At 71.1% G+C, this 57286-nt stretch carries 45 protein-coding genes and 5 pseudogenes (1 of these 50 cut by a window edge); 17 read left to right on the forward strand and 33 right to left on the reverse strand.

Features of this window, described 5'->3' with window-relative positions:
• Positions 1–137 precede the first annotated feature (137 nt).
• The 7 genes from IF00_RS0119795 to IF00_RS0119825 form a co-directional block, all read right to left on the reverse strand.
• The gene (locus IF00_RS0119795) at positions 138–725 is read right to left on the reverse strand and encodes an Rv1733c family protein (protein ID WP_030319813.1); all 588 of its coding nucleotides are present in this window, start codon (positions 723–725) and stop codon (positions 138–140) included.
• A 35-nt stretch (positions 726–760) separates the two neighbouring features.
• A complete protein-coding gene (locus IF00_RS0119800; RefSeq protein WP_030319814.1) occupies positions 761–1276 on the reverse strand; it encodes a flavodoxin domain-containing protein in 516 nt (171 codons plus the stop codon).
• The gene (locus IF00_RS0119805; RefSeq protein WP_030319816.1) at positions 1273–1734 is read right to left on the reverse strand and encodes an Hsp20/alpha crystallin family protein; all 462 of its coding nucleotides are present in this window, start codon (positions 1732–1734) and stop codon (positions 1273–1275) included. The genes IF00_RS0119800 and IF00_RS0119805 overlap by 4 nt, the downstream gene beginning before the upstream one ends.
• Positions 1735–1953: 219 nt before the next feature.
• The gene (locus IF00_RS0119810; RefSeq protein ID WP_030319818.1) at positions 1954–2367 is read right to left on the reverse strand and encodes a CBS domain-containing protein; all 414 of its coding nucleotides are present in this window, start codon (positions 2365–2367) and stop codon (positions 1954–1956) included.
• 143 nt (positions 2368–2510) lie between these two features.
• Complete coding sequence (gene ppsA / locus IF00_RS0119815; protein ID WP_030319819.1) at positions 2511–4913, reverse strand: phosphoenolpyruvate synthase; 2403 nt, start codon at positions 4911–4913, stop codon at positions 2511–2513.
• A 27-nt stretch (positions 4914–4940) separates the two neighbouring features.
• Positions 4941–6050 carry a universal stress protein gene (locus IF00_RS0119820; protein ID WP_063740670.1) on the reverse strand — a complete coding sequence of 370 codons (1110 nt, stop codon included), beginning with the start codon at positions 6048–6050 and terminating at the stop codon, positions 4941–4943.
• Positions 6047–6952, reverse strand: coding sequence for a universal stress protein (locus IF00_RS0119825; protein WP_030319823.1), 906 nt, complete (start codon positions 6950–6952; stop codon positions 6047–6049). Before IF00_RS0119825 ends, IF00_RS0119820 begins: the two co-directional genes overlap by 4 nt.
• Positions 6953–7182: 230 nt before the next feature.
• Here IF00_RS0119825 and IF00_RS0119830 point away from each other — a divergent pair, with 230 nt between their 5' ends.
• Positions 7183–8040, forward strand: a complete 858-nt coding sequence (locus IF00_RS0119830; protein ID WP_030319826.1) for a universal stress protein — start codon at positions 7183–7185, stop codon at positions 8038–8040.
• Between the two features lie 20 nt (positions 8041–8060).
• Here the strand turns inward: IF00_RS0119830 and IF00_RS0119835 are convergent, their stop codons facing one another.
• The 4 genes from IF00_RS0119835 to IF00_RS48070 form a co-directional block, all read right to left on the reverse strand.
• Positions 8061–8786: a hypothetical protein gene (locus IF00_RS0119835; protein ID WP_030319827.1), complete on the reverse strand. Its 726-nt coding sequence runs from the start codon at positions 8784–8786 to the stop codon at positions 8061–8063.
• Positions 8752–9600: a pyridoxamine 5'-phosphate oxidase family protein gene (locus IF00_RS0119840; RefSeq protein WP_063740671.1), complete on the reverse strand. Its 849-nt coding sequence runs from the start codon at positions 9598–9600 to the stop codon at positions 8752–8754. The genes IF00_RS0119835 and IF00_RS0119840 overlap by 35 nt, the downstream gene beginning before the upstream one ends.
• The gene (locus IF00_RS0119845) at positions 9600–10499 is read right to left on the reverse strand and encodes a universal stress protein (protein ID WP_037638686.1); all 900 of its coding nucleotides are present in this window, start codon (positions 10497–10499) and stop codon (positions 9600–9602) included. The genes IF00_RS0119840 and IF00_RS0119845 overlap by 1 nt, the downstream gene beginning before the upstream one ends.
• Before the next feature lie 132 nt (positions 10500–10631).
• Positions 10632–10916 carry a DUF1918 domain-containing protein gene (locus IF00_RS48070; RefSeq protein WP_051820496.1) on the reverse strand — a complete coding sequence of 95 codons (285 nt, stop codon included), beginning with the start codon at positions 10914–10916 and terminating at the stop codon, positions 10632–10634.
• A gap of 199 nt (positions 10917–11115) precedes the next feature.
• On the opposite strand from IF00_RS48070, the gene IF00_RS0119855 reads away from it, so the two are divergent.
• Genes IF00_RS0119855 through IF00_RS0119890 form a run of 8 tightly spaced genes read left to right on the forward strand, consistent with a single transcriptional unit; the run spans position 11116 to position 18859 of the window.
• Positions 11116–11793: a CBS domain-containing protein gene (locus IF00_RS0119855; protein WP_030319834.1), complete on the forward strand. Its 678-nt coding sequence runs from the start codon at positions 11116–11118 to the stop codon at positions 11791–11793.
• Positions 11790–13592, forward strand: a complete 1803-nt coding sequence (acsA, locus tag IF00_RS0119860; RefSeq protein WP_030319836.1) for an acetate--CoA ligase — start codon at positions 11790–11792, stop codon at positions 13590–13592. Before IF00_RS0119855 ends, acsA begins: the two co-directional genes overlap by 4 nt.
• On the forward strand, positions 13592–14656 hold the full coding sequence (gene pdhA, locus IF00_RS0119865) for a pyruvate dehydrogenase (acetyl-transferring) E1 component subunit alpha (protein ID WP_245234585.1): 1065 nt from the start codon (positions 13592–13594) through the stop codon (positions 14654–14656). The genes acsA and pdhA overlap by 1 nt, the downstream gene beginning before the upstream one ends.
• Complete coding sequence (locus IF00_RS0119870) at positions 14653–15663, forward strand: alpha-ketoacid dehydrogenase subunit beta (protein WP_030319839.1); 1011 nt, start codon at positions 14653–14655, stop codon at positions 15661–15663. Before pdhA ends, IF00_RS0119870 begins: the two co-directional genes overlap by 4 nt.
• A gap of 1 nt (position 15664) precedes the next feature.
• Positions 15665–17059, forward strand: coding sequence for a 2-oxo acid dehydrogenase subunit E2 (locus IF00_RS0119875; RefSeq protein ID WP_030319841.1), 1395 nt, complete (start codon positions 15665–15667; stop codon positions 17057–17059).
• Positions 17056–17325 carry a phosphopantetheine-binding protein gene (locus IF00_RS0119880; protein ID WP_030319842.1) on the forward strand — a complete coding sequence of 90 codons (270 nt, stop codon included), beginning with the start codon at positions 17056–17058 and terminating at the stop codon, positions 17323–17325. Before IF00_RS0119875 ends, IF00_RS0119880 begins: the two co-directional genes overlap by 4 nt.
• Positions 17325–18005, forward strand: coding sequence for a CBS domain-containing protein (locus IF00_RS0119885; RefSeq protein WP_030319844.1), 681 nt, complete (start codon positions 17325–17327; stop codon positions 18003–18005). Before IF00_RS0119880 ends, IF00_RS0119885 begins: the two co-directional genes overlap by 1 nt.
• Positions 18002–18859 carry a universal stress protein gene (locus IF00_RS0119890; RefSeq protein ID WP_030319846.1) on the forward strand — a complete coding sequence of 286 codons (858 nt, stop codon included), beginning with the start codon at positions 18002–18004 and terminating at the stop codon, positions 18857–18859. Before IF00_RS0119885 ends, IF00_RS0119890 begins: the two co-directional genes overlap by 4 nt.
• A gap of 10 nt (positions 18860–18869) precedes the next feature.
• Here IF00_RS0119890 and fdhF read toward each other — a convergent pair whose 3' ends face one another.
• From fdhF to IF00_RS0119905, 4 genes and pseudogenes are all read right to left on the reverse strand, one after another.
• Positions 18870–21563, reverse strand: coding sequence for a formate dehydrogenase subunit alpha (gene fdhF / locus IF00_RS0119895; protein ID WP_030319848.1), 2694 nt, complete (start codon positions 21561–21563; stop codon positions 18870–18872).
• Positions 21560–22615 carry an NADH-ubiquinone oxidoreductase-F iron-sulfur binding region domain-containing protein gene (locus IF00_RS47060; RefSeq protein WP_245234586.1) on the reverse strand — a complete coding sequence of 352 codons (1056 nt, stop codon included), beginning with the start codon at positions 22613–22615 and terminating at the stop codon, positions 21560–21562. Before IF00_RS47060 ends, fdhF begins: the two co-directional genes overlap by 4 nt.
• A 292-nt stretch (positions 22616–22907) precedes the next feature.
• Positions 22908–23255, reverse strand: a pseudogene (locus IF00_RS47065) (NAD(P)H-dependent oxidoreductase subunit E); the annotation flags it as partial.
• Positions 23256–23308: 53 nt separating this feature from the next.
• The gene (locus IF00_RS0119905; RefSeq protein ID WP_030319850.1) at positions 23309–23566 is read right to left on the reverse strand and encodes an SHOCT domain-containing protein; all 258 of its coding nucleotides are present in this window, start codon (positions 23564–23566) and stop codon (positions 23309–23311) included.
• Between the two features lie 289 nt (positions 23567–23855).
• Here IF00_RS0119905 and IF00_RS0119910 point away from each other — a divergent pair, with 289 nt between their 5' ends.
• The 3 genes from IF00_RS0119910 to IF00_RS0119920 all read left to right on the forward strand — a co-directional run bounded on the left by IF00_RS0119910 (position 23856) and on the right by IF00_RS0119920 (position 28817).
• Positions 23856–25016 (forward strand): MFS transporter, encoded by a 1161-nt coding sequence (locus IF00_RS0119910; protein ID WP_078944784.1) that lies wholly within the window; start codon positions 23856–23858, stop codon positions 25014–25016.
• A gap of 112 nt (positions 25017–25128) precedes the next feature.
• A complete protein-coding gene (locus IF00_RS0119915; RefSeq protein WP_037638661.1) occupies positions 25129–25878 on the forward strand; it encodes an ABC transporter ATP-binding protein in 750 nt (249 codons plus the stop codon).
• Between the two features lie 2 nt (positions 25879–25880).
• Positions 25881–28817, forward strand: coding sequence for an FtsX-like permease family protein (locus IF00_RS0119920; RefSeq protein ID WP_030319854.1), 2937 nt, complete (start codon positions 25881–25883; stop codon positions 28815–28817).
• Positions 28818–29032: 215 nt separating this feature from the next.
• Here IF00_RS0119920 and IF00_RS41455 read toward each other — a convergent pair.
• Positions 29033–30066: pseudogene (locus tag IF00_RS41455) on the reverse strand (SulP family inorganic anion transporter); the annotation flags it as partial.
• Positions 30067–30635: 569 nt separating this feature from the next.
• Between IF00_RS41455 and IF00_RS41460 the strand changes: the two are divergent.
• Both IF00_RS41460 and IF00_RS47835 read left to right on the forward strand, forming a co-directional pair.
• Positions 30636–31424, forward strand: a pseudogene (locus IF00_RS41460) (sulfatase-like hydrolase/transferase); the annotation flags it as partial.
• A gap of 417 nt (positions 31425–31841) precedes the next feature.
• Entirely contained in the window at positions 31842–31952 is a 111-nt protein-coding gene (locus IF00_RS47835) for a hypothetical protein (protein WP_342451048.1), read from the forward strand.
• 56 nt (positions 31953–32008) lie between these two features.
• Here the strand turns inward: IF00_RS47835 and IF00_RS0119935 are convergent, their stop codons facing one another.
• Genes IF00_RS0119935 through IF00_RS0119950 form a run of 4 tightly spaced genes read right to left on the reverse strand, consistent with a single transcriptional unit; the run spans position 32009 to position 38153 of the window.
• The gene (locus IF00_RS0119935) at positions 32009–33661 is read right to left on the reverse strand and encodes a type VII secretion system-associated protein (protein WP_030319856.1); all 1653 of its coding nucleotides are present in this window, start codon (positions 33659–33661) and stop codon (positions 32009–32011) included.
• Positions 33658–34590 carry a hypothetical protein gene (locus IF00_RS45730; protein WP_030319860.1) on the reverse strand — a complete coding sequence of 311 codons (933 nt, stop codon included), beginning with the start codon at positions 34588–34590 and terminating at the stop codon, positions 33658–33660. Before IF00_RS45730 ends, IF00_RS0119935 begins: the two co-directional genes overlap by 4 nt.
• Positions 34584–35024 (reverse strand): hypothetical protein, encoded by a 441-nt coding sequence (locus tag IF00_RS0119945; RefSeq protein WP_030319861.1) that lies wholly within the window; start codon positions 35022–35024, stop codon positions 34584–34586. Before IF00_RS0119945 ends, IF00_RS45730 begins: the two co-directional genes overlap by 7 nt.
• 3 nt (positions 35025–35027) lie before the next feature.
• On the reverse strand, positions 35028–38153 hold the full coding sequence (locus IF00_RS0119950; RefSeq protein WP_030319863.1) for a CHAT domain-containing protein: 3126 nt from the start codon (positions 38151–38153) through the stop codon (positions 35028–35030).
• Between the two features lie 402 nt (positions 38154–38555).
• On the opposite strand from IF00_RS0119950, the pseudogene IF00_RS41470 reads away from it, so the two are divergent.
• Together IF00_RS41470 and IF00_RS0119965 are read left to right on the forward strand one after the other, a co-directional pair.
• A pseudogene (locus tag IF00_RS41470) lies at positions 38556–40058 on the forward strand (ISAzo13 family transposase).
• Positions 40059–41075: 1017 nt separating this feature from the next.
• Complete coding sequence (locus IF00_RS0119965) at positions 41076–41846, forward strand: hypothetical protein (RefSeq protein ID WP_030319865.1); 771 nt, start codon at positions 41076–41078, stop codon at positions 41844–41846.
• A 696-nt stretch (positions 41847–42542) separates the two neighbouring features.
• On the opposite strand, the gene IF00_RS47070 is transcribed toward IF00_RS0119965, so the two are convergent.
• Positions 42543–42857: a hypothetical protein gene (locus IF00_RS47070; protein ID WP_245234593.1), complete on the reverse strand. Its 315-nt coding sequence runs from the start codon at positions 42855–42857 to the stop codon at positions 42543–42545.
• Here IF00_RS47070 and IF00_RS0119970 point away from each other — a divergent pair.
• Positions 42745–43875, forward strand: a complete 1131-nt coding sequence (locus IF00_RS0119970; protein ID WP_245234587.1) for an MFS transporter — start codon at positions 42745–42747, stop codon at positions 43873–43875. The two genes, IF00_RS47070 and IF00_RS0119970, sit on opposite strands and share 113 nt — an antisense overlap.
• Positions 43876–44318: 443 nt before the next feature.
• On the opposite strand, the gene IF00_RS0119975 is transcribed toward IF00_RS0119970, so the two are convergent.
• The 12 genes and pseudogenes from IF00_RS0119975 to IF00_RS0120030 all read right to left on the reverse strand — a co-directional run.
• Positions 44319–45446, reverse strand: coding sequence for an NHL repeat-containing protein (locus IF00_RS0119975; RefSeq protein WP_030319868.1), 1128 nt, complete (start codon positions 45444–45446; stop codon positions 44319–44321).
• Positions 45447–45849: 403 nt separating this feature from the next.
• Complete coding sequence (locus IF00_RS0119980; RefSeq protein WP_030319869.1) at positions 45850–47340, reverse strand: amino acid permease; 1491 nt, start codon at positions 47338–47340, stop codon at positions 45850–45852.
• Between the two features lie 234 nt (positions 47341–47574).
• Complete coding sequence (locus IF00_RS0119985; RefSeq protein ID WP_051820500.1) at positions 47575–49350, reverse strand: LVIVD repeat-containing protein; 1776 nt, start codon at positions 49348–49350, stop codon at positions 47575–47577.
• Between the two features lie 211 nt (positions 49351–49561).
• Complete coding sequence (gene kynU / locus IF00_RS0119990) at positions 49562–50833, reverse strand: kynureninase (RefSeq protein WP_425338338.1); 1272 nt, start codon at positions 50831–50833, stop codon at positions 49562–49564.
• Between the two features lie 166 nt (positions 50834–50999).
• Positions 51000–52064 (reverse strand): 4-hydroxy-2-oxovalerate aldolase, encoded by a 1065-nt coding sequence (gene dmpG, locus IF00_RS0119995; protein ID WP_051820501.1) that lies wholly within the window; start codon positions 52062–52064, stop codon positions 51000–51002.
• Positions 52061–52975 (reverse strand): acetaldehyde dehydrogenase (acetylating), encoded by a 915-nt coding sequence (locus IF00_RS0120000; protein ID WP_030319880.1) that lies wholly within the window; start codon positions 52973–52975, stop codon positions 52061–52063. Before IF00_RS0120000 ends, dmpG begins: the two co-directional genes overlap by 4 nt.
• Positions 52972–53994 (reverse strand): amidohydrolase family protein, encoded by a 1023-nt coding sequence (locus IF00_RS0120005; RefSeq protein ID WP_030319882.1) that lies wholly within the window; start codon positions 53992–53994, stop codon positions 52972–52974. Before IF00_RS0120005 ends, IF00_RS0120000 begins: the two co-directional genes overlap by 4 nt.
• On the reverse strand, positions 53991–54563 hold the full coding sequence (locus IF00_RS0120010; protein WP_030319883.1) for a 3-hydroxyanthranilate 3,4-dioxygenase: 573 nt from the start codon (positions 54561–54563) through the stop codon (positions 53991–53993). Before IF00_RS0120010 ends, IF00_RS0120005 begins: the two co-directional genes overlap by 4 nt.
• Positions 54564–54658: 95 nt before the next feature.
• Positions 54659–55078, reverse strand: a pseudogene (locus IF00_RS0120015) (RidA family protein); the annotation flags it as partial.
• The gene (locus tag IF00_RS0120020; RefSeq protein ID WP_030319887.1) at positions 55075–55818 is read right to left on the reverse strand and encodes a 2-keto-4-pentenoate hydratase; all 744 of its coding nucleotides are present in this window, start codon (positions 55816–55818) and stop codon (positions 55075–55077) included. The gene IF00_RS0120020 and the pseudogene IF00_RS0120015, both read right to left, overlap by 4 nt.
• Positions 55815–56642: a 2-keto-4-pentenoate hydratase gene (locus tag IF00_RS0120025; RefSeq protein WP_037638666.1), complete on the reverse strand. Its 828-nt coding sequence runs from the start codon at positions 56640–56642 to the stop codon at positions 55815–55817. Before IF00_RS0120025 ends, IF00_RS0120020 begins: the two co-directional genes overlap by 4 nt.
• Positions 56627–57286: the 3' end of a 2-hydroxymuconic semialdehyde dehydrogenase gene (locus tag IF00_RS0120030; protein WP_245234588.1), read on the reverse strand. The gene runs 753 nt beyond the window's last position; the window shows 660 of its 1413 coding nt (coding positions 754–1413); the start codon falls outside the window, past its right edge; the stop codon is at positions 56627–56629. The genes IF00_RS0120025 and IF00_RS0120030 overlap by 16 nt, the downstream gene beginning before the upstream one ends.

Here is a 57286-nt window from a genome sequence, read left to right on the forward strand (position 1 = left end):
CGGCCTCGCGGGCAGAGAGACCGTCCGGGCCCGTGGCGAGTTCACGACGCAGCCGGGGCAGCGGTTCACTGGGGTCGAAGGGCAGCGCCTGGGGGGAGGAAGAGATCCGCTCCGGGCCGGCACGGCTGCCGGCACGGTCAGTCATCGCCGTCCCCCGCACCGCTGTCCCGGTGGAGTCGGCCGGACCACACGGGTTCCACCTGCTCCCACTCGTGTTCCCAGGCCGCGAGCCGGTGACCTTCGCTCCGCCGTCGTACGAGGAGGACCACGGCCGCGCCCGTCACCCCTGTGACGCCTGCCGCCGCCACTCCGCCCGACATCGAGGTCAGGGCGCGGTCGGCAGCACTGCCGGGCTGCCGGGCGGGGGATCCTGCGTCGTCCACCCAGATCGTCACGGCGTGCCCTTCCGGCGTCCGGGGCGGGACGCGAATGCTCCCGGACCGGCGGACGTGCTCGGGCTGTTCCCACACCGCCGGTGCGACGGCCTGCGGCTTCGTGCCGTACCGGGTGGCGGCGGACGGGTCCTTCGCCGGCCCGGTGGTGGTCGCGGTCACCTGATGCCGGTGAGCGGCGAGTTCACGGTCGGTCTCGGATCCCGCCGACCAGAGGCTCCCGGCGGCCACAGCACCGCAGATCACAGCGATCAGCAGGACGAAGACCAGGGCGGCGCGCCGTGCGGGTCTCCTGGGTGGGGGGGTCCCGCTCCCCGACTCCTGGTGGGGCATGCCGCACCTCCCGTTGGAGTGGCCTCGCCGACCTGTCAGAGGCCCTTCTCAGTGTGTGCGTCGATTTCCGTTCCGATGTGGTGGGCCCAGGCCCGGATCCGTTCCGGGTTGCGGAAGTCCCCGCCCTTGCCCCGGCTGACCATGTGCCGGGCGACCGGATCCGACGTCTCGGCGGTCACGGCGCCACCGAAGGTGATGTGCTCACGGGCACCGAGCTTCTTCATCCGCCGGGCGACTCCTCGTACGGGCGGGATGTCGTGCTGCTCCGCGGAACTGTCGACGGGACCACTGCTGAAGAGCCAGACGGGCCGCTGCCTGAGCTGTTCGGCGTTGCGCCGGGCGCACCGTCGTGCCTTGCCGGTCCAGTGCCCGGCGTAGAGGGCTCCGCCGAGGACGACTCCGTCGTAGCCGCTGACGTCGGTGACGGTGTCGGCCGGCAGGACGACGGCGTCGAAGCCGTCGTCCCGGAGCGTCTTGCCGATCTCTTCGGCGATTCCGGCGGTGGCGCCGGCCTTGCTGCCGTAGGCGACCAGGACACGTTTCGCGTTCATGACTCCGCTCCCTCGGCGGGTGCACCTGCCCGCTTCACCGGAATGGTCCGGACGGACGTCGTGTCCTCCTCGTCGGGCATCGGGATACGGACGGTGAGGATGCCGTCCGCGTACGACGCCTCGACGTCGTCGGCGGGGATGGTGGCCGGAAGGCGCACCGTCCTGCGGAAGGATCCGTAGCGGAACTCCGAGTGCTCCTTGTCCTCCGTGCTCTCACTGTGCTCCGCACTCACCGTGATGAGGTTGTCGTCGACCGTGATGCTGATGTCCCTGTCCGGGTCCATGCCCGGCAGTTCTGCCTTCAGCACGTACTCGCCGTCCCCGCCGGTCATCTCGACCGGGATCGAGTGGGCGGCGGAGCCGGGGCGCCAGCCCGGCAGTCCCGGGAACTCTCTGTTGAACCAGTCGTCGAAGTCGGGGAAGTGGCTGTGCCTGCGTTCCACCTTGCCTCCGGCCATTGCTCTGCTCCTCGTGTCGGGGCCCAGGACGGTCGTCGTGGACCCGAAGTAGGTGCGGACAGGCGGCGGATCGGGTTGCGGAGCCCGGTCCGACTCCGTACCCCACTCTTCCACCCGTGACGTCGCGTGGCGCAGTGTCCAAGGGGGCTGAAGGACAGGGCCGAACGGGCCGCACCTGGAGGGGACCGACCGGCCCATGGCGTCACGGCGCTGGTGCTGTCAGCGGCAGATCTTCTCGACGAAATGGCCCACCCGTTCCTCCGGCAGGTGCCGCGCCAGGTCCGCCTCACTGATCATGCCGACCAGGCGGTGGTCGTCGATCACGGGCACGCGGCGGATGCAGTGGTCCTGCATCGTGCGGAGCACCACTTCGCTGTCGGCGCCCGCGTCCACGGTGACCGGCTTGCCCTGGGCGAGGTCCCCGGCCGTCATCCGGTGGGGGTCCTTGCCCTTGGCGAGGCACTTCACCACGATGTCCCGATCGGTGATGATGCCGTGCAGCCGGTCGTCCGGCCCGCAGATGGGCAGCGCGCCGACATCCAGTTCGCTCATGCGGCGTGCGGCGTCCACGAGGTTCTCGTTCTCCTGCACGCAGCTCGCACCGGAGTGCATGATCTCCCTTGCGGTCTTCATGACCACGTCCTCCCTTTCGCTCCCTGCTCGTGATCCGGTGCCGATTCGCCGTCGGTTCAGACGATCAGCGTCGACACCCTGACGGTGTGAACCGGGCGCCAGAGACGTCCCATCGCCCCTTCCTGGGGCGGTTGATGGTTCCGTCACCCCATCCCTCGTCCGGTGCCGGTCTCGCGCGTCGTCTCCGCGCGGGCCACATGGCCTTTGACCACTGCGAAGCTGTCCGGCGCCACCGAGATCGAGTCGAGGCCCGCCTCGACCAGGATCGCGGTGAACGCCGGATCGTCGCTCGGCCGCTGGCCGCACAGCCCGACCGGCCGGCCCGCCGCGTGGGCTCGGACGGCGAGGGTCTGAATGCTGCGGACGACCGCGGGGTCCCGCTCGTCGAAGACATGGGCGAGGGCCTCGGAGTCGCGGTCGACGCCGAGGGTGAGCTGAGTGAGGTCGTTGCTGCCGATCGAGAATCCGTCGAAGCGTTCCGCGAACTCCCCGGCCAGGATGATGTTGGCCGGTATCTCCGCCATGACGTAGACCTGCAGCCCGTTCTCTCCGCGTACCAGTCCCTCGTCCGCCATCACCGCCAGCACGCGGTCGGCCTCGCCGAGGGTGCGGCAGAAGGGGATCATGACGATCACGTTCGTCAGTCCCATCCCGTCACGGACCCGGCGCAGTGCGCGGCATTCGAGGGCGAAGCCCGTGCGGTAGCCGTCGCTGTAGTACCGGCTCGCGCCGCGCCAGCCGATCATGGGGTTCGCCTCGTCCGGTTCGAAGGGCCGGCCGCCGAGGAGCTTGGCGTACTCGTTGGTCTTGAAGTCGCTGGTGCGCACGACGACGGGCGCCGGCCAGCGCGAGGCGGCGATCCGGGCGATGCCGTGGGCCAGCCGGTCGACGAAGTAGTCCCCTCGGTCGAGGTAGCCCTCGGTGAGCCGCTCGATGACATGCCGGTCGGGTGCGTCGAGTCGTTCCGGGTGCAGCAGGGCCATGGGGTGGACTTTCACCTGGTGGGCGACGATGAACTCGAGGCGCGCCAGTCCCACTCCGTCCGCGGGGAGCCGCCACCAGCGGAACGCGGCTGATGGATCTGCCAGGTTCAGCATCACCCGGGTTCGGGTGGCGGGCAGTTCCGTGAGGTCGGTCCGGGTCTCCTCGTACGGGAGCAGCCCTGGGTAGACACGTCCGCTCCCTCCCTCGGCGCAGGAGACCGTGACGGAATGCCCGTCACGCAGGATCCGTGTCCCGTTTCCGGTTCCGACGACGGCGGGGACGCCGAGTTCGCGGCTGACGATGGCTGCGTGCGAGGTGCGTCCCCCGTGGTCGGTGACGATGGCGGAGGCCCTCTTCATGACGGGTTCCCAGTCCGGGTCGGTGACGCCGGTGACGAGGACGCCGCCCTGGGGGAAGCGGTCGAGGTCGACGGGCGCGTCGAGCGCCACGACACGGCCCTGGCCGATGGCCTCGCCGACGGCGATGCCTTCGACGAGCGGCTCGCCGGGGGCGGCGGTGAGCCGGCGGCGGGTCAGGGTGGTGGTGCGTCGACGCGACTGGACCGTCTCCGGGCGGGCCTGGACGATCCAGAGCTCGCCGGTGAGGCCGTCCTTGGCCCATTCGATGTCCATGGGGCAGCCGTAGTGCTCCTCGACGGCCGCCGCCCATCCGGCGAGCGTGCGGATCTCCGCGTCGTCGAGGACCCGCTGGTTCCGCTCACCGTCGGGCGTGTCGACCGTACGGGTCAGCCCGGTGTCCGCGTACACGGCCTTCAGCCGCTTGGCTCCGATCCGCACGTCGATGACGGGGTCGAGCTCCGGGTCCTTCATGCTCGGCTTGAACACCGTGTACTCGTCCGGGTCGACCTGGCCGCTGACGACGGTCTCCCCCAGCCCCCAGGCGGCACTCACCACGATCACGTCCGGGAAGCCGCTCTCCGGGTCGAGAGTGAAGACGACCCCGGCGCCGGCGAGATCGGAGCGGACCATGGCCTGGACGCCGATGGACAAGGCGACGGCGAGGTGGTCGAAGCCCATCCGTTCCCGGTAGTCGATCGCCCGGTCGGTGAACAGAGAGGCGTAGCAGCGGGTGCACGCCTCAAGGAGCGCGTCGGCGCCGCTGACGTTCAGATACGTCTCCTGCTGCCCGGCGAAACTCGCTTCGGGCAGGTCCTCCGCCGTCGCGCTGCTGCGCACCGCCACCTCTGGCCACTCCCGGCCGATCTCCTCGGCCAGCCGTTCGTACGCCGCGAGCACGGCATCCCGCAGAGGCGCGGGCAACGGCTCCACGAGGAAGAGGGACCGGATGGCCGCGCCGACCTCATCGAGCGGGGCACCCTCATGCAGTCGGTCGATCTGTGCCTCCACGCGACGGCGGAGGTCTCGGGAACCGAGCAGTTCCTCGTACGCTTCGGCGGTGGTGGCGAATCCCGGAGGGACGCGGATGCCCGCGCCCCCGAGCCGGGTGGTCATCTCGCCCAGCGAGGCGTTCTTGCCACCCGCTCGGCCGACGTCGTGCCTCCCGAGTTCCGTGAACGGTACGACGTGTCGTATCGGTCCCATGGTCTCCTCCACAGCTCTCGGGCCTTCTCAGTACGGCAGGGGCCTGCCGGACGGCGTGCGCAGGTCGAGGGGAGCGGGCCCGCGGGGGCGGGCCGGCCGGGGGCTGATCCGGATGTGCTTCATGACGCTCACCTCTCCGCAGAACCGGCCGATGGACCGGGGGCGTCCTCTCGCCCCTGCGTCCCCGCGTGGAAGTGGTCGCGTCCCAGTTGCCGAGTGGGGCAGGCACGGGGCGTCGGCCGTGCCGGAACGGGACCGGTCGGCCCAAGACGGGTCGCCTGTCCGGCGCTCGCGCTGCGGGAGGGGGAAGGTGATCACCGGACACGGGGCACGGTGCAGCAGGCCGTGAACCGTCGAACCCAGCCGCATGCCGGAGTAGCCGCCACGGCCTCGGCGGCCGACCACGAGTGAGAGGGATTCCTGGGACGCCAGGGCGAGTTGTTCGACCGGGTGTCCCCTCAGGACCTCTTGGGAGACGCCGACATCGGGATATCTCTCCGCCCAGCCCGCCACCGATTCGGCGAGCAGCCGGCGCCGCTCGGCCAGACCCTCTTCACCGTCGTGGTGGGCGAAGGCGGGACGGGGCCAGTCCCAGACGGCCCGCAGCCGTGCCTCGCGCATGCTCACCTCCTCGACGGCGAAGGCGACGGCGGCCTGAGAGGACTCGCTTCCGTCCACGCCGACGACGAGGGTCGGTGGGTGCGCAGCGGTGTGCTCCGGTGCGCGGACCACGACGACGGGACAGTCCGTCCGTGCCGTGAGGGGGAGGGCCACGGAGCTCTCGCTGAACATCTCGGCCGCTCTGCCGAGACGACGCGAGCCCACGACGAGGAGTGCGGCGTGCGCCGCCATGTCGCGCAACACGGTCGCCGGCACACCGTTCACGCGCTCCGTCGCGATCCGCAGACCGCCGTGCAGGTACCGGACGAGGTGCTCCGCGTTGGCGATCGCCGACTCCGCGCGCATGCGCAGGGCACTCTGGCGGGCGAGCGCCTCGTACCGGAGTCCGTCGTGGGCGGGCGGTACGGCGACGAGCAGCCTGAGTACCAGTCCTCTTCGTACGGCTTCGTCGGCGGCCCAGACGAGAGCGGGCACCGACTGCTCCCGGGGCTCGACACCCAGCAGTATCTCGTTCACGTCTCCTCGACCCGGGTGGCGAAGGCAGGTGGGACGATCTCCACCGGGCAGTGGGCGTGGTGGAGCAGAGTGTGGGCGACTCGCCCCAGGGAGGGGCCTACGCCCAGGGCGCGGTGTTCTCTGCCCATCACCAGCAGATCGGTGTGGGCACTCGCCTCGACCAGGATCCCGGGCGTGCTCGTGCCCGTCTCGACGTGATGGCTGACGGTCAGGGTGGGGTAGAACTCCTGCGCGAGGTCGGCGAGCGCCTTGATCTCGTGCACGCGCTGCCGCGCGATCTCGTCGAGGTCGTCCAGCATCGTTGCGACGCTGCCGACATGGGTGAGCACGTTCCAGACGCTCACCAGCCGCAGTGCCGCCTTGCGGGCGTCGGCCTCGGCGGCGGCGACGAGCAGCCAGCCCCGATCCGAAGCACCGTGTACGGCTGCCGTCACCGAGCCCGACGCGGGACGGTCACCGTCACCACGGACCACGATGACGGGAACCTCGGCGCGGGCCGCCACACCCAGACCGACGGATCCGAGCATGAGGGCGGAGAATCCGCCGAGCCCCCGGTTGCCCACCACGATCGTGCCCCGGTGGCCGGCGGCCGCCCGGAGACCGGCGACCGGTTCCTGGCGGTCCAGCTCCTTCGTGACGGCGAGGTCCGGAAAGAGATCACGGACCGCGCTCGCGGTCTCGATCAGCAGGTCGCGACCCGCTTCGCGTACCGCCTGGATGGTCTCGGCGTTGGAGAAGATCGCCCGGCGGTCGGTGTCGGCGGCGTGGACGAGATGCAGTGGCCGTCCCCGTCGGTCCGCCTCCCCGGCGGCCCAGAGCACGGCCGCGCGCCCGGAGGGGGACCCGTCGACTCCTACAACGACGTTGCCGAGCTCCGGTCGGGCGGGGGTCTCGCTGGTCATGGCTCCTCCTCCGGGGAACACCCGAGGCTCGGGAGCGCGTCCCGAGGGGCGACATCTCCCACACTGGCACCGTGGTGGACCTCCTAGGGATGGGCCGTTCGGCCCCGATCGAGACCTGCCCGGCCCTGCTGCCGGAAGCGATGTGGCGCCAACCTGAGATGCGGGATGCCCTGTCCGATCCAGCCCCGGGACGGGGCGGGGCGGGCAGGAATCGACAAGGGAGGTGCGCCATGACAGCCCAGGTCACGGTAGGTCTGGACGGCTCCAACGAAAGCCTGGCAGCCGCCCGCTGGGCCGCGACGCAGGCGGTGCTGCGGGAAGTACCCCTCAGGCTGATGCACGTGGAGGAGTGGCCGAACACGCCGGACGTGCCCCTTGCCTATGCCCGCGCCCTGGACGAGCGGACCGAGAGGCTGATGCGAGACGTGACGGAACGGGCGCGGAAGGACCATCCCGACCTAGAGGTCGTCACGGAGCATGCGCGTGGCCGGGCAGCCGAGGAGCTGACGGCCGCCGCGAACGAGGCGGATCTGACGGTCCTCGGTTCGCGCGGACTCGGGGGCGTCCGCGGCTTCCTCGTCGGCTCGGTCTCCCTCGCCGTCGTCGGAGCGGCGCGACAGCCGGTCGTCCTCGTCCGCGCGAAGGACGAACGCGCAGGTCCCGGGGACGGCATCGTAGTGGGCGTCGACATCTACCACCCGTGCGAAGCCCTGCTCGCGTTCTCCTTCTCCGAAGCCGCCCGGAAGGGCACTCCGCTGCGGTTCCTCCACAGCTGGACACTTCCCGCTTCGTACGGCTACGCGGCCATCATGGACCCGGGGATCGGGGAGGAGCTCGGCAGCCACCTCCTCGGGGGTCTGGACGACCTGCTGGAGCCTTGGCGGAAGCGGTACGCGGGCGTGGAGGTGGAGGCCAAGCCGGTGGTGGGCTCGCCCGCCTACCAGCTGGTCGATGCGTCACAGACCGCGCAACTCGTCATCGTGGGGCGCCGGAGCCGGAACGTCCCCCTCGGTACGCACCTGGGCCATGTCGCCCACGCGGTGATCCACCACAGCCCCGCGCCCGTCGCCGTCGTCCCCCTGACGTGAGCGGGCGGCAGCGACTCGGCCTACGTCGACTGCAACGCGCGGACCCGGGCGCGGAAGACGCGCCAGCGTCGCTCGTTGTCGTGCACCAGCGTGGCCGACTCGGTCATGAGATCCGCCGCACGGTCCAGCAGCTCGGAAGCCGCATAGAGATAGGACGGCGCCGTCCGCACTCCGCCCAGGTCGGCACGGAGGGCCGCCGGAGCGAAGTCGACGCGGGCCAGCAGGTCGAGAGCGCGTCGCAGCAGCCGCGCGACCAGAACCTGCAGGCCCGCCGACTGCCAGTCGTTGGCGATGATGCGGTGCCGCTCCCCGAGCAGGTCGGCCAGCGCGGGATAGGCAGCCAGGCCCCCTGCCATCTCCCACGCCCGCGCCATCGCCCCGGTCAGCCAGACACCCGTCTGCTCAAGGTCATCCGCCAGCAGCGCGACCTCACGCCTCAGCCTCTGGACTTCGGCCGGCTCGCCCTCCCCCTCCATGAAGAGAATCCCCGACTCCGCGGTGAGCCCGGGGGCATTCAGGTCCTCCGTGCCGGCGAAAGCGATCGTCGAAGGCTGCTCATTCACATCGATCACGCTCCACCGGTCGGCCAGCGCCTTCAGCGCCCGCGACCGTGCCTGCAGGTCACCGGCCTGCCGCAACGGGGCCTGTGAGTAGTACTCCTCATGCTCACGATGGAACCGCGCCAGATTCTCGATCAACCGCAACAGCGATTCAGGAGGGCTGATCTGCGTCTCGTCCTCGGCCATTCCGGCAGTGTGCACCAAGTCCGCCGCGCACGGCGTCCGGGCGCGCCCGCCGCAGCCGACGCGAGCCTGCGAACCACTCTCGGAGATCACGCTCAGGGGTGCCCCCTTGGTCAGCAGCCCCCGACGGCGCGCCCGGCGCGCCTGGCACCTGGATGCGCCGTCCGGTCACTCGGCGCGGTGAGAGGGTCACCACGGTGTCCCGCCCGTCCCCGGCCCACGGCTCCGAGTGGACGGCCTCCTTGATCCTCCGTACCGAGGTCTCGTCCGACACCGTTCGTGCCGGACCGACAAGGAGCACGCTCCAGCCCTGGCGGAAGGCCTCGTCCAGGTGGTCCTCCTCGAAGGCGACCTCCACGCCGGACGTCGAGGCGCGCGCGAGGGGCGATTCCGCAGCGGTCATGAAGACGATGTCCCCGTCGACGACCTGGTAGTTCACGGGGATCACCATCAGCCCCTCGCGTCCTTCGACGGCCACCCTGCCGATGCCGTGGCCGTCGAGCAGCTCCCAGCACTCGGCTTCGCCCATGTCCTCCATCCGTGCCCCGTACCCGGCGCGCGCTCCTCCGGGCGGGAGGTCCGCCGAGTACCCGGTGAGTTCCTGGACCGTGGTCTCCAGAGCGTTCGCAAGCCGGACCAGGAACTCGATCCGCGGGGTGGCCACCTGCTCCTCCACGTAGGCGATGTAGCCGGGCGTGGAGCCGGCCCGTTCGGCCACGTCCTCCCAGGACAGGCCGAGCCGGCTGCGCCTGGACGCGACGCGGCGGCCGAGGTCGCTCCTGGGGTGCGAGGAGTGCGGCTCACCAGGCGTGTTCATCACTGGTCTCCCTCCGTGGTCACGGGGCGCAGCTGGGGTACGACGGCGACCGGACACGAGGCGTGGTGCAGGGCGCGGTGGGCGACCCTGCCGAGCTCCAGGCCGACGAGCCCGTCCCGGCGTCGGGCGCCGACGACCAGCAGGTCGGCGGCGGCGGAGCGCTCGGTCAGCATCTTGTGGGCGGGGCCCTCGACCGAGCTCCTGCGCAGGCGCGCCTGGGGGTGTTCGGCCGCCGCGGCCTCGATGGCCTTGTCGAGCAGTTCGGAGGCCCCTTCGGTGAAGTAGGCCGCGCCGGCGCGCCTCATCAGCAGGTGGTCGGCCGGTTCATGGGCCGGTCGTCGCCAGGTGCGGACGATGTCGAGTTCCGCGTTCCGAGCGGCCGCCTCACGGAAGGCGAACCGCACGGCCGGCGAGTCCAGGTCGTGCTCTCCCACGCCGAGCAGAACGCGCCCGTGGCGTGCCTCCAGGGCCTGCCGGTCCCCACGGACGACGATGACCGGGCAGGGGGCTCGGGCTGCCGCGATGAGGCTGACGGAGCCGAGCAGAAGGTCGGCGAGCTCGCCGCGCCCCCGTGACCCGACGACGAGGATCGTGCCCTCCCGCCCCTGCCTGAGCAGCGCACTGGACGCGTCTTCGGCGAGGACGTCCGTAGTGAGGGGGAGGTCGGGTGCACGACGGCGGGCGCGTTCGGCTGCGGTGCCGGCGATGTTCTCGGCGAGGACCTGGCCCGAGGGTCGGTCCGTGGTCCAGGCCGGCACGACTCCCTCGTACCGCTCCCACATCGAGGCATGGACGATGCGCAGGGGAAACGCGTGCCGTACCGCTTCGTCGACGGCCCAGTCCAGGGCCGTGAGACTGGCGTCGGACCCGTCTACTCCCACCACCAGGCGCGATTCCATCGTGCCCACCGCCTTTCCGGGTCGTGAGGTGGCCTGCTGCCACGCTCGCATCGGGCGGAAGTGACCGGATAGGGCCGGTCGGTCCCGGGCGCGGCCCGCCCGGACCAGGTGTGGTGGCTGCGACGGCGGAGTTCACGACCGCCCAGCGGCCCTCCCGGGACCGGTCTCTGTCGTGCCGTGCGGCGGAAAGTGCTGGACGCGCGCGTCCGGGCCCGGGAACACCTCGGTGACCCTGCCCGTGTCCGACCACCGGACGTCGAAGGGCGGAGTGCCGTCCGGATGGTGGAGCCCGACGATCTCGCCGTCACGCCCCTCGTCCCCGACCGTGGCGCCACCCACGATCAGCCGGTCGCCGACGCGAGCCCACAACCCGGCGCGGGGCTTCTCCTGACCTTGCCGTGCTCCGGTCGCGGTCATGGTCCTCGCCTCCCGGCACGAGCGCCCGGCCTCGGTCCTCCCGGGACGGGCTCGCTCGCCTTCTCCACCGTGCGTCCCGGCCGGCCGGGAGCCATAGGGGCCGAACGTCCCGGAAGGGGGCCATTCGGCACTGCCCCGGGTGGGCTGCGCGCAGCAGAGTGAGAACTGGGGCGGCCGCGTCCCCTGAAGGAGGACCGTCATGCAGCACCGTACGGTTTTCGAGGTGATGACCCACGATGTGATCACCGCAGCCCCAGAGACCCCGTTCAAGGAGATCGCCCGGCTCTTCGCCGACCGCGACGTCTCGGCGGTCCCGGTCGTCGACGCCGACCGACGCCTGCTCGGTGTGGTGTCGGAGGCCGACCTGCTGCGTTCCACCGCCGAGCTCCCCGACCTGGAGGGCCGCTGGGCGGGTGTCCGGCTGCTGTCCCAGGAGCGAGGGATGCCCGACGCGGAGACGGCCGCCCAGCTGATGACCTCGCCGGCCGTCACGGCACAGGCGAACTGGAATCTCGTCGAGACGGCCCGGACGATGCAGCGCAAGGCTGTGAAGAGACTGCCCGTGACCGACGAGACCGGTCGACTCGTCGGGATCATCAGCCGCAGCGACCTGCTGCGGCCCTTCCTGCGCGGTGACACCGCGATCCGTGACGAGATCGAGCACGACGTCCTGGCCGATACTCTGCGCTTCGCCCCCGACACGATCCGCGTGACGGTCGACGACGGAGTCGTCAGGCTGACGGGCCGGGTCGCCGAGCGGGCCGACATCCGCGTGATCGTGCGGCTCTGCCGTTCGGTCGACGGAGTCGTCGCCCTGCACGAATCGATCGAGTACGCCTATGACAACCTCGCGCTCGACGTGGAGCCACCGCGATGAACGCCCTGTGGGTGGCACCGGTCATGCCCGACTACGACAGCGCCCGGGCCGTCTTCTCCTGGCGACGGGAGCGGTCCCGGCTCGCCGGGCTGCCGGACGGCGGCATCAACATGGGGTACGAGGCGGTCGACCGACACCTGCGCGAGGGCCACGGCGAACGGGTCGCGTTGCGCTGCATCGCGCGCGACGGATCCGTCCGGACGGTCAGCTTCGCCGGGCTCGCGGCCGAGAGCTCACGTTTCGCGCACGTGCTGGAGACGCTCGGCCTGGAACGCGGCGAGCGGGTCTTCACCCTCCTCGGCCGCCGGTTCGAGCTGTACAGCACCGTCCTCGGAACGCTGCGGGCCGGCCGAGTCGTGTGTCCCCTGTTCAGCGCCTTCGGGCCCGAACCCGTCGCACTGCGCTTGGAGCTGGGCAACGCCCGGGCGCTGGTCACGACCCGCGAGCTGTACGAACGCAAGGTGGCCCCCGTACGGCCCCGCCTCCCGCACCTGCGGCACGTCCTGCTTCTCGACCCCGGTGCCGACCCGCCCCCGGACACCCTCTCCTACCCCGCCCTCACGGCCGCCGCGCCGGACGCGTACACAGTCGGCCCGACCGAGCCGGCGGAACCGGCACTGCTGCACTTCACCAGCGGCACGACAGGCACCCCCAAAGGCGCGGTACACGTGCACGAGGCGGTCCTCGCCCATCACGTCACCGCCGCCTACGCCCTGGACCTGCACGAGGGCGACGTCTTCTGGTGCACCGCGGACCCCGGCTGGGTCACCGGCATGTCGTACGGCATCATCGCCCCCCTCACCCACGGGGTGACGACCGTCGTCGACGAAGGGGACTTCGCCCCGAAGCGCTGGTACCGCATCCTCGCCGACCAGCACGTCACCGTCTGGTACACCGCGCCCACCGCGCTGCGCATGCTCATGCGGGCCGCGCCACGCGGAGGCGAGCCGACGCCCGCCGCGCGCCATGACCTCTCCGCGCTCCGGTTCGTCGCGAGCGTCGGGGAGCCGTTGAACCCAGAGGCCGTGCACTGGGGCCGAGAGGCGCTCGGGCTGCCCGTCCACGACACCTGGTGGCAGACCGAGACCGGTGCCATCATGATCGCCAACTTCGCGGCCGATCCCGTGCGGCCCGGTTCGATGGGCCGGCCCCTTCCCGGTGTCGAGGCCGCCGTCCTGGCCTGCGGCGAGGACGGCCGGGCCGCGATCACCGGCGGGCGGGTCCACGTACTCCGGGAACCGGGTGCCCAGGGCGAGCTCGCCCTGCGGGCGGGCTGGCCGTCGATGTTCCGGGCCTACCTGCACGAGCCGCACCGTTACGAGGCGTGCTTCGCCGACGGCTGGTATCTGACCGGCGACCTCGCCAGCCGCGACACCGGCGGCTGGTACTGGTTCGTCGGTCGCGTCGACGATGTCATCAAGTCCGCGGGGCACCTCATCGGACCCTTCGAGGTGGAAAGCGCGCTCATGGAGCATCCGGCCGTCGCCGAGGCCGGTGTCATCGGACGCCCTGACCCACTGGCCGGCGCGATCGTCAAGGCGTTCGTGCTGCCGCGTCCCGAGTATCCGCCCGACCCCGAACTGCGGCGCGACGTGATGGCGTTCGCCCGCCGACGCCTCGGACCGGCCGTCGCCCCCCGGGACATCGAGTTCGTCGAAGGCCTCCCCCACACCCGCAGCGGAAAGGTGATGCGCCGCCTGCTGCGAGCCCGCGAACTGGGCCTGCCCGAGGGCGACGTGTCGACTCTGGAGACACCCGGCCCGGCCGGGACGGCCGGGCTCTCCGAGAAGGAGCCGTGATGGCCACCGCACACGGCGGAACGTCCGCCGGACCACCCAAGGCGAAGCGCCCCCGTCGCGCACATGGACCCACCACGCCCTCCCGCACACCTGCGGCGACCCACGACCTGGACCTGCTGCGGCAGATGCTGCTCATCCGGCGGTTCGAGGAACGATGCGTCGAGCTGTACAGCGCGGCGGCGATCCGGGGCTTCGTCCACCTCTACATCGGCGAGGAGGCGGTGGCGGTCGGCGTCCACCAGGCTCTCGACGAGCGGGACGCGGTCGTCTCCACCTACCGCGAACACGGCCACGCCCTGGCCCGTGGGATACCGCCCGAGGCCGTGATGGCGGAGATGTACGGGAAGACCACCGGATGCAGCCACGGCCGCGGCGGGTCCATGCACCTGTTCGACGCCGATCGCCGCTTCTACGGCGGCAACGCGATCGTGGGCGGCGGACTGCCGCTCGCGGCGGGCCTGGCGCTCGCCGACCGGTTGCGCGGCGAGTCCCGGGTCACCTGCTGCTTCTTCGGTGACGGGGCCTTCGCCGAGGGCGAGTTCCACGAGACCGCCAATCTGGCGGCGCTCTGGGGACTGCCCGTGCTCTTCGTCTGCGAGAACAACCTGTACGCGATGGGAACGGCTCTCGCCCGCGAACACGCCCAGACGGACCTGGCGATGCGGGCGGCGTCGTACGGCATGGCGGCCTGGGCCGTCGACGGCATGGACGTGCACGCCGTGGAGAAGGCGGCGCGCGGGGCGATCGAGTCCATGCGCGCCGGTAGCGGACCGCACTTCCTGGAGATGCGGACGTACCGGTTCCGCGCGCACTCCATGTACGACCCGGACCGGTACCGGCCGAAGGACGAGGTCGAGGGGTGGAAGCGGCACGACCCCGTCACCGGCCTCGCCGACGGCATGCGTACGGCCGGAGTCCTCGACGCCGCCGCGCTGGACGACTTGGAGCACCAGGTCAGCGCGGAGATCGACCACGCCGTCCGGGCGGCGGAACAGGCCCCCGAGGAGCCTGCCGAGGATCTGCTGCTCCATGTCACGGGCCGACCCGAGGAGGCTGAGGCATGAGCACACGTACACGTCCGCGGGCGCATCCCGACGACGACACCACCACGTACAGGGAGGCCCTGCGCGCGGGACTGCGCGATGCCCTTGCCTCGGACGACCGGGTGTTCCTGATGGGTGAGGACGTGGGTCGCTACGGCGGATGCTTCGGGGTGAGCCTCGGTCTCCTGGAAGAGTTCGGACCCGATCGTGTCCGGGACACGCCTCTCTCGGAGTCCGCGTTCGTCGGAGCCGGGATCGGCGCCGCCCTGGCCGGGATGCGGCCCGTCGTCGAGATCATGACGGTCAACTTCAGCCTGCTGGCCCTCGACCAGATCCTCAACAACGCCGCCACCCTGCGGCACATGTCCGGCGGGCAGCTCGGCGTGCCGTTGGTGATCCGTATGACGACGGGTGCGGGACGCCAGCTGGCCGCCCAGCACTCCCACAGTCTCGAAGGCTGGTACGCGCACGTCCCGGGCCTGCGCGTCCTGGCGCCGGCCACGGTCGACGACGCCCGCCACATGCTGTCCGCGGCGCTGGCCGACCCTGATCCGGTCATGTTCTTCGAGCACGGCAGCCTCTACAACGCGGCCGGAACGCTCGACCCGGCGATCCATCAGGTCGACCTGGACCGCGCGGCCGTCCGCCGCGAGGGCACCGATGTCACGGTCGTCGCGTACGGCGGTTGCGTGTCCAAGGCCCTCGAAGCCGCTGAGGAACTGGCGGGCGAGGGGATCAGCGCGGAGGTCGTCGACCTGCGCACGCTGCGGCCCCTGGACGACGCCACGTTCGTCGGCTCGGTCCGGCGGACCCACCGGGCCGTCGTGGTCGACGAGGGCTGGCGCAGCGGCAGTCTGTCCGCCGAGATCGAGTCGCGCATCTGCGAGCAGGCGTTCTTCGAACTCGACGCGCCCGTCGAGCGGGTGTGCAGCGCAGAGGTCCCCATCCCCTACGCCCGCCGGCTGGAGGAGGCGGCACTCCCCCAGCCGGCCGGAATCGTGGCGGCGGCACGCCGGGTGGGGAGCTGAGATGGCCGAGTTCACGATGCCGTCGCTCGGCGCCGACATGGACGAGGGCACGCTCTCCCAGTGGCTGGTGCACCCCGGCGACCAGGTGGCGCGGGGCGACGTCGTCGCGGTGGTCGAGACCGACAAGTCCGCGATCGAGGTGGAGTGCTTCGAGAGCGGTACGGTCGACACCCTCCTCGTCGACGAGGGCACCACCGTCCCTGTGGGCACCCCGCTGGCACGTATCGGCACGACCGCCGGGAGCGAACCCACCGCGGACCGGCCCCCGTCGACGCCCCTGGTCCGCCGACTCGCCCAGGACCGGCACGTCGACCTCGCCGCCGTCCATGGTTCGGGCCCGGGAGGCAGAATCACCCGTGCGGACGTGGAGCACGCGGAACCAGCACCAGCACCAGCACCAGCACACGACAGGACCGCCGGCCCGGCAGAGTCCACTCGCACCGCGACCGGGCGACAGCCGGGCACGGAACCGGCGCGACAGAAGCGGAACGATTCCCGGCCCCAGGAGAGGACCGCGCCGGCGACAGGGCCGCCGGGGCCGGTAGCCGGCGTCGACTCGGCCGGGGAGCGTCAGGCTCCGCGGCGCGTGAGGTCCTCACCGCTCGCTCGGCGCCTGGCCACGGAACTCGGCGTCGACCTCGCCGAGGTGACCGGCACGGGTCGCGGCGGCGCCGTCCGTGCGGACGACGTCCGTTCCGCCGCGGCCGCCGAGGGCGCACCGCGGCCGGCCGTCCCGAATGCGGCACGGGCGGCGACCGCTCGGCTCATGAGCCGGTCCAAACGCGAGATCCCGCACTTCTACCTCTCCACGACCGTGGACATGGCAGCGGCCCTGGAGTGGATGCGCGCCCGCAACCGCGAACTTCCGTTGTCCACAGGCCTGGTGCCCGCAGCACTCCTGTTGAAGGCCGTCGCGCTGGCGGCGCGGAAGGTGCCCGAGCTCAACGGGCACTGGGTCGACGACGGCTTCGTCCCGGCAGAGGAGGTACGGCTGGGTGTCGCCGTCTCTCTGCGGGGCGGTGGTCTTGCCGCCCCGTCCCTCGCCCATGCCGACACGCTCTCCGTGGACGAGGTGATGGCCGCGCTCAAGGACCTGGTGGGGCGGGCACGGGGCGGACGGCTCCGGGCGTCCGAGACCGCCGACCCCAGTCTCACCGTCACGAACCTCGGCGAGCAAGGCGTCGAGGCCGTGTTCGGCGTCGTCTACCCGCCGCAGGTCGCGCTCGTCGGCCTCGGCCGGATCGTCGAGCGGCCGGTGGCCGTGGACGGCCTGCTGGGAGTACGCCCCGTGGTGACGGCGACGCTGTCCGCCGATCACCGAGCCGCCGACGGCGCCACCGGCGCACGCCTCCTGAGCACCATGGACCGGGTCCTGCAACAACCGGAGGAACTGTGAACCACGACCAGGCGAAGGCGTTCGTCCGGCAAGCCGTGCAGCGGGTCGTCCCCGACGCCGACTTCACCGGCCTCGATCCCGGCGTGTCCCTGCGGGACACGTTCGAGATGGATTCGCTGGACTTCCTCGAGTTCGTCGAAGCCCTCGCCGAACGCAGCGGTACGGAACTCACCGAGGACGACTATCCGGCCCTCGACACCTGGGACGGCTGCGCCGCTCGCCTGGTGGCCGAGGCCGGTGCGTCCGCACAGGGAAGGAGCGGATGATGCGTCACCGCAGGATCGACCGGCTGATGACCCGTGAGGTGGTGAGCGTCCGAGGCGACACTCCGTTCAAGGAGATCGTCCGCACGCTCTCGGAGCACCAGGTGACGGCCGTACCCGTGGTGGACGGCGACGGCCGGGTCGTCGGGGTGGTGTCGGAGGGCGATCTGCTGCGCAAGACCGCCGACCAGGCCGCCGCACCGAGTGGGATGCCGGCCGTTCCGGACCTGGAGACGTGGGAGGAGGCGAAGGCCGAGGGAACTCGGGCCGAGGAACTGATGTCGGCCCCCGCGGTGTGCGCCCGCCCGGACTGGACCGTGGCCGAGGCGGCACGGCTCATGGAGGTCCAGGGAGTCAAGCGGCTCGTCGTCGTCGACGGCGACGATCACCTGCTGGGCATCGTGAGCCGTCGTGACCTGTTGGCCGTCTACCTCCGCGAGGACGACGACATTCGCCGGGAGATCGTCGAGGACGTTCTCGGTGACACATTGCGTCTCGAACCGACCGCCCTTGCCGTCGAGGTGCACGACGGGCGGGTGGAGCTCGGCGGGAGGCTGCCTTTCCGGGGCATGGCGCCGGCGATCGAGCGTATGTGCGCCGCGGTGGACGGCGTGGTCTCGGTCTCCCCCACCCGTCTCACGTACGACGTCGACGACACCGAACGAGGAGGTGGACGGTCATGACGCGGAGCATCGTGGTCGGCCTGGACGGCACGGAACAAGCGAAGGCAGCCGCGGAGTGGGCGGCCGAGGAGGCGCTGCTGCGCGGCACGGACGTGCGTCTGGTGTACGCGAGGGAACCAGTGCCGGAGGCCGCTCTGTCGCTCGTGGAAGGGGAGTCCGAGGAGCCGTGGGCCAGGGCGATGATGGCGCGCACCGCCGGTGAGCTGCGTGAGCGCCATCCCGGACTGCCGGTGACCTCGCAGGTGCTGGCCTCGGGGCCCGTTCCGGGTCTCGTCGACGCGGCCGAGGAGAGCGAGCTGCTGGTCCTCGGCTCACGGGCGCTGGGCAGCGTGGCCGGATACCTGCTCGGCTCGGTCGGCCTGACGGTCGCAGGTCTCGTCGAGCGTCCCGTCGTGCTCGTACGGGCCGTGAGCGCGGACAGTGCTCCACGGGGCCCCGTCGTGGTCGGGGCCGACGTGCGACAGCCCGTGGACTCCGTGCTGGGCTTCGCCTTCGAGGAAGCCGCGCGACGGCACACCCCGGTCCTCGTCGTGTACGTACAGCAGCTCCCGCTGCACGCGGGAATGGGGCCCGCGATGGTCCCGGACTTCCGGCTTTCCATGGTGCCCGAGATCGCGCGTTCGGTGGAGGTCATGCTGGAACCCTGGCGGGCGAAGTACGCCGACGTCGAGGCGGCCGCCCGCGTAGCGGTCGGATCAGCCGGACTCGAACTAGTGGCGACCGCCCGCGAAGCCTCCCTCGTGGTGGTGGGCCGGCGTACCCGCCGTTCGACGCTCGGCGCGCGCATCGGCAGCGTGGCCCACGCCGTCCTGCACCACAGCCCGGTGCCCGTGGCCCTCGTTCCCCACGACTGATCGGTGCCCGTCAGTCGTGGGGAACGGTCGGACGCAGGCGTACCGCCGTGACCTTGTACTCCGGACACGAGGTCACGGTGTCGGCGTGCTCCGAGGTGAGGGAGTTGACGGCGCTGGCCGGGAAGTGGAACGCGCAGAAGAGCTGCCCGGGAGCGAGTTCCATCCCTACGCGGGCGACGAGTCGCGCCTGTCCGTGACGGCTCTCGACGGTGACCGGGGTGCCGTCCCGCACACCGAACCGCGCGGCGTCCTCCGGATGCAGGTCCAGGCGGTCCTGCGCGTCGAGAAGAAGGTTGTCGCCGCGCCGGGTCATGCTCCCGGAGTTGTAGTGGGCCCATCGGCGCCCGGTGACGAGCACCAGAGGATAGTCCTGGTCCGGCTCTTCGCCGGGCGGCAGATAGGGGGGCGCCGACAAGTGGGCGCGGCTGTCGGAAGTGGCGAACTCGTCGGCGTACAGAGTCCTTTCGCCCGGCCGGTCCGGCTCGGGACACGGCCAGGGAACGGCCCCCTCCCGGTCTAGCCGCTCGTGCGAGAGACCCGCGAAGAGAGGTGTCACACGTCCGCACTCGTCGAGAGCCTCCGCTGGGGTGGAACAGCCCAGGTCGGCACCGAGGACATCGGCGACGGCGTGCACGACGTCGAAGTCCGAGCGTGCCGTGCCCGGCGGTTTCACCGCTTGCCGTACGCGCTGGAAGCGGCGGTCGAAGTTGACGAAGGTCCCCTCCTTCTCCAGCCAGGAGGCCACGGGCAGGACGACGTCGGCATGCCGGGCGGTCTCGCCGAGGAAGAGCTCGTTGACGACCACGAGCGGGCAGGCATCGAGGGCCTCGGCCACGCGCCGGCTGTCGGGGTCGGTCGCGCACACGTCCTCGCCGATGATCCACAGCGCTCGGAGGCGGCCTTCCCGGGCCGCTGCGAACATCTCGGGGATGCGCAGCCCTGGTACCGATGGGACCGGTCGGCGCCACACCGCCTCGGCACGGGCGCGGGCCTCGGGGTCGGTGACCCGGCCGTAGCCGGGGAGGAGGTCGGGCAGGGCGCCCATGTCGGAGGCGCCTTGCACGTTGTTCTGGCCGCGCAGGGGGCTGATGCCGAACCCGCGGCCGGTGCCTCCGACGGCTCCGCGCAGGATGGGGAGGTTCGCCAGGGTGCGTACGCCGTCGGTGCCGTGCAGGTGCTCGGTGACGCCGAGCCCGTACAGGACGGCCGGACGTTGGGCACGGCCGTAGAGTCGGGCGGCTCTCCTGATGTCGTCGGCCGGGACTCCGGTGATCCTGGCGACCCGTTCGGGCGGGTAGTCGGTCAGCAGGTCGGTGAGTTCGTCCAGTCCGGTGGCCCGGTCCTGGAGGAAGCCCGGGTCGGTCATGCCTTCGTCGACGAGGACGTGGGCGAGGCCGTGGAAGAGGGCGACGTTCGTCCCGGGGCGCGGACGAAGGTGCACGTCGGCATGGTGCGCGAGGCCCACGGCACGGGGGTCGGCCACGATCAGGGACGCGCCGGCGAGTGCCCGCTGGAGGAGGCGGGCGCCGACGACGGGGTGGGCCTCGACGGGATTGGCGCCGACGACCAGGAGGCAGTCGGCGGTCTCGACGTCGCCGAAGGGGTCGGTTCCGCCGGCGCGGCCGAAGGAGGCGGTGAGTCCTGCCGCGGAGGGGGCGTGGCAGAGGCGGGAGCAGTTGTCGACGTTGTTGGTGCCGATGACGGTCCGCAGGAAGTTCTGGACGAGGTAGTTCTCCTCGTTGGTGGCCCGGGCGGAGGAGATCGCGGCGACCGAGTCGGGGCCGCCGTCGATGACGGCCGTGCGCAGGCCGTCGGCGACCCGGGCCACCGCCTCGTCCCAGGTCGCCGGTCGCAGTTCGCCGTTCTCCCGGACCAGGGGCTCGGCGAGACGTTCGGCGGAGCCCAGGTATCCGTACGCGAAGCGGCCCTTGACGCAGGCGTGGCCCCGGTTGACGGGCCCGTCCCGGGCGGGGAGCACAGCGGCGACACGGTCCTCGCGGATGACGACGTCGAGGGTGCAGCCGACTCCGCAGTAGCCGCAGGTGGTCCGCACACGGTCATGGGGAGCCTGCCGCGAGGTGAGGCCCTGACCGGGCCCGGGCTGGGTGATCGCCCCCGTCGGACAGGTGTCGACGCAGCCGCCGCAGGACACGCAGTCGGAGCCGGCCCATGGGCCGCCGGTTCCCGGGGCGACGACCGTGTCGGCCCCGCGTCCCGTGAGGGTGAGCGCGAAGGTTCCCTGGACGTCAGAGCACATCCGGACGCAGCGCCCGCACGCGATGCACAGGTCGCGGTCGAGGTGAACGTACGGGTGGCTCTCGTCCCGGTCGCGCCTGGGGTCACCGGCCGCCGTGTCCACGGGGATCCCCAGAGTGCGGCATGCCTCGGCCAGTTCACTGTGCGAGCTGTCGGCGAGCGCGTGCGGCGGGAGCGCCGAGGCGATCAGGGCGACCGCGTCACGCCGCAGGTTCCGCGCGCTCTCGTCGGCTGTGTCGACGGTGAGCCCCGACGTGGCGGGCGTGACGCAGGCGGCGACGGTCCTCCCGTCGACGCGGACCAGGCAGGTCCGGCAGGAGCCGGCCGGCCGGAGTCGGTCGTCGTGGCAGAGGGTGGGCAGTTCTGTTCCGGCGGCACGTACCGCGTCGAGCAGTGAAGCCCCGGCGGGCAGTTCGACCCGAACACCGTCGACCTGAAGCCAGGTCATCGGTCCCACGCTTCCAGGCTCGGCCCGTAGGCCCGGGCCAGGCTGCGGACGGCGGCGGGCACACGGCGGCCGAAGGCGCAGAGGCTCGCCTCGCCCATCAGCCGTGCCAGTTGCTCGTAGGACTCCCCCGGCCCGGTCCGGCCCCGCGCGAGTGCGAGCCCTCGCCGGGTGCCGATCCGGCAGGGCGAGCAGGCTCCGCAGCTCTCGTCGGCGGCGAACTCCCAGATGTGCCGAAGGAGTGCGTGCGGGTCCGCGGCGGTATCGAAGGCGACCATGCCGGCGTGGCCCAGGGCGGCGCCGTGCTCGGCGAGCGCTGCCGTGGTCAGGGGGACGTCGAGCGCGGTCCCGGCGAGGAAGCCGCCGAGGGGCCCGCCGATCTGAAGGGCGACGGGCTCTCCGCCGTCCTTGAGGCCACCGCCGAAACGGGTGACGATCTCGCCCACAGGGGTGCCGAGTTCGGCCTCGTAGGCCCCGGGTCGGGCGAACCGTTCGGACAGGCAGACCAGTTTGGTGCCGGTCTCGTGCGGGACTCCTCGTCGGGCGTATGAAGCTCCGCCGTGGGCGACGATCCAGGGCACGGCCGCAAGGGTCTCCACGTTGTTGACCACCGTCGGCATGTCCCACAGGCCGTGGTCCGTGGGGTAGGGAGGCCGCGGGCGGGCGCAGCCGCGGGCGCCTTCGAGGCGGGCGATGAGGGCGGTCTCCTCGCCCGCGACATAGGAACCGGCTCCTTCGACGATCTCGACGAACGGCCGCGGACCCGCTTCCTCGGCCGAAAGGGCCAGGTCACCGGCCTCGGTCGCGCGCTCCACCTCTTGCCTGAGCCGGGCCATGGCTTTCGGGTACTCGGAGCGCACCAGGACGATCCCGCGCCGGGCGCCGCAGGCGAAGCAGGCCAGTGCGAGTCCCGCGAGGACGCGTTCGGGGTCCTCCTCCATGAGCAACCGGTCGGCGTACGAGCCCGGGTCGCCCTCGTCCCCGTTGGCTACGACGACCGTGTCCGGCCTCCCCACCGCCGCGTCCCATTTGTCCGCCCACGGGGAAACCGGCACCGCCGCGCCCGCGCAGCCCGGAGACGGCGATCTCCCCCCGGACGTCTTCGGGTCGCAGCCCGGCCACGGCCTCGCACCATACGCGCCAGGCGGACTGGCCTCCCAGGATCCCGGCAAGCAGGACGGGAGCCCCAGTGGTGTCGGTCGCGGGGATGTCCGGCGCGCACGGTTCCGCCCGCCCACGGAGCTGGTCGGCCAGGTCCGGGCCCGTACGGGGAAGGGTGCCGTCGAGGGCGGCGGGACCCGCGTAGCAGTAGCCGAGGCAGTGCGCGGTCTGCAACGAGATCGAACCCGTCTCGTCGGCCGTGCCCGCCCTCACTCCGAGTGCCTGTTCGGCCTCCGCCAGGTGCCGTCCACCCCGCGCGGCGAAGCACGCCGTCGCGGTGCACACCCGCACGTGCCGCTCACCGCGTGGAGCGGCGAGATCGGCGAAGAAGGTGGCGGGGCCGAGCCCTGCGGCGGCCGGCAGGCCGGCTGCGGCCGCGACCTGGGGCGCCCACGCCCCGGGCCCTTCGGCGCTACCCGACCGGGCGCGCTCCAGCGCGGCCGACAGCAACCCCTCACGCCCTCCGTGCCGTGCGGTCAGCTCACGGAGCGCGTCCATGGGTCCACCCGGCTCCCCGGGTATCCGGCTGTCCATGATCCCAGAGTGACCGGCCACGCCCCCACTCGCATCCCGGCCGGTCAAGGGGTTCACGGTTCCGCGCTGCGCAGGGCGGTCAGGCGCCGACGGTACTCCTCCTCGTCGATCTCACCGCGCGCCAGTCGCTCGCCCAGGATCTGCTCGGCCGACGTCGCGGGCCGGGACCCCGACGGCCGTTCCCCAGGGCGGCCCATGGTGCGGAGGAGCATCACCGCGATGGTGATGAGAAGGCCCCAGAACAGCACCATCCCGACTGACATGGCGAACCAGCCCCATCCGTTCATGCCGTCGCCGTACCAGAACATCATCGCCACTCACACTCCCGGCGGCCGGGCCGGCAGGAACCGGACGCCTTGCCTCCGATCTCTCCGCCACCACCATGCGCCACTCCAGGAGGCACTCCACAGGGCCGTCCGGTCCCTGGCAGAGGGCCGGACGGGGCACGGAAGGGAACAAGGCGGCCCCTGGAGCCGGGATCCCGGCGGCCGGAGGGTGGGGAGCAGGGCTCACCCTGCCCATGAGGATCACCGCCAGGAGGCCATCGTGGTCCGGAACCCGGGGATCCCGCCCGCCGTGGACGCGCCGCGACCGTGGCAGATGCTGTCCGTCGCCACCGTCGGGTTCGCCCTCTGCTTCTGGGCGTGGGCGCTGCTGGGCCCGCTCGGCCCGCGGCTGCGTGACGACCTGGGCCTCAGTTCCTTCGAGCAGTCACTGGTGGTCGCCGTGCCCGTGGTGGTCGGCGCGCTGGGCCGGATCCCGGCGGGGGCGCTGACGGACCGCTGGGGTGCGCGCCGGGTCTTCCCTCTCGTCGCGGCCCTGACGATCCTCCCCGTGCTGTACCTGGGTCACCTGGCCGACTCGTTCGCCGAGGTGCTCGCGGGCGGCTTCTTCCTCGGACTCGGCGGAACGGCCTTCGCCGTCGGCGTCCCCTTCGTCAACGCCTGGTATCCACCCGCACGGCGGGGCGTTGCCCTCGGGATCTTCGGGATCGGCACCGGCGGTACGGCCTTGTCGGCGTTCACCACCGTCCAGCTCGCCGACGCCGTCGGACGTGCCTTCCCCTTCGATCTCGTGGCCGCCTTCCTCGCCGTGTACGCCGGGGTGGCCTGGTTCCTGCTCCACGACAGGCCGGGGCGCGCGACGGCGTCGGGGTCGCTGTTCTCGCGCACGGCACTGGCCATGCGTACTCCGGCCACCTGGCAGCTGGCGTTCCTGTACGCCGTCTCCTTCGGTGGATTCGTCGCGTTCAGCGTCTACCTGCCGACCTACCTCACCAGGGCCTACGAGCTGGGGCGCTCCGACGCGGCGCTGAGGACCGCGGGATTCGTCGTCCTCGCCGTGGCGATGCGGCCGGTGGGGGGCTGGCTGTCGGACCGTATCCACCCCGTACCCGTGCTGACGGTCTCGTACGGGCTCGTCGCGGTGTGCGCCCTGATCGCGGCGTTCGAGGCGGAACAGGTCCCCGTGGGAACAGCGGCCTTCTTCGGCATGGCCGCCGGCCTGGGAGCCGGGTCCGGGGCGGTCTTCGCGCTCGTCGCACGCCTCGTTGCGGCCGAGCGGGTCGGATCGGTGACAGGAGTGGTCGGCGCGGCGGGCGGTCTCGGAGGATTCCTCCCACCCCTCGTGATGGGAGCGGTCGACAGCATCGCGCACGACTACACGTGGGGATTCGTCCTCCTCGCCGTCACCGCGACCAGCGCGGGAGCCCTGGCCGCCGCCGCGGTCCGACGACGCGCCCGGGCGGCCGCGGACACCTGACCTCGACTGCGAGACCGCTCGTGCGGGCCTCGCGGTGACGCGGTGATTGGGCCGTTCGGCCCGTTTCCGGGCCTGGGTGGCCTGTAGCCGCCGGCTCCTTCCGGAGGTTGGTATGGAAGACATGATGAACGCCGACCAGGGACTCCTCGTCGCCACCGGGGTCCGGAAGATCTACCGGACGGGCTCCGTAGAGGTCACGGCCCTGCTCGACCTGGATCTCATCGTGCGCCACGGGGAGATGGTTGCGGTCATGGGACCGTCCGGCTCCGGGAAGACCACGCTCCTGAACTGTCTGTCCGGGCTCGACGACATCGACGCCGGCCGGGTGGAGGTCGACGGCCACGACCTGTTCGCGATGTCGGACGCGGCGCGCACGGAGCACCGGGCGCACACCATGGGGTTCGTCTTCCAGGCGTTCAACCTCATCCCGGTCTTCTCCGCGGTGGAGAACGTCGAACTGCCCCTCCTGCTCGTGGGCACCCGGACGCGCGAAGCCCGTCGCAGGGCGCTGGACATGCTCGACCGGGTCGACCTCGGCCACCGGGTCGAGCACCGGCCGAGCGAACTGTCCGGGGGTGAGCAGCAGCGGGTGACCATCGCCCGCGCCCTGGCGGGACGCCCGGCCATCGTGTGGGCGGACGAACCGACGGGCAACCTCGACAGCGCGATGGCCGACCAGGTCATGGACCTGCTGTGCGAGCTCAACCAGGACGAGGGCCAGACGATCGTCCTGGTCACGCACGACAGCGCCATCGGCGCCCGCGCACCCCGGCTGATCCGCATGCATGACGGGCAGCTGGTCGACGACGTCCGCCAGACCGTCGCGGCCCGAGCCCCGGTCCCCGACGTCCCCTTGGGCTGACCATGTACCCGAACCTCCTCGTCCCGCTGCTCACCGCCCTGGCGCTCGCCCTCGCGGCCCTGGTGCTGGTCGCCGTCCGGCAGCCGGTGTCACGGCGGCTGGCCTTCCGGCAGGTCGCCCGTCGGCGTACCGAGGCAGCGCTGGTGATCGGCGGATCGATGCTCGGAACGGCCATCGTCATCGGGGCCCTGGTCGTCGGCGACACCCTGAACTTCTCCGTACGGCAGGAGGCGTACCGGACCCTGGGGCCCGTGGACGAGCGCGTCGTAGCACCCCCCGGACCGACCGGGCGCGACGTGACGGAACGGATGGCCCCTCTGGCAAACGATCCCGACATCGACGGAGTGCTGAACGCCCGGGCCACCCAGGCATCCGCCGTCACCCGTACCGACGGCCGTACGGCCGCGGAGCCGCGTGTCCTGGCCTGGCAGATGGACTTCGACAAGGCGGCGCGCTTCGGCGCACCGGGTGGGGACTCCGGCCTCGGCGAACCGAATCCGAAGCCAGGACAGGTCGTGGTCAACGAGCCGCTGGCCCGGTCCCTGAGCGTGGGGACCGGGGATCCGGTCACGCTGTACCTGTTCGGAGTTCCGGGGACGTACCGGGTCGAGCGTGTGGTGCCGGAAGAGGGCCTGGCCGGTGTGGGCCTCGGCGGCAGGATGAACCGCAACGTGTTCCTGGCACCAGGGACCCTGGACTCCGCCGCCCGGTCCGCCGGAGCGGAACCGCGCTCGGTCACCTTCGTCTCCAACCGAGGCGGCGTCGAAAGCGGCGAAGCCCTGACCGACAAGGTGACAGCCGACATCAGGCAGGCTCTGGGCCCGCTCGCCGGCCAGACGGCGATCGAGACACCGAAGCACACGGTCCTGCGGGACGCCAAGCAGGCCGGGGACTCCCTCGGAGCCCTGTTCCTCATGATCGGCAGTTTCAGCATCATCGCGGGCGCACTGCTCCTGGTGAACATCTTCGTGATGCTCGGCGAGGAGCGGAAGTCCCAGATGGGCATGGTGCGGGCCGTGGGGATGAAGCGCTCGCGGCTCGTCGGGTCGTTCACGCTCGAAGGGGCGACGTATGCGTTGCTGTCCGCGCTGCCGGGCGTGGCCATCGGGGTCGCGGTCGGCTGGGGCGTCGCCGTGGTGGCGGCGCAGATCTTCCAGGGCTGGTCGGTCGGCGGAAGCAGCATCCGCATCGCGTTCGACGTCACTCCCACGAGCGTCCTGAACGGTCTGACCATGGGTCTGCTGATCGCCTTTGCCGCCATCCTGGCCACCAGCGTGCGCATCAGCAGGTTCAACATCATCGCCGCGATCCGTGACCTCCCCGCCACGCCCGGGCAGGGACCGCGACGCCGGCTGCTGGCGGTCTCCAGCATCCTGGCTGCCCTGTGCGCGTTCGCGGCCGTCCCGGCCGTGGCGCGCAGCCAGCCCGACGCGACGTACCTCATGCCGGCGCTCGCCCTCGCCTTCGCCACCCCTGCACTGCTGCGTGTCCTCCCCCGTCACACGGTCACCACCCTGGTCGCGGGAGCCGTCCTCGCCTGGACGCTCCTGGCACCCGTCATCCGCCCCCGGATCTTCGACACACCCTCGATGTCCGTCTACGTCATCCAGGGCGCCCTGGCCGCCTTCTCCGCCGTGGTGCTCGTCAGCGACAACCAGAAGACCCTGCTACGTCCCGTACGGCGCCTCCTCCAGCGCCCGACGGAGGGCGGCCTGGCGGCACGGCTCGCCGTCGCGTATCCGCTGGCCAAGCGGTTCAGGACCGGCGCGACGCTAGTGATGTACACGCTGATCGTGTTCGTCCTGGTACTCCTGACGGAGATCTCGGGGATCATCCGCGCCGGCGTCGACGGGGTCGTCGCCGACGCCACCGCCGGATACTCCCTGCGACTGGACTACAACCCGCAGGTCGCAGGCGACCGGCTGCTCGTCGACCTCCGCGGCGGCCCCTCCGCCCCCGAGATCGCGACCGTCACACCGCTGGTCAACGCTGCAGGACGGGCTACCGACCCGGGACACCGCAGCTCTCAACCGCTGGACACCGCCGTCGTCGGCGTACCCGACGGAGCGATCACCGGCATCACGTTCCGGGAGCGCCTGCCCGGCCTCACCAACGACGCCGCGGTGTGGCAGACCCTCGCCTCCGACCCCGGCTACGTCGTGCTCGACGGCTTCTTCGGCAGCACCGGCGGCCCGGCCGGCGACTACTACGACCCCGGGGACACCCTCACTCTGACAGACCCCCGCACGGGCCGCAGCGAAGAGAAGGTCATCGCCGGCGTCCTCAGCAACGGGTTGGTCTTCTACCCGGCCACCGGCGCCAGTTCGACCACCTACCCCGTGGTGCTGAGCGAACGGGCGACGCGCGAGCTCTTCGGCGCCCAGGCGCAGAACGCCTCCGCGCTGGTCAGGACCAGTCCCGGCATCTCCCCCGACGCCCTGGCGACCCGACTGCAGGGCGAGCAGCTCTCGTCCAGCCTGGTCGCCACACCCATAGAGTCCGACATCCGCCAACAGTTCGACTCCAGCACCGCCTTCTTCCGCCTCATGCAGGGCTTCCTCGCTCTGGGCCTCGGCGTGGGCATCACGGGCCTCGGCGTCGTCATGGTCCGAGCCGTACGCGAACGCCGCCGCACCATAGGCATCCTGCGGGCCCTCGGCTTCCGGGCACGGACCGTCCAGTGGTCCTTCCTCGGGGAGAGCTCCTTCATCGCCGTGGAAGGAATCGTCCTCGGCTCCCTCCTGGGCGTGCTCACCACCTGGCTGATGTACGCCAACAGCGCCGCGTTCGAGGGCCTCGAAGGAGGCTTCCCGATCGAATGGACCAGCATCTGCGTCCTGGCCGCAGCCACCTTCGCCGCGTCCCTCCTGGCCACGATCGGACCGGCGCGCCGCGCGGCCGCCATCCGCCCGGCGCTCGCGGTCCGCGTCACCGAATGAAGCGCACACCTCGCGAACCCGGTCGGCGAGCGCTGATGACCGGCAGCCGGCAGGGTGGTCGCCCTCGTCCGCGAGGCTGCCGCACCACGCTGGGCCGGGTCACGTCCCCTCCGGCGGCGCTGCGGAGCCGACCTCGGGTCCGAAGGGAACGCGCCTGCCGACCACCTCTCGGCGCCCGAACTGCCGGACTGGCCGCCGGACCTCCTCGCAGAATCGGCCGCGCCGGCGGTCAGCGAGTACATCTGACTTCGCGCGCCGGTGGAGTCCGCCAGCGCCGTGCGGGGCGCTGCTGCTCACCCGGAACCCGCTCAAGAGCCCGCGCCGAGGTTCGCGGCGCCCAGGGCCAGCAACTCCTGGTTGGCGTCCAGGCGCCCGACCTCGTCACCGGTGGCGAAGGCACGCCCGGCGAGGATGACATCCGTGTAGCCCACGAGGAGGAGACCGAGCGCCCGGAACCATCAGCCGAGACAGCTCTTCGAAGTCCGGCAGAGCCGGGTGAGGCACCCCCGCCGGCACGTCTCCGATCACGGCGACACCGTGCTCCTCCAGGCCGAACGCCGCGACCGCCACGGTGCCGAGCCCGACCACCACCAGCGGCCCAGGCACCGCGTGCAGGAGGAGCGGAAGAGCGAAGAGGAGGACGAGAGCGGTGACAGCGACGGCAAGGGTGGCGGGCTGGGTCTCGGAGAGGTTCTGCGCCAAGGACACCGGCTGGGGAAAGAAGCCTGACCCCGTGGGACTCACGCCCGTCGTCTTCGGCAGCTGATCCACTATCATGATCAGTGCCACACCCGCGAGATAGCCGACCAGGACCGGCCGCGAGAGGAGATCGGCGACGAAGCCGAGCCTGGCCGCCCACGCCACCACGCACAGCAGCCCGACCGCGAACGCCAGCGCGGCCGCCAGTACGGCATATCGCCCAGGGGCCCCGGCAGCGATCGGCGCGACCACCGTCGCGGTCATCAGCGCGGTCGTCGACTCCGGCCCGACCGACAACAGTCGCGACGAGCCGAGAAGCGCGTACAGCACCAGCGCGGGCAGCATCGTCCGCGGACCGGCGACGGGCGGCAGCCCCGCCACGGTCGCGTACGCCATGACCTGCGGCACGAGATACGCCAGGACGGTCACGCCCGCCAGCAGGTCGCCCGCGCAGCCAGGAGCGCTCGTAGCGGGCGAGGACATCGATTCCAGGCGCGTCAGGTACCAAACGGCGCCACCCCGAATCGCCGCGTCGGGCGTGCTGCGACATGGGACTCCTCTCCCCCTCCGCTTCACGATCCCGCCGACTCTGGCCCGGCTGCGAGAACCGAAGATCCTACCACGCCGCCGCACAGTGCCTCCGGGCGTGACCGCCACTACGCCCACTCGCCCAGGTCCGGGCCGGACGGCTGCAGCGTTCCTCAGCCGCACCAAGATCCGGTCCATGGGCGGGCCAGCACCCCGTCGTTCGGCAAAACGGTTGAGGTACGTGCAGCTGAGCCGAGGTTCAGGGCGTGTACCGCCAGCAGACCAAGAACCTCCTGGTCTCGTACTCGCCGAAGAAGCTCGGCTTCTTCCAGGGGCACGAAAAGAGGCGCCTGACCTGTTGCAGATGCCTGGACGGCCATGGTGGCGCAGCATTGATTCAGTGCAGGCTGTGGGCTCTCAGCGGTGTCCGAGTGGGGCGATCCCTACTGGCATCACGGCCGTCGCAAGGGTGTGGGACGTGGTCATCAAGGCCACGAAGCAGAGTGCCCCAGCTCGACCAGCTGCGGTGAGGAGTACATCGTGAGCGCTGATCAGCCGAACATCGTGGTGTTCTTCTGAGACAACCTCGGATGGGGTGAGCCGGGGTGCTACGGCGGCGGGATGTTGCGTGGGGCGCCGACACCGCGAATCGACGGGTTGGCCTCTGAAGGGGCGCGGCTGCTGAACTTCAACGTTGAGGCGCAGTGCACGCCGAGCCGGTCGGCGCTTTTGACCGGGCGGCACCCGATCCGCTCCGGAACGCAGACGGTCCCGCTCACCGGCGGTCCGGACGGCCTGACGCAATGGCAGGTCACCATCGCCCTGGCGCTCTCGGATGCGGGCTATGCGACCGGCATGTGGGCCAAGTGGCACCTGGGCAGCGACCCGGAGAGCCGCAGCCCTGTCGACTTCGGGTTCGACGAGGCGGTGTGGTCGCCGCGGACCGCCGACGAGGTGCTGTGGACGACACATTCCTACTTCCCCGAATGGACGGTCACCTCAGCGCCCTATACCGGCGATACCAAGATCCCGCTGGAGCCAGAGCCGATCTACAGCCGCAGGAAAGGCGAAGAGCATGAAGTGATCGCCACCTACGACACACAGTTTCGGGCCGACCTCGACCGCAAGATCACCGACTGGGCGATCGACTCCATGCACCGCTCACACGACCAGGGAAGACCGTTCAACATGTACCTGCCCTACACCCAGGTACACGTGCCGCCGATTCCCGATCCGGAATATGCATCGAAGGTCATCCCGAATTCCCCAGCGCCGATGGTGGTCAATCTCGGCGCTACCTCTCTGCACCGAAACCCCTCACACTGGAGACCGCTCGTCGCAGAACCCGGCAGACACCGCACCGTGGCGCATACCGAGTAGCAGCGGGCCGTCCTGACAGCTTGCCCCGGCAGCAGCGCTCGGCTTGCCCAGACCTCCGACCTGCTGAAACGAACGAAGTGGCCTCGGGGTGGGCAAGCCTCGCGAGACCAGGCGTGAAGACTTGCCCCCGTTCGATACCGCTTCGGTCGCCGCTGCACTTCGGTGCCTGCGGCGGACGTGTGCCACCGCCCAGCCAGGGTGAGCAGTGAGGACGGTGCGCGGTCCCGCGCGCCGGTCGGCGTCCTGCCTCACCGGAGTTTGATCAGTCTCAAGGGTCGGCGATTGGCGCCCCGACGAGACGCCGGCGCCCAGCCGGAACGTCGCACCGACCGAGGAAGTCTACGCATCCTCGATCGCACCGCGCGGGACGACGGCGACGAGGTACGCCGTGAGTTGCGGGGAGTGCGGCGGGGCTTGGTGCCGTCCTGGACGAAGGACCCGAAGGTCGGCTCCCGGATGATCAATGCCCGGGTCGAGACCGTGCACGAGGCTCACCGAGGCGCCGCGCCGGCCGCTGGCAGGCTATGAGCTGCCAGGAGGCCGCGGCCCCGCGGTCGGGATGCGACCTCTTCGTCCTTCCGGCCTCAGGCGCCCGCGCTTCCACGCCGGACTCTTCGCCAGCGACGCGGCCGCGATGATTCGGACCGCAGCCCTTCGGTCAGGAGACGGAACTGCGCCTTGTCACCCGGGTTGAGCAGGATGTCCACACCACGGGGCGCGATCTCCGGCAGAGTACGACCCAGAACGCGCTCCCAGCGAGCAGGGGGCAGGCGCCGTGTGTGGATGGCAGCGGTGACGACCGGCAGACACGGCGTCCCGTCCGGGGCGGTCACCAGGAGCGGTTGGCCGTCGTCGCCGCAGGCGACTTCGAGGACCGTGTGTCGCAGCAGCGCGAGAAACCGGTCGACGGAGCCTTGACCCTCGCCCTGGGAGAAGAGGCGCAGCAGCGCGTGTACCGGATCGGTCGCCTTCGTCACGCTGTCCGGCACGTAGTGGGGATTGGTTTCGAACGGCCCCAAGCGCCCTTCCTCGTCGAGCGGCCATCCGCCGACCGTCAGGTCCGAGGGTAGGTCAGGGTCTTCTGTCGTTGCCCGGAACTCGTGGCCTTGCTCCGGCAGTACGTACCAGCTCCCCTGCAGGATGGCGTCCGACAGAGGTGGCCCGCTGCTTTCCGACGCGGACGCGGGATCTGGCCGCGGTGCGGTGCCGGGCTCGTCCTCGGCGAGGCCGGCCCATGTCGGGTTCTCGTCGTTCGGCGTTTCCTCGACGTCGAGGTCCATGAGCAGCAGAACGGCGTCCGGTACGCGAGCCCCGGCGGCCAGGCGCAGCCAGCGCAGCCCCTCCTGGGTGTCGCCGTTCTCACCGTGCAGTACACCCAGGTGATATGCGGCCTGCGCTGACGGCGCGTAACCTGAGCGCTCTGGCACCCTCATCGTGAAGCTGGTGCCGTCGGCTGCGGCCGGGCTGGGTTCCGGCTCGGTGCTTTTGCCGAGTTTCGCGGCGGCGCGAGTGAGCCACCGGCGGGCCTGTTCGAGGTCGCCGGCCGATTCCAGCAGACGCCCCAGCCGTAGTTCGCTGTCGGTGTCGCCCGAGCGCGCCGCCATCGTGAGCCAGTGCCGTGCGGCGTGCAGGTCCTGCGCGGGTGTCTCGTCGGCCAGGAAGGATCCCAGCAGTGCGGCGGCCGGCAGTTCGCCCGTCTCTGCCGCCACGCGCAGCCGGTCATGTGCCTCGTCGTGCCGTCCGGTGTCGCGCAGGAAGGTGGCGTACGCCAGGACGGGGATGATGTCCCCCGACCCCGCGGCTGTCAGAAGGAGGCGATCGGCGCCCTGGGTGTCCCCGCGACGAAGGAGAAGTGCGGCCAGATTGGAGGCTGCGAGGGGGCTGCCCAACTCGGTGCCCCTATGGAGGGCAGCCTCGGCCTCGTCCGAGCGCCCGGACATGAGGAGGGCGGCGCCTAGGTTGGTGACGGTCTCGGCGGAGTGCGCGTCGTCGCCCGCCCGGCGCAGTGCTTCGCGCAGCACCCGCGTGGCCTCCTCCGCGAGCCCCTGCCGCAGCAGCCGTTCGCCCACGGAGCCGAGGACGCGCGGGTTCGGGGACTGAGCAAGCCGGTGCAGCAGGGTGTCCGCCTGGGCGTGATCGCCCATCGCGCGCAGCATGCCCTCCTGGATGATGGTGAATTCCTCAGGGGTACGGGCTTCATGCCGGACCCCGCCGCGCGGGGACGGCTCCTCGGTCATCGTCGGCACTCCGGCGTGTCGGGCAGTGGGGCGAAGACGGGAGTCGGCGCGTCCGAGCCTCGCCACAGATAGGCGGTGAGGTGCTTGCCCGCTTCGCGCTCGTGCGCGGGATCCGTCGGCAGGGGCCATCGCAAGGTGGCGTACAGGCTGGTGCGATGAAGGTCGTACGACGCCTCCACCAGGTCCGCGAGCACAGCGCACGGGCCGCGCAGGGCACCGCGGTACACGGCCACCGCGGCTACGGCGGCGGCCAGAGTCGCCCACCCGTTCCACGGCGTCCAGAAGAGGAATGCCACGGACCAGATCAGCGCGGACACCGCAGAGTCCAGCGCGGCGCGGGCCTGCGAGATCTGGGCACGGACCTCGGTGGGCAGGATCAGCCAGAGATGGGGCCAGCACTTCACCGCGTCCAGGCCGTACTTCTGATACGGCCGCAGTTCCGCCGCGCGTAGGGTGTTGCCGACCCAGGTGGGCAGTTGCCGTTCGGGGGCTCCGGGAATGCGCCGTAGGGCGGCGTCGGTTTGGACGAAGGCATCGTAGGCGTCCGGGGCGATGGGCTCCGTCGCCTCGCTCTGGGCATCACGAAGTCGCTCCCAACGTTCCCGCAGCCGGTGGCGGCGGGCTTGCTGACGCGTGGTCGCGTAGCGGCGCAAGGGCCCGGGCCAGCCGTACCCCTCCAGGAAGGCGAGGACGGTGGGGGTCAGCCGACGGACGGCGACCCCGGACAGCACGATCGTGAGCAGCGCCGCAACCACCACGAGAGCTTGGGTGCTCGGTGAAAGGGCGCGCAGGCGGTCGACAGGGGAGTGGCCAGAGCCCCATGTCATGGCGGCGAAGCCGCCCGCCCAGAAGACCATCGCCTGAGTGCCGACCACCAGCACCTCCTTGGCCACGCGGCCGGCGACCGCGTCCAGAAAGCGGTTCAGCACGACGGAGGGTCCTCCCGTACGAGGGGCTGGCCGTGTGTCGGGCAGCGGGGCGGGGACTCGTCAAGGAAGGCCCGGTACCAGGCGAAGTCATGCTCGGGGCAGAAGTATCGGACGGCCGGTACCGCCTCGCCCGAGCCGGGCAGCGGCTGGTAGATCCCCCGCTCGGTATGGCGGGGCGGAAGCCCGGTCTCCAGGAAGTGGGCTGCCCAGGTGTGGATCTCCGGTTCACTTTGCAGCACCGTCAGGATCCGGTCCGCTGCGCCCGGCGCGCCGGGGTGGGCCAGGAGTTGCGCCAGCCGCGTGTCCAGCTCCCGTACGCGCTCGGGGGCGAGCGGTCCGATCAGGCGCGGCAGTTCCGCGCGGGCGGCCCGTGCACATTCGAGGATCGCCTCGTCCGACCCGATCGCCTCGTCGGATTCGTCGGTGGACGTCATCCATCACTCTCCCGTGTAGCTGAACGCCGCCCAATGGACGGGATGCCGATAAGGGCGGGTCGTCTCCCAGAAGCGCCGCGCCGCCGGTGAGGCTGGTGGCCGGCCGCCCAATTCGCTGTTGGTGACGGAACGGACCCAGGTCTGGGCCCTGCGCAGTGCCTCGGCCGGGTGCGGGCAGGAGCCTGAGCGCCACAGCTGGTAGAAGCGCTCGAGCAGCAGGCTGCTGCTCTCATCCGGTGCCCGCCACATGCTGCTCACAACACCTCCCACGCCTGTGCCCAGCAGCGCCTGCACGAGCGAGCCGGTCGGGCGTGGCCCCAGGAAGTTGATTCCCCCCAGGCCGAGAGAGCAGGCGGAGAGCACAAGCAGGCGGGTACCGGTCAGCTGTTGCTCCAGCAGCTCGCCCATGCTGAGGATCTCGTCGTCGGCCAGGGTCAGCCCGCTGGCGAGGGGGCGCAGAACGTCTGAGTGACCGTGCGTGGCCAGATGTACGACGTCGGATCCCGGGAGGGCGGCGAGGACCGCGTCGCGGCGTGCGTCGGTGCCCGTCAACAGTGTGGAGCGGGCGAAGTGGAGGACGGCTCTGCCGGCCTCTCGGCGCGCTCCGGGCAGCGGCTGGTTGTGCATGGGCTCGGGATCAGCGACCGCGAGGATGCTGCGCGGCTCGCCGGAGTGCTGCGGTGTGCCCGCCCTTGGCCGCCTGGCGCCGCTTGCGAAGGTGACCAGGGTCGTGTCCAGGACGTATCGTCGGCCCTCCGGCAGCGTGGGGTCCGCCCACCACGCGGCATGCAGCGGCAGCGATCCGAGACGCGCGCCGTGCGGAATCACGCAGAGCCAGGAGGTGGGCCACTTCTCCAGCACGGGTTTCACGAGATGCTCGCCCACCCAGCCGACAAGTGAGTCCACGCTCTGCCGGTGCCAGGCGGGATCCGGGGTGGTGCCCTGGCTCAATCCCGACAGGCCAGCCCGGCCTGCCACGTCCTTGGCAGAGACGGGAAGCCACAGGGCGTCGACCCGGCCTGACGCATCCACACCCACTGCAAGGACGTCTGTGCTGCCCAGGACACACAGGTGGACGACGACACACCCCTCGGGAGGTGGCCGCAGATCCGGACCTCCCTCCGGCACCAGGTCACGTGCGGAACGGATGGTCTCCAGACTCCGCAGGGCTGTTCCCAGGTCGCCCGCGTGGACCGCGCTGAGGGCTGCCTGGACCGCGATGACATCAGCTTCCTGGATTCGCTCGAGACGAGCGCTCAGACTCCCGCCGGTTGCCTCCAGAGCTGTCAAGGCCCGCCGAAGAGCGATCTGCGCCGCCGTGGACGCCTCCTCCCAGATGCCCGCGCCGGCCGCGCCGCGGGACCAGTCGGCAGCGGCGTCCGCGGAGCCTTCGACGTCGTCGGGAGCGGCCCACTCGCGGATCAGCTGTAACCCTTCCGCCGAGCACCGGTCCCGGGTCAGCAGCAGCGAGCCCAACTGTCGGCTGCTGTCCTCGTGCCGGTATCCGCCCGCCGACAGCATGGCGCGCGCGCCGCGGGCCAGCTCGATCGCCTCCTCGAGATCCAGCGGGCTGCCGCTCATGTCGTACCTGGCACGCCAGCAGTCGGCGAGCTTCGCCGTGAGCAGCGCGTGCCGCATGCCGCCCTCGGGCTGTACCGCGGCAGCGCGTTCGAGGACGTCCATCGCACGCCCGAGCGCCAGCGAGTGAGGCCGGTGCCGCAGATGCCGCAACAGCGCGGATGCCAGGACCTGCGCATGGTCCGCGGTCATGGTGGGAGTGAGGCCCGTTCTGGCCGCCGGCCGGTTCAGCAGAGTGATCGCGCGTGCGACCAGTTCCTCCTCGAAGATGCCCCGGGCACTGGTCAGCAGGCCCTGTGCGGCGGCCAGGAGCTCCGTCGGCCCGGCCTGGTGATCCGGCTCGCTGAAGTCGTCGGGGAAGACCAGGTCCAGGAGGGGCTCGTCGGCCGGGGAAGCGAGTCGGCAGGTCATCAGGTGGGCTGCCGCGTCGCGGTGGTCGGGAGATTCCGGCGTGGAGATCGCGGTGATGCGGCGGAAGCAGACCGCGGCCCGCGCCAGATCGCCAGGTGAACCGGTCTCTGCGACGTACCGATGCTGAAGCAGGATCCCGATCGTGTGGAGGACGGGCACGGTACCGGGGCCGTCCTCGGTGAACGCCGTGAGTTCCCTTTCGGCGTGCGTGAGAGCCGCCCGTGCCGCACGCTGGTCCGTTCGGTCGCCCTCTTCCCACCACCGCACCAGCAGTTTCGTCACGAGCTCGGCGAGAGGTGAACCGGTGCCGGAGGCCGTGCTACGGCTGATGCTCTCGGGCAGCAGCGTCAGCATGCGCTCGACCTGTGCGTCGGGGAGCTCCTCCTTCTTGCTCAGACACATCAGCGCGGTCAGCGCCCAGTCAAACGAGTACAGGTCATGATCCTCCGATTCCGGATCGCAGTGGGCGACGGCCTCCGCTGCCAGATCCAGAGCCCGTCGGGCGTACCGTTCACCAGGGTGATCGGCCAAGGCCAGGAATCGCGCGGCGGCGGCTTTGAGGAAGCGGTCGGAGTCCGTCCGGCCTTGCTGTACCGAGATCCACGCCGCCTCCTCGGCGGTCTCCGCCAGAGCCACGCGGCCGCTGTCGTGTTCGCGTCTGCGCAACAGCTCCTCGTACGTGCGGAGAAGAGCGACCGTCACCTCCAAGTGCGGAGCACCACCTCGGGTGGTAGCGCGTTCCTTCAACTCCCGCACCAGCACGACGGCTTCGGTGAGTTCACCGAGATCATGCTCCGGAAGTAGACCCTGGCAGAGTCGGACGACGGCCACGAGGTTGGGCGACGCGGACTCCTCCTCGCGCAGCGAGCACGCCTCACCCACGTTGCGCATCGCCTGGTGCACCGCCCGCACAGAGCGCGTTCGCTCGCCGCGCGCGTACCAGACGCCGGCCAGGTTCTCCAAGGCTGCGGCGCGGTAACGGGCACCCTCTGCCCCAGGCAGATCCGCCGGAACGGAGCGCAGCGCGTAGGTGAACGACTTCTCCGCGGCATCGGCCTGGTCAGGACTGCCCTGGCGGTTGTAGGCCGCCAGGGCCTGCACGCCATGACTGAAGTGCTGCATGTATTCGCTGTCGGTCATGCTCCCCCGTTCGGCTCAGTACACGTCACGGCTCGGCTCTGCCTCATGGCAACACAGCCAGCACGACGCTACCCCCGCCCGCAGCCTTCCGAGCCCAGATCCCGGACAACGTCTGCCAAGGAGAGCCGTGACCCCGGGTTCTGGACACCCGAGACACGTGGATCTTGATGGTCCAGGACAACGGAGTCCCCGCGGGGATGACGTATTGCCCCGCCGAGTTCACGGCGGTCACGGTCGCGTTGCACGGGTCGCGGCCTCGAGCGACGAGCAAGCCGGTCGCCGGCGACCTTGGGGTGAACACCGAGAACTGAGGAACTGGACCCCGATCGCCGATGGGCGCGACCCTAGGGGCTCGCAGAGAGTCAAGGTACTGCTTCCCGTAGTTCAGCTCGTTGATGTGATATGCGCATATCTGGCGAGGTCCGTGGTCAACTCGGCCTGAAGTTCGTGGTGTTGTTTCCGCATCCGGACGAGCGGCAGCGCCGTCTACTGATGGGGGGCTGAGGCCCGATCCTGGGCCATGGCGGGATCCGGGCGGTCGCCCGGGCGGCCGAGGTCAGCGAGGCCACCGTGCGCAAAGGCGTGGACGAGCTGGAGGCGGGGGCGGAACCGCTGGGCCGGGTCCGCCGTCCCGGTGGCAGGCGCAAGCGGGCGGCCGAGGTGGATCCAGGGCTGCGGCCCGCGCTGTTGGCGCTGGTCGAGCCGGATATGCGCGGTGATCCGATGTCGCCGCTGCGATGGACACGAAGTCCACCCGCAGACTCGCCGACGAACTCACGAGACAAGGCCACCGCGTCTCGGCGGATACCGTCACCGACCTGCTGCGGGAAGAGGGGTTCAGTCTCCAGGCCAACGCCAAGACCGTCGAGGGAGCTCAGCATCCCGACCGGGATGCCCAGTTCCGCTACATCAACAACCGGGCCCAGGAGCACATGGGTGCCGGCGACCCGGTGATCAGCGTGGACAACAAAAAGAAGGACCGCGTTCGCCGTGGATTCGATCCGCCGCTGGTGGCAGGCCCGCTCCAGCCACGACTACCCGCGGGCCACCCGTCTGCTGATCACCGCGGACGCGGGCGGCTCCAACGGATACCGCACCCGCTCCTGGAAGACCGAACTCGCCGCCCTGGCCACCGAGACGGGCTTGGAGATCACGGTCTGCCACATGCCGCCGGGCACCTCGAAGTGGAACAAGATCGAGCACCGGCTGTTCTCCCACATCTCCATGAACTGGCGAGGCAGGCCTTTGACCAGCAACAACGTCATCGTGAACAGCATCACCACCACCCACACCGGGCTGAGAGTCCACGCGGAACGCGACCCGGGCACCTACGACACCGGTATCAAGTCTCTGACACTGACATCGGCGCCTTACCCATGCACCGGCACCGCTTCCACGGGCGACTGGAACTACACCCTCCGTCCACAGCACCACGACACGATCGGCGCGGCCGAAGCCCCGCGGCCGGCCGGGAGCCTGCCCTCGCAGTCCCGATCAGGTGGTTTGCGCAATCCGGAACTGACCGGCATGACCGAGCCGGCGCTGGAGGCACTCGTCGACCAGCTGTCCCAGAGACTCGATGAACTACGTGAACACGGGCGGTCCCGGCAGCGAGGAGGAGACCGCATCCGGGCTCGCGGCGCCGGCGCCAAGGACAAGCTGACCACCGCCGACAGAGTCCTGGCCACCGTGCTCTACCTGCGCAAACTCGGCACCCGAGACCTGATCGCCCAACTATTCGGAGTCAACGGCAGCACCATCACCAGGGCCGTTCACCAAGTCCGGCCTCTCTTGGCCGAGCACGGCCACACCGTCCCACCCTCGACAGCCAGGTTCCGCACACCCGCCGACGTCACCGCGTTTCTTGCGAACAACAGCCCCACGAAGATCAAGTCAGCATGTTGATTCTCTGCGAGCCCTTAGCCCTGGCGATTTCCTCTCTCGTTGCCCGTTGGATCGAGGCATTCTCCGTGGAGACCTGTCGGCCCGCCCCTCGTTGTGTGGCGGCTCGCCGCCGCCACGGGCCATCGGTCAGGGACCCACTCCGTGCCGACCAAGATCCGGGCCATACGCGGACCAGCCGCCCGCAGCCGGGTCGAGTCGTGGCCGTTTCCGCTGGTCAGAGGCCATGAGAGGCGCGTACCACCGGCACTCCAAGAACCTGCTGGTGTCGTACTCGCCGAAGAAGCTCGGCTTCTTCTAGAGCGCCAAGTCGAGCTCCCGGGAGAGTAATTGCCCTCCCGGGACCAGCTCCGGAGTGTCACCCACCGGCACGGAATCATGACGCCAAGTGCGGAACGGAGCCGCTCGGTCGCGCCTCCCGGATCAGTCACGGACCAGACTCCCGCCCGGAGTGAGGCAGGCGTCAACCCTCTGACGCGTGTGGTGGCACGACGTAGCGACAGCTCGACTCTGCAGAGCGCCGTGGGACCCCGGGCGGGACCTCGGCCCGGTTGCCGTCGGCGGCCTTGAGGAGCGGCCGCTGGGCGATCCTGTCGTGCCAGGCCACCGAGGCGAGCCTGTCGGTGCGGACGAGGTGGCGGCGGACCAGTCCGATGAGTGGTCAGCAGACCGGGGCCCGCTACGACCTTGGCAGGTTACAGGACCGCGAAGAGTACTCACTTCCATGTCCGAATGGAATACATGGAAGGCGAACGACGCCGGGCTCGCAGCGTTTGCTGACGGTCTTCTCACACGGGAGCCAGAAACCGTGACGGGTTGCTGACGGCGCCGGCCCGCCCGGCAGCGACCCGCATTCGAGTCTCGTATGCTCCGCCTCTGGCCGTCAGGCCAGCGGAGATCCACGAGGTCCTGGGCCGGAAGGAACAATTCCTCCCGTCCACCTGTCATCTCTCGACGGGCCGCTCCCGCACCGACGTGGCGGCCGCCTTCGCTCTTCACCGTCCGAGACCGAGGAGATCCATGGCCGACACCGTCCACTCGCTGACCGCCCGCCTTCACGAGCTGCTCGTGGCGCACGTGACCGACGGGGCCGCCGACATCGCCCCGGGCCTCCGGGACATCGTGGCGCGGGGCGCGGCGCTCGGACCCGACGGCGCGTGGATCGCCGCCGGGGCCCACGCGAACCTCAGCGGGATGGCCCTCGTGCAGGGGCAGGCGGACCGGGCGGTCTCCCACCTCGAAGCCGCGGTATCGGCCGGCTACAACGACTGCGTGGCCCTCCACGCCGGCCCCGCGCTCCCGCTGCACCGGGATCCGCGCTTCCAGACCCTCTACCAGCGCATGCGTATCACCGAGGACGACTTCGACGAACTGCTCTGGCTGCACCAGGAGATGCGGACCGCGGTGAGGGACGCGCAGGACGCGGTGGTCGACAACATCGGCCGCCTCGACACCGGGGTGTCCCCGCTCCCACAGGCCCCGCTGCCCACCCGCGAGCCGCACACCCAAGGCGTCCTGGCCACCCGCGTCGACCTCGCCGCGCTCCAGACCGCGCTCCAGCGGGCCGCCCTCAAGGCGGAGTTCCAGCGCAGTTCCGGCAACACCAGCCTCGATCTCATCGACGGCTCGTGGGACCGCCCCAGGGCCAGGCGCGACGCCTGGCACGCCGACGCGTCGGACACCCGGCGCCAGCGGGCCGCCGAGGCCCGGGCCTTCGTCGAACGCCCCAGCGCCGGGTCGTCCCTCCTCTCCCCCTGTCCTCCGCTGGGCTCGATCACGTACCCGGCCTGATCCCAAGAAGGGCCGGGCCGGACGGAGGAGGGGCAGCACTCCAGGGCTTGCGGGAGAGCCTGCTCCAGACGGGCCAGGGCCAGGCCACCCAGAAGGTCCTCGCGATGGCCGGATCCGGGCCGAATCCGGTCCACGCTCCGGTATCGCCCCGGAGACACGGACGTTCGTCCTGGTCTGAAGGATGCCAAGCCTGTGCCGCCGGCAGACCAAGAACCTGCTGGTGTCGTACTCGCCGCAGAAGTTCGGATTGTTCCAGAGCCTCAAGCCGGCTGTCTGGAGGCGCCGTCACGCTCCAGGCAGTCCGACACCGGAGGCACTCCAGGCAAGCTTCAGGCTGCATCGAATCGATGGTCGACCCGCACGAGGTCTGCCCCCGGACCGGTCATGGACCGGGCTCCCGCCCGGGCACATGTGGTGGCACGACGTAGCGGGACCTCTCAGGCCCCGCAGCGCGCTCCGCGGGCGCCCCTCCGCAGGCGGACGCGGGCCGGGTCGGGCCCGGCCGGCCCCGGGCCGTCGTATCTCGACCGCGCCTCTGATGGTCCGCCGGGGCCGACGCGTCCACCGCGGAGGCGCACCGGATGGCATGTGATGCGGGAGAACACAGAACAACATCGAATCGAGTCGCCGTCTAGCAGGATTGCGACGTGAACCGCCACGCGACGACTTTCCTGGGCAGACGGTTTCTCGACTTGTTCAAGTCGTCGCGGGGGTCGATTGTTGACGTCGGAAATCTGCCAGAAGACGGCGCACGGTCCTGCTGCACTGGAGGCCACACTCTCCCTGTGATGCCCAACTCAGGACGGGATTCATGTCCACAGCAACCACCCCTGCTGTCCAATCTCCCGCATCGCCCGACCGCTCGCCTTTCATCTCCTGGCTGGCCGTCATTTCGGTAATGCTGGGAATCTTCTCCATCGTCACGACCGAAATTCTTCCCATCGGCCTTCTCACGTCGATCGGATCGAGTTTCACCATTTCGGACGGAATGGCTGGTCTCCTGATGACCATGCCAGGATTCCTCGCCGCGGTCTCGGCCCCCGTGGTCACGGTGGCCACAGGACGTATCGACCGGCGGGTCATGCTGGGTGTGCTCATCCTTCTGCTGTCGCTGGCCAACTTCCTTGCCTCCGCCGCGTCGAGCTACTGGCTGCTCCTGATCTCCCGCGTCATGGTGGGTGTCACCATCGGCGGCTTCTGGTCCATCGGGGCCGGACTCGCCGGTCAGCTGGTTCCCGCGAAGTCCGTGGGCCGCGCGACCTCGGTGATCTTCTCCGCCGTACCGCTCGGCTCCGTACTCGGAGTACCGCTGGGCACGTTCATCGGTGACATCGCAGGCTGGCGGACGGCGTTCCTCGTCATGGGCGGCTTCACGCTGGCCGTCCTCGTGCTGCTTCTCGCAGTCGTCCCGCCCCTCCCTTCGGACCAGGCGACGCGCCTCGACGTCCTCGGCAGCATGCTCCGGAGGGTCAACACCCGCTTCGCCCTGGTCATGACCTTCCTCGTCGTGCTCGCCCACTTCGGCACGTACACGTACATCACTCCGTTCCTTGAGCAGCTGACCCACGTCGGTTCGGGTCTCCTAACGGTCTACCTGCTCGTCTACGGAGCGGCCGGAATGGCCGGCAACTTCCTCGGCGGATCCACGGTGGGACGCTATCCGCGGTCCACCTTCGCCACGGCGGCGGCCCTGATCGCGGCCGCGACCCTGCTCCTGCCCGTCGTCGGGCAGTCGGACGCCGGCGCGGTGGCGCTGCTCGTCGTGTGGGGCGTCGCCTACGGCGCCGTCCCGGTCTGCTCCCAGACCTGGTTCTCGAAGGCCGCCCCCGACTCCCCCGAGGCATCCTCCGTCCTGTTCACCGCCTCCTTCCAGGCCACCATCTCCATCGGGGCCCTGGTCGGAGGAGCCGTCCTCGACCGTTCCTCGCCCTCCACCGTCATGGTGCTGGGCGGGCTGACAGCCGTCTTCGGGGTCCTCGCGGCCTGGGCCCACGGGGCGGGAAGGTTCACGTGGCCGAAGGCCTCCTAGCGCCGCCGTGACCACCACTTCCGGTAGAGCTAGAGCCAGACCAAAGAAGCGCACCAACTGTCGTTTCGCTGGTCGGCCCGGGTGCAACCGCTGTACCACCAGCAGACGAAGCATCCGCTGGTCTCCTGCTCACCGAAGAAGCTCGACCTCTTCTCACAGCACGAAGTAGGGCGCCTGACCTGGGCGTTGGCCCGACAGGCGCCCCATAGCGCTCCGATCAACAGCGATCTGCGTCATGTCGGCGCGGCCAGACCGTGCTCTCGCCCGCCGCCGGGTGCGGCTCCAGGGGCGCTCATCCCGAGGGCCTTCTTCCGCGGCGTCGCCGACGGCGCCGGTCAGGAGCCGATCGGCCCGGGGACGGTCGGCACACGGCTCCTCCGCATGCCGTCGCCGACCGTCCACGAGGCCGGGGCGGCTCCGCCCGGCTCCTCGGGTGTTCTCGGTCAGCGGCGGATGCCCGCGTATGCCGACGGGGAGATGCCGCCCTCCGCGCCCTGAGCTCCGCCGACGGTCCAGACCCGGCCCGCCGCGTCGGTCGCGGCGCCGTAGAGGAATCCCGCTCCGGTCGGGTTCTCGGTGCGCTTGAGCAGGCCGTCGGGTCCGAGCGTCAGGACATAGTTCCCCGCCGGGTTGACGTCGGGGTTCATCGTCTCCCCCACGATCACCGGGCGGCCGGAGCCGTCGAAGGCGATGTCGAACAGCTGACCCGTCTCGGCGGGCGTACGGACGATGGACCAGGCCCGGCCGTCGAAACGCACGACGACGGGGCGGCGCCACAGGTTCTCGTCCCGCATGTGACCGACGGCCCAGATGTCGTCCTTCGACCGCCGCTCGATGCCGTCGAACATGGCGCCGTCGAGCTCGCTCGGCAGCTTCTGCTTCGTCCACGACGTGCCGTCGAACCGCGAGATGCCGTCGCCGATGGCGAGGACCACCCCGCCGGGGCCCACCTCCAGCTGGGAGACCCAGGCGAGCCCGGAGTCGGCCGGCAGCCGGGTCCAGCCGCCGCTGCCGTCCGCCCTGCCGCGGAACAGGGCCGGCCGGTACTCGCCGGTCGCGTCGGTGTATCCCCCGTGCACCCAGACCGCACCACGCGCGTCCACGTCGACGGCCGACAGCGACGTGCCGCTCGCCCCCTCCGGGAAGGGCAGCTCGACAGCGCTCCAGGCCCTGCCGTTCCAGCGCTGGAGCAGCGCGCGCCCCTGGTCCCAGTCGTCCTCCCCGACGGCTTCGTAGCGGGTGCCCACGGCCCACACCTGGTCCGGTGCGCCGACCGCGAGGTCCTCCAGCCGGCCCTGCTCGGCGGGCTGCGGGGGCGCCTGCCAGCGGGTTCCGGTCCACCGCATGGCGACCGGAGCGAAGGGCCGGGTGGTCGCGTCGTTGCGCTTGCCGACGGCCCAGGTCGCGCCGCCGGCGGTCTCGACGTCGAACAGGACGCTGCCGTCGCTGTGTGCGGGGCTCACGTTCCGCCAGTTCTGGGTCTCCGCCGCGGCCGGGGCCGCGGCGACAGCGACGAACGAGGTGAGGCCGACGGCGACGGCGGTGGCCGCACGGGGCAGGGAAAGGTTCATGACGGAGTTCCTCGCAGGGATTCGGGTGTCGTACGTTCTCTCACCCCTTTGACGCACCGACCCGCGAGGAATGTTTCAGACTTCTTCGAGACAACCTTGAGCGGCGGCCGGATGCGAGGACCACAAGTCCCGTGCGCAGCACGTGCCTTGAAGGGCAATCACCTCGTCGTTCGCACCGGTCCGTGTCCGGCGGCGAGCCGACGAGGACCGTGCACTCGCCGTTGGCGCCGTGGGTACGCGGCAATCAGGGACAGTGCGCGACTTCGGCGCGGTGAGTACGCGTCCGGCCCGGCCCGCGGGCGGCTGTCGCCGTTCCACCGGCCGGCCGGACTCAGGAGGCCGGGACGACGTGCTCCGGACCGCCTCCCCTCCGCGGCGGGCCGGAGATCCGGCCCGCCGGTCCTCAGGTCCGCCGGGCCCGGCGGACCGAGGTCAGGGCGTAACAGCCGAGCAGGACGGCGGTGAAGGCGAGACCGATGCCGGCCGCCTGGCGCATGTCCGGGACCTCGACCGCGGTGGCGGCGACAGCCAGCACGCCCACCCCTGCCACGACGGCGAGCTTGCCGCCGCCGGGCACGCTGAACCCCGTGAAGTCCTCGGGATGCGTGTCCCGGTGTCGCCGGAAGGCGATGTACGAGGCGAGGATCAGCAACCAGACGAGCAGCACCGCGAAGAGGGCGATCGACATCAGGATGCCGAAGATGCCGCCGATGTCGTAGAAGGCGAGCAGCGCGGCGGCCGCGATGCCCAGGGTGGAGGCGGCCAGCGCGTTGGCCGGGACGCCGCGCGAGGTGAGGCGGGCCAGGGGCGCCGGGGCGAGGCCGTCGTCGCCGAGGGAGTGCAGCAGTCGGGAGGCGCCGTACAGATGGGCGTTCGCCGCGGAGACGGCCGCGATGAGCACGACGACGTTGGTGAGGGTCGCGGCGGCGGGGACGCCGATGTCGGAGAAGACCCTCACGAACGGGCTCGCCTCGACACTGCCGTCGCCGGCGGCCAGACGCCGCCACGGGATCAGGGCCACGACCAGGGTGATCGCCAGGACGTAGAAGACGCTGAGTCGCCAGGCGAGCTGGCGCATCGCGGTGCGGATGGACCGCTGCGGATCGGTGGCCTCGGCCGAGGCGATGGCGACGACCTCGAATCCGGCGTACGCGAACATCACCACGGACATGGCGATCCAGACCGACTTGGCGCCCTCGGGCAAGAACCCGCCGTCGTCGGTGAGGTGCGCGAAGCCGGTGGCCCCGGTGTCCGGCAGGCCGAAGAAGACGAGGAACGCGGCACACAGGATGAACGCGCACAGCGCGGTCACCTTGATGGTGGAGAGCCAGAACTCGGTCGTGCCGAAGGACTTGACGTTGATGACGTTGACCGCGAGGACCACCGCGGCGACGGCGAGGATGGCCGCCGACATCGGCACGCCCGGCCACCACCAGCGGATGTAGAGCGCGGAGGCGACGACTTCCGTACCGATGACGACGACCGCGCTGAACCAGTACATCCAGCGCGTGACGAAGCCGGCCCACGGGCCGAGGTACGTGTGCGCGACGGCTCCGAACGAGCCCTGGACGGGATGAGCGGCGGACATCTCGCCCAGCAGGACCGCGATGACCGCGACCAGGACGGCGCCGATGGCATACGAGACGATCACCGCGGGGCCCGCGGCGGATATCGCCGATCCCGAGCCGAGGAACAGGCCGGTGCCGAGCGCGGAGCCCAGACCGATCATCGTCGTCTGACGGGGAGTGAGGGAGCGGACGAGGCCCGTGGCCTTCGTCGGCTCGCCGTTCGCGCCGGGGGGTGACGTGGCGGTGGACGCCGCGGCAGGTGTGGAGGTGGCTGTCGAGGCGGGAAGGGAGGCGGGGCCCTGGGAGGGCCTTTCCGGAGCGGTCATGACAGGAGTCCTTCGGTACGGGGGGCGGAGCGGGAAGGTCCCGTGGAGGGGTGTGGGAGGGGCTGCCGGGGCCGACCCCGGCCCCGGCAGCGTGCGGCGTGCGCCGTGCGCCGTGCGACGCTCTGCGTACGGCGTACGGCGTACGGCGTACGGCGTACGGCGTACGGCGTACGGCGTACGGCGTGCTGCGTGCTGCGTGCTGCGTGCTGCGTGCTGCGTGCTGCGTGCTGCGAGTCAGAACTCGCTGTTCCGGAAGGGCTTATCGGGCCGGTTCAGGTCGGGACTGCCCAGGACCTTCTGCGAGGACAGCGCGTAGATGCCGTGGTTGGTCAGCGCCCAGGCGATGTTGCGGTCCCACTCCACGTACACCCCGTGGGTCTGGTTCCCGTACGCGTACTCCGGGGTGCCGCTGCCGTACGCCTTCGGGACGAAGTAGGCGTCGACCTTCGGCGCGGCCGGGTCGGAGACGTCGAAGAACTGCACACCCGCGTTGTAGAAGCCGTAGCCGAGCACGCCCGGGGTGTGGCGGCCCGGGTTCGTGTAGGAGCCGGTGCGCTTGGGGCCGAAGCTGCCGCGGCGCTGGCAGAAGTCGGAGAAGCCGGCCGACGGGGGCGGGGTCGGGCGCGGCAGCACGCCCACGACGCGGGGGTTCTTCGGGTCCTTCGCGTCGATCTGGTAGACGTCCTTGTAGGGCTCGTAACAGTCCTCGGTGAGGGGGTAGCCGGAGTAGTAGACGATTCCGGTCCTCTCGTACTGCGAGACGTCGATGTTGTCGCCCTCCGTGCCCGCGACGGACGGCGGCAGGTCCAGGTGGCTCACGGTCCTCAGGTCGGCAGGGTTCGAGATGTCGAGGACGGTCAGGCCGTAGCCGCCCATGGCCGCGAACGCGTAACGGCCGCCCTGCTCGACGGGCTTGGGGATGAAGAGCGGCATGCGCGCGCCCATCCAGCTGGTGCGGTTGCCGCAGCGCGGGTTCTTGCGGTACGCCGCGTCCTCACCGGTGCGCTGGCCCGGCAGGTGCCAGGTGTCGAGCAGTTTCGGGTGGGCCGGGTCGGCCATGTCCCAGGACTGGTAGCCGGCCGAGTGCAGGTTGGTGGGGTACTCGGTGCCGGAGTACGTGTCGTCGGGCGCCGTCGCGATGAACATGTACCGCTGACCGGTCCAGTACGGCGTGTCGAGCGAGCCCGAGCCCTGCTGCGCCGTGCCGGGGTCGCTCTTGAGAGGGTCCTTCTGGGTGGCGTCGGTGGAGACGGTCGCGAGGAGCTTCCAGTCCTTCTTACGGGGGCCGTCCAGCCGGAACACCTTGAAGCCCTTCAGTCCGGGCTTCTCGCGCAGCTTCCTGACGCCCTCCGGGTTGCTGTACTTGTCGTGCGCCGGGTCGTCGCTGAGCTCCCGGATCTGCCGCTTGTCCTCGAAGCTCTGCACCATGACGTAGGCGTCGAGCCTCTTGTTCCACTGGATCGTGGAGGCGCCCCAGTAGTCGTCGGCCGCCCAGGTGCCGTTGGAGCGGGTCTCGTCGCCGTCCACGTCCTGGCGGCTCATCCGCTCGACGACCTTCACCTTTCTCACGTCGGTGATGTCGTAGACGCGCCCCTCGGAGCGGTCGTACTGGAACATGTAGCGACGGCCGTCGAAGTCGACGATGTTCTGCCAGGTGTGGAAGTAGTCGGGGGTGAAGTCGACTCCCTCGTAGGCGGCTTCGACCTTCATGTTCTTGATGTACGAGCGGGTGTCGTACTTCTCGTTGCGGCCCGGGAACGTGTGCTCGTGCTCCTCGTCGACCGGGGTGAGGGCGGGATGGCGGAAGGTGTCGTCGAGCTGCATGCCGTACGCGCCGGGGTCCGCCGGTTCGGGGCGCCGGTCGGCGCAGACGTCCGGGATGTTCGGATCGGCGGTGGTGGCCGCGGTGGTGGCGCCGGAGCTGCCCGGCACCAGGAGGGTCGCGGCGGTGGCCGCGGCGACGGCCGTGGCCAGGGTTGCTCTGGTGCGGAGCGATCGCGGTGTTCGCATGGTGTGTCCTAGGGTCTCGGCGGCGGAGAACGGACCTACGGAGGGATGCCGGCCGTGTCGGAGCACGGCGCGGCCCGCCGGCACGGAGGTGACCGAGCGGCGTGGACCCGGTCGCGCGGTGGTCAGGGGGTGCGGTGACCTCGGGGATCGCGCGAGCCGAGTGGTCGGGAGCGGTCAGGGGGCCGGGCGGAGCGGTCAGGCGACCGTCGCGTCAGGTGACCGTCGGGCGCTGCTGGTACGCGGCGGCCCTGTGCCCGCCCGTGCACACGATGTCCCGCAGCTCGCGCACGGCGTGCAGCACGTCCGCGTGCGTGAGGTAGAGGGCGTTGAAGCCGAAGCGCAGCAGATCGGGGGCGCGCATGTCGCCGATCACACCGCGCGCGGTGAGCGCGGCGACCAGCGGGTACGCCTCCGGGTGCCGCAGGGCGACCTGGCTGCCGCGGCGTCCGGGCTCGCGCGGGGTGGCCATGGTGAAGCCGAGACCGTCGAGGAGGGAGTCGGCGCACTCCTGGAAGAACCCGGTGAGGGAGAGGCTCTTGGCCCGTACGGACTCCATGTCCACGCCGTCGTACGCCGTCAGTGCGGCTTCCAGGGCGACCAGCGAGAGCAGGGCCGGCGTGCCGATGCGGGCCCGGGTGATGCCCTCGGCGGGGGCGTACGTACCGGACATGGCGAACGGCTCCGCGTGCCCGTGCCAGCCGGTGACGGGGTGGTCGAAGGCCTGCTGGTGGCGGGCGGCGACGTAGGCGAAGGCGGGGGCGCCGGGGCCGCCCGAGAGGTATTTGTACCCGCAGCCGACAGCGAAGTCCGCGCCCGCTGCGTCGAGTTCGATCGGCAGGGCGCCCGCCGCGTGGCACAGGTCCCAGTGCGCCAGGGCGCCCGCGGCGTGCGCGGCGGCGGTGAGCCCGGCGATGTCGTGCAGCTCGCCGGTGCGGTAGTCCACCGGGGCGTAGGCGACGACCGCGACGTCCGCTCCTTCGGCGGCGAGCACCGCCGCGGCCTCGCGCGCGGGTATCCGGCGGACCTCCAGGTCCAGCAGCCGGCCCACCGAGTCCGCGATGTACTGGTCGGTGGGAAAGTGGTCGGGGTCGGTCAGGAGCAGCCGTCGGCCGGGGCGCAGCCTCGCCGCGGCGAGCAGGGTGTTGAACAGCTGGACGCTGGTGGAGTCCCCGGCCACGACCTGGCCCGCGGCCGCACCGATCAGTCGGCCGATGGCATCGCCGGTCCGCACCGGCGCCTCCCACCAGCCGTTGGCGTTCCAGGAGCGGATCAGGTCGGTCCCCCACTGCCGGTGAACGGCATCCTCGACGGCCGGGGGGACGGCGGCGGGCAGCGCGCCGAGGGAGTTGCCGTCGAGGTAGACGATCCCCTCGGGGAGAAGAAAGCGGTCCCTGACGTGGGCCAGCGGGTCGGCGGCGTCCAGCGCGGCAGCGCGTTCGGTCCGCGTGGCGATGAGCTTCTCGATGGATGCGGCATCGTCGATGGACGTGGTGTCGTCAATGGCCGCGGTGGCCTCGATGGATGCGGCGTCGAGGTTGGCGCCGGGTGGTGCCGAGCGCTGCTCGGTGGGTGCTCCGCGGGTGCTTCCGCGGGGCGCCCTGTTCGGTGTCGCGTTGTGAGTTGCGTGGGGTGTTCCGTTCGGCACGAGGTCACTCCTTCGGTGCGAGAGGGGTGGCGGGGAGGGCGGCCGTTGCGGGAGCGGGGGAATCGCGCTCGCGGACGAGGTCCAGCGCGATGTCCGCGAGCAGGTCCTCCTGTCCGCCGACGAGTCGGCGCCGACCGGCCGCCACGAGCAGGTCCCGGGTGTCGAGACCGTGCAGCAGAGCGGTGGCCTCCGCGTGCCGCAGGAAGCTGGAGTACACCCCGGCGTAGCCCAGGGTCAGCGTCTCCCTGTCGACGCGTACGGGCCGGTCCTGCGTCGGCCGTACGAGTTCCTCCGCGGCGTCCATCAACGGGAACAGGTCGCAGCCGTGCTCCCAGCCCATGAGGTCGAAGACCGCCACGGTCGGCTCCAGCGGCGCGTTCCCGGCCCCGGCCCCCTGGCCCGCGAGCGAGGCGTCCACACGGTGGGCGCCCGCCTCCACCGCGGTGACGCTGTTGGCCACGCCCAGGCCGAGGTTGTGGTGGGCGTGGATGCCGATCTCGGTGGCGGGGTCGAGGACGTCGCGGTAGGCGTGGACCCGGTCCCGTACGCCGTCCATGGTGAGCCGGCCGCCGGAGTCCGTGACGTAGACGCAGTGGGCGCCGTACGACTCCATCAGGCGTGCCTGGGCGGCCAGTTCGGCCGGCGCCGCCATGTGGGACATCATGAGGAATCCCGCCACGTCCATTCCCAGCTCCCGGGCCAGGCCGATGTGCTGGGCGGAGATGTCCGCCTCGGTGCAGTGGGTGGCGACGCGCACGGAGGTGACCCCGAGGGCGTGGGCGCGGCGCAGGTCGTCGGCGGTTCCGACACCGGGCAGCAGCAGGGTGGTGAGCCTGGCCCGGTCGAGTACCTCGGCCGCGGCCTCCAGCCATTCCCAGTCGGTGTGCGCGCCGGGGCCGTAGGTGAGGGAGGAGCCGGAGAGGCCGTCGCCGTGGGCGACCTCGACGGCGTCGACTCCGGCGGCCTCCAGGGCTGACGCGATGGTCCGCACCTGGTCGAGGGTGTAGCGGTGCGACACGGCGTGCATGCCGTCGCGAAGGGTGACGTCCTGGACGTAGACCGAGGTCATCGGGCCGGACTCCGTTCGGCCAGGCGCTCGGCGGTGCGCAGCGCGGCGGAGGTCATGATGTCGAGGTTTCCGGCGTAGGCCGGGAGGTAGTGGGCGGCGCCCTCCACCTCCAGGTAGACGGAGACGAGCAGTCGCCCTCCGCCGGCGAGTCGGGTGATCGGGTCGCCGGCGGGCAGCGCGCGGAACTGCGGCTCCTGCTTGAGCCGGTAGCCGGGCACGTAGGCGGCGACGGAGGCGGCCATCGCGTGTACGGAGGCGGCCACCCGCGCCGTGTCGCAGGCGTCGACGACGCAGTGCACGGTGTCGCGCATCAGGAGCGCCGGCTCCGCCGGGTTGAGGACGATGATGGCCTTGCCTCGGGCCGCGCCTCCCACCTGCTCCAGGGCGCGGGCCGTGGTCTCGGTGAACTCGTCGATGTTCGCCCTGGTACCGGGTCCCGCCGACCGCGAGGCGATCGAGGCGACGATCTCGGCGTAGTGCACCGGTGTCGTGGCCGAGACGGCGGCGACGATGGGGACGGTGGCCTGGCCTCCACAGGTGACCATGTTGAGGTTGGGGGCGTCGAGGTGTCGGTCGAGGTTCACGGGCGGGACGACGTAGGGTCCGAGGGCCGCCGGGGTGAGGTCGACGATCTGCTTTCCGTACGGCGCGAGGGCGGCCGCGTTGCGGTGGTGGGCGGCTGCCGAGGTGGCGTCGAAGACGAGGTCGATGTCGTCGAAGTCGTCGAGCGCCAGCAGCCCCGCGACGCCGTCCGCGCTCGTCCGCACCCCGAGCCGGCGGGCCCGTGCGAGTCCCTCCGACTCGGGGTCGATCCCGATCATCGCCGCGGCCGTGACGTTGCCCGCCCCCCGGACGATCTTGATGAGGAGGTCGGTGCCGATGTTGCCCGACCCGATCACGGCTGCCTTCATCGGACGGCCTCCTTCAGCAGCGGGGTGAGCCCGAAGAAGCGGACGGCGTTGCCTCCGAGGACGGCCTCCGTCTCCTCGGGGGTGAGCGTGCTCTCCCGTACCAGGCGGCCGATGTCCTCCTCGCCGAGCGGGAAGGGATGGTCGGAGCCGAGCAGCACCCGTTCCGCGCCCATCACGTCCACGAGCAGGCGCAGTGCCCCCGGGTCGAAGACGGCGGAGTCGACGGAGAAGCGCCGGGTGTAGTGCGAGGGCGGGTGGGGGCTGTCGGCGCGGACCAGGTCTCGGCGGTGCCAGGCGTTGTCGGACCGGCCGAGGAGGTACGGGAAGCTGCCGCCGCCGTGGGCGAAGAGCAGGCGCAGCGAGGCGGGCAGGCGCTCGAAGGCCCCTGAGAGGATGAGCGACAGGATGGTCAGGTGCGTCTCGGATGCCATGCCCGCCAACCAGGCCAGCATGTATCGGGAGTAGCGCCGGCCGGTGGGCAGGTCCCAGGGATGGACGAGGACGGCGGCGTCCTCCTCGGCGCAGTGTGTGAGGAACTCCGCGAGAGCGCCGTGGTCGAGGTCGCGGTCCCCGAGGTGGTTGCCGATGTGGACGCCGTGGAAACCCTGCCGCATCGCCTCGCTGAGCATGGCGCAGGCGGCCTCGGTGTCCTGCAGCGGCACCTGGCACAGGGGGGCCAGCCGGTGCGGGGCGTGCGCGCCGTAGGCGAGGAGCCGGGAGTTGATCGTGCGGCACCAGTCGACGGCGCGCCCGGAGTCCAGTCCGTAGCCGAAGAGCAACGGGGTGCTGGACAGCACCTGGATGTCCACGCCGAGCCGGTCCAGGTCGGCGACGCGCTCGGCCGGGTCCCACAGGGTGCGGCGCACCGGCCGGTATTCGGCGGACCCGGTCATCATCATCCCGGCGTCCGGACCGTCCGTGGTCCGGAGCCAGGGGCCGTCGTCGGAGCCGGTGAGCCGCCGCGATTCGGCGCGGCCGATCTCCGGGAAGACGTGGGCGTGGATGTCGACGACGGTCATGCGCCGCCCGCCTCGTCGCGGCGCGTGCGCGGCCGCAGCTCCTCCGGCCAGTCCTTGCCCGGGTGCGACGCGCCGCAGTCTCCGCAGGTGCGCGCCGCCTCGTTCCCGTAGAACGAGTCGAACACCGGCGGGAGGTCGTCGACGATCGAGGTGAGCTGTACCTCGCTGCGGTGCACCAGGTGGTGGCACTCCATGCAGTACCACTCGAAGGCGTCCCGGCTGCCCTGCGGGCGGGCGAACTCGACGACCAGGCCGACGCTGTCCTCCTCGGGCCTCTGCGGCGAGTGCCGCACGTGCGGCGGGAGGAGGAAGACGTCTCCCTCGCGGATGTGGATGTCGCGCGGCGGGCTCCCCTCCTCGTCCATGACGCGGAGCACCATGTCGCCCTTGAGCTGGTAGAAGAACTCCTCGATCGGGTCGTCGTGGAAGTCGGTGCGGCGGTTGGGGCCGCCGACGACCGTGACCATCAGATCGGCGTCCTGCCAGATCTGGACGTTGCCGACGGGCGGCTTGAGCAGGTGGCGGTGTTCCTCGATCCAGGCGTGGAGGTTGAACGGTCGCATGGTCACGGTCGGGATTCCTTGTTCCGGGAGAGGCGGGCTTCGGTGGTTCGGGGTTCGGTGGGCTGCGCTTCGACGGTTCGCGCTTCGACGGTCCGTGGTTCCGTTTCCCCCTCTTCGCGGTTCCCCGGGATGTGGGCGACGGCGCTGATCTCGATCAAGAGGTGCGGATGGGGAAGCTGGTGGACGGCGACGGTGGTACGGGCCGGGCCGCGCTCGTCGAAGTACTCGGCGTAGACCTCGTTGTAACCGCCGAAGTCGTTCATGCCGACGAGGTACGTGGTGACGGACACCAGGTCCGCCAAGCCGCCGCCCGCCGCGGCCAGCAGTCGCGCGATGTTGTCGAGCACGGCCCGGGTCTGGGCGCGGATGTCGAGGTCCGTCACTCCCATCGCGTCGGCGCTCGCGCCGACGAACGTGCCGTCGGGGCGGCGGGCGCTCGTACCGGAGACGAAGACCAGGTCGCCCGCGCGCCGGAAGTGGGGGAACCGGCCGCGCGGCGGGGCGGCGCCGGGGACGATCACGCGGCCTCCCCGGTGGTGAGGGAGACGGAGCCGAGGCCCGCGACCGTGGCCCGCACGTGCGTGCCGGGGGGCAGGGGCACGGCGGCTGTCGCCGCGCCGGCGAGGATCACCGTGCCGGGTTCCAGCTCACCGGCGAGCCGGGCGGCCGCGGCGAGGGCCCGCAGGGGGTTCCCCAGGATGGCCGCGGTGGAACCGGTCTCGGCCAGGCGCCCGTCGAGCTCCAGCAGGACACCGACGTTGTCCAGGTCACCGGGTGCGCTCCAGGTTCCCAGCGCGTACCCGGCGGCGGAGGTGTTGTCGGCGATCACCTCGGGGAGCGAGAACCGGAAGCCGTGGTAGCGCGAGTCGATGACCTCCAGCGCCGGGGCCACCGCGGCGACCGCCGCCATCGGGTCGCCCCCGGGGCGCAGCGTGTCTCCGAGCAGGAAGGCGACCTCGGGCTCGACCCGGGGATGGATCAGACCGGACGTGTCGACGCGCCCGCCGTCGGGGATCTCCATCCGGTCCGTCAGGCGCCCGTGGATGAGGTCGGAGACGCCCATCTGCCGCATCTTGGCCAGGCTGGTGAAGCCCAGCTTGAAGCCGGTGAGCCGCTCGCCGCGGGCCAGCCGCCGGGCGACCAGCGCCTCCTGGACGGCGTACGCCTCCTCGGTGTCCTTCGGTCCGCCCGCGCCGCCGGACAGCGGGCGGCCTTGGCGCGCCGCCGTGTCGAGTGCCTCGGCCAGTGCCGTGATGTTCATCGGGTGTCTCCCTCCCGTCCGGTGCGGCCGAACGCCGCGCGTACCGAACCGAGGCCGTCGATGCGGGCTTCGAGCACATCGCCGGGCTCCACGGTCGTCATGGGGCCGAGTGCGCCGGTGAGCACGGTGTCCCCGGCCCTCAGCGGATGACCGAGGCGTACGAGCGTGTCCGCCAGCCACACGGCGGCGTGCAGCGGATTCCCCAGACAGGCGGCACCCGCTCCGGTGGACACGGGCTCTCCCTGCCGCTCAAGCACCATGCCGGCGGTCCGCAATTCGAGTTCCCGCAGCGGTACGGGGCGGGTGCCCAGGACGTACGCGCCGCTGGAGGCGTTGTCGGCGATCGTGTCGACGGCCGTGATGTCCCAGTCGCGGATCCGGCTGCCCACGACCTCCACGGCCGGGAGCGCGAACGCGGTCGCTCTGATCACGTCGGCGACGGTGTGCCGCTCGTGGGTGAGGTCGTGCTCGAGGACCAGGGCGACCTCGGCCTCTGCCCGGGCCTGGAGCACCGCCCCCCAGGGGATGTCGGCGCCGTCCGGCACCGCCATGTCGTCGGTGAGGCGGCCGAAGTCCGGCCTGTCGACGCCGAGCTGGGTCTGGACGGCCGCCGAGGTCAGTCCGATCTTCCAGCCTGTGATCCGGCGCCCCTCAGCGCGCCGGCGTTCGCCGAGGACCGTCTGGACGGCGTAGGCGGCCGCCAGGTCGCCGGGGGGCAGCAGTTCGCGGACGGGGGCGCAGGGAACGCCCGTCAGGCGGGCCGTGTCGAGGCGTTCGGCGGCGCTCACCACCGCTTCGTCCACCGTGTTCACAGTTTCACGCACACATTCATCGGTTCGGAGAAGAAGTCGAGGGAGTGGTCGCCGCCCTCGCGGCCTATGCCGGAGGCCTTCACTCCGCCGAAGGGGGTACGGAGGTCGCGCAGGTTCCAGGTGTTGACCCAGGCGATCCCGACGTCGAGGGCCGGCGCGACCCGGTGCGCGCGGCTCACGTCGCCCGTCCACACCGTGGCGGCCAGCCCGTACGGCCCCGTGTTCGCGAGTGACACTGCCTCCACCTCGGTGTCGAACGGCGCCAGGTGGACGACGGGCCCGAAGATCTCCTCCCGTACCACCGGGTGGTCCTCCGGAAGCCCGGCCAGCACGGTCGGCTCCACCCAGAAGCCGCCGTCCCGCTCGTCGGAGAAGCGCGGCGTCCCACCTCCCGCGAGCACGTCGCCGTCGGCCGCGGCCTTGTCGAGGTAGCTCACGACCTTGTCGCGGTGAGCCGCGGAGACCATCGGGCCGTATCCGCTCAGCGCCCGGGCGCCGGCGGCCAGGGCCTCGGCGAACGCGTCGAACACCGGCCGCTCCACGTACACCCGTTCGGTGCACAGGCACACCTGCCCGCTGTGGGTGAACGACGAGCGGAGGGTGCCTGCCACGGCCTGGTCCAGATCCGCGTCGGCGAAGACGAGGCCTGCGTTCTT

The organism is Streptomyces flavochromogenes, assembly GCF_000717595.1.
In the GTDB taxonomy this organism is placed as follows: domain Bacteria; phylum Actinomycetota; class Actinomycetes; order Streptomycetales; family Streptomycetaceae; genus Streptomyces; species Streptomyces flavochromogenes.

What these genes read in the sequence shown, in the direction of transcription:
- IF00_RS0119795 (WP_030319813.1), bottom strand. Translation starts at nt 725, where the DNA reads ATGCCCCACCAGGAGTCGGGGAGCGGGACCCCCCCACCCAGGAGACCC.
- IF00_RS0119800 (WP_030319814.1), bottom strand. Translation starts at nt 1,276, where the DNA reads ATGAACGCGAAACGTGTCCTGGTCGCCTACGGCAGCAAGGCCGGCGCC.
- IF00_RS0119805 (WP_030319816.1), bottom strand. Translation starts at nt 1,734, where the DNA reads ATGGCCGGAGGCAAGGTGGAACGCAGGCACAGCCACTTCCCCGACTTC.
- IF00_RS0119810 (WP_030319818.1), bottom strand. Translation starts at nt 2,367, where the DNA reads ATGAAGACCGCAAGGGAGATCATGCACTCCGGTGCGAGCTGCGTGCAG.
- ppsA (WP_030319819.1), bottom strand. Translation starts at nt 4,913, where the DNA reads ATGGGACCGATACGACACGTCGTACCGTTCACGGAACTCGGGAGGCAC.
- IF00_RS0119825 (WP_030319823.1), bottom strand. Translation starts at nt 6,952, where the DNA reads ATGACCAGCGAGACCCCCGCCCGACCGGAGCTCGGCAACGTCGTTGTA.
- IF00_RS0119830 (WP_030319826.1), top strand. Translation starts at nt 7,183, where the DNA reads ATGACAGCCCAGGTCACGGTAGGTCTGGACGGCTCCAACGAAAGCCTG.
- IF00_RS0119835 (WP_030319827.1), bottom strand. Translation starts at nt 8,786, where the DNA reads ATGGCCGAGGACGAGACGCAGATCAGCCCTCCTGAATCGCTGTTGCGG.
- IF00_RS0119840 (WP_063740671.1), bottom strand. Translation starts at nt 9,600, where the DNA reads ATGAACACGCCTGGTGAGCCGCACTCCTCGCACCCCAGGAGCGACCTC.
- IF00_RS0119845 (WP_037638686.1), bottom strand. Translation starts at nt 10,499, where the DNA reads ATGGAATCGCGCCTGGTGGTGGGAGTAGACGGGTCCGACGCCAGTCTC.
- IF00_RS48070 (WP_051820496.1), bottom strand. Translation starts at nt 10,916, where the DNA reads ATGACCGCGACCGGAGCACGGCAAGGTCAGGAGAAGCCCCGCGCCGGG.
- IF00_RS0119855 (WP_030319834.1), top strand. Translation starts at nt 11,116, where the DNA reads ATGCAGCACCGTACGGTTTTCGAGGTGATGACCCACGATGTGATCACC.
- acsA (WP_030319836.1), top strand. Translation starts at nt 11,790, where the DNA reads ATGAACGCCCTGTGGGTGGCACCGGTCATGCCCGACTACGACAGCGCC.
- pdhA (WP_245234585.1), top strand. Translation starts at nt 13,592, where the DNA reads ATGGCCACCGCACACGGCGGAACGTCCGCCGGACCACCCAAGGCGAAG.
- IF00_RS0119870 (WP_030319839.1), top strand. Translation starts at nt 14,653, where the DNA reads ATGAGCACACGTACACGTCCGCGGGCGCATCCCGACGACGACACCACC.
- IF00_RS0119875 (WP_030319841.1), top strand. Translation starts at nt 15,665, where the DNA reads ATGGCCGAGTTCACGATGCCGTCGCTCGGCGCCGACATGGACGAGGGC.
- IF00_RS0119885 (WP_030319844.1), top strand. Translation starts at nt 17,325, where the DNA reads ATGCGTCACCGCAGGATCGACCGGCTGATGACCCGTGAGGTGGTGAGC.
- IF00_RS0119890 (WP_030319846.1), top strand. Translation starts at nt 18,002, where the DNA reads ATGACGCGGAGCATCGTGGTCGGCCTGGACGGCACGGAACAAGCGAAG.
- fdhF (WP_030319848.1), bottom strand. Translation starts at nt 21,563, where the DNA reads ATGACCTGGCTTCAGGTCGACGGTGTTCGGGTCGAACTGCCCGCCGGG.
- IF00_RS0119905 (WP_030319850.1), bottom strand. Translation starts at nt 23,566, where the DNA reads ATGATGTTCTGGTACGGCGACGGCATGAACGGATGGGGCTGGTTCGCC.
- IF00_RS0119910 (WP_078944784.1), top strand. Translation starts at nt 23,856, where the DNA reads ATGCTGTCCGTCGCCACCGTCGGGTTCGCCCTCTGCTTCTGGGCGTGG.
- IF00_RS0119915 (WP_037638661.1), top strand. Translation starts at nt 25,129, where the DNA reads ATGGAAGACATGATGAACGCCGACCAGGGACTCCTCGTCGCCACCGGG.
- IF00_RS0119920 (WP_030319854.1), top strand. Translation starts at nt 25,881, where the DNA reads ATGTACCCGAACCTCCTCGTCCCGCTGCTCACCGCCCTGGCGCTCGCC.
- IF00_RS0119935 (WP_030319856.1), bottom strand. Translation starts at nt 33,661, where the DNA reads ATGACCGAGGAGCCGTCCCCGCGCGGCGGGGTCCGGCATGAAGCCCGT.
- IF00_RS0119945 (WP_030319861.1), bottom strand. Translation starts at nt 35,024, where the DNA reads ATGACGTCCACCGACGAATCCGACGAGGCGATCGGGTCGGACGAGGCG.
- IF00_RS0119950 (WP_030319863.1), bottom strand. Translation starts at nt 38,153, where the DNA reads ATGACCGACAGCGAATACATGCAGCACTTCAGTCATGGCGTGCAGGCC.
- IF00_RS0119965 (WP_030319865.1), top strand. Translation starts at nt 41,076, where the DNA reads ATGGCCGACACCGTCCACTCGCTGACCGCCCGCCTTCACGAGCTGCTC.
- IF00_RS0119970 (WP_245234587.1), top strand. Translation starts at nt 42,745, where the DNA reads ATGCTGGGAATCTTCTCCATCGTCACGACCGAAATTCTTCCCATCGGC.
- IF00_RS47070 (WP_245234593.1), bottom strand. Translation starts at nt 42,857, where the DNA reads ATGGTCATCAGGAGACCAGCCATTCCGTCCGAAATGGTGAAACTCGAT.
- IF00_RS0119975 (WP_030319868.1), bottom strand. Translation starts at nt 45,446, where the DNA reads ATGAACCTTTCCCTGCCCCGTGCGGCCACCGCCGTCGCCGTCGGCCTC.
- IF00_RS0119980 (WP_030319869.1), bottom strand. Translation starts at nt 47,340, where the DNA reads ATGACCGCTCCGGAAAGGCCCTCCCAGGGCCCCGCCTCCCTTCCCGCC.
- IF00_RS0119985 (WP_051820500.1), bottom strand. Translation starts at nt 49,350, where the DNA reads ATGCGAACACCGCGATCGCTCCGCACCAGAGCAACCCTGGCCACGGCC.
- dmpG (WP_051820501.1), bottom strand. Translation starts at nt 52,064, where the DNA reads ATGACCTCGGTCTACGTCCAGGACGTCACCCTTCGCGACGGCATGCAC.
- IF00_RS0120000 (WP_030319880.1), bottom strand. Translation starts at nt 52,975, where the DNA reads ATGAAGGCAGCCGTGATCGGGTCGGGCAACATCGGCACCGACCTCCTC.
- IF00_RS0120005 (WP_030319882.1), bottom strand. Translation starts at nt 53,994, where the DNA reads ATGACCGTCGTCGACATCCACGCCCACGTCTTCCCGGAGATCGGCCGC.
- IF00_RS0120020 (WP_030319887.1), bottom strand. Translation starts at nt 55,818, where the DNA reads ATGAACATCACGGCACTGGCCGAGGCACTCGACACGGCGGCGCGCCAA.